General features: G+C 41.4%; 59 protein-coding genes, 2 pseudogenes and 1 riboswitch (1 of these 62 cut by a window edge). Of the genes and pseudogenes, 44 read left to right on the top strand and 17 right to left on the bottom strand.

What is annotated here, in order from left to right:
* The 6 genes from KVT11_RS09165 to KVT11_RS09140 all read left to right on the top strand — a co-directional run.
* Nucleotides 1-16: the 3' end of a BglG family transcription antiterminator gene (locus tag KVT11_RS09165; RefSeq protein ID WP_210552260.1), read on the top strand. The gene continues 1,928 nt to the left of window position 1, outside the view; only the last 16 of its 1,944 coding nucleotides appear in the window; its start codon lies beyond the left edge, outside the window; the stop codon is at nt 14-16.
* 121 nt (nt 17-137) lie between these two features.
* Entirely contained in the window at nt 138-443 is a 306-nt protein-coding gene (locus KVT11_RS09160; protein WP_007497889.1) for a PTS sugar transporter subunit IIB, read from the top strand.
* A 14-nt stretch (nt 444-457) separates the two neighbouring features.
* A complete protein-coding gene (celB, locus tag KVT11_RS09155) occupies nt 458-1,807 on the top strand; it encodes a PTS cellobiose transporter subunit IIC (RefSeq protein ID WP_007497888.1) in 1,350 nt (449 codons plus the stop codon).
* Nucleotides 1,808-1,833: 26 nt separating this feature from the next.
* Nucleotides 1,834-2,160, top strand: a complete 327-nt coding sequence (locus tag KVT11_RS09150; protein ID WP_008345561.1) for a PTS lactose/cellobiose transporter subunit IIA — start codon at nt 1,834-1,836, stop codon at nt 2,158-2,160.
* Entirely contained in the window at nt 2,157-3,485 is a 1,329-nt protein-coding gene (locus KVT11_RS09145; protein ID WP_017368309.1) for a 6-phospho-beta-glucosidase, read from the top strand. Before KVT11_RS09150 ends, KVT11_RS09145 begins: the two co-directional genes overlap by 4 nt.
* Before the next feature lie 117 nt (nt 3,486-3,602).
* Nucleotides 3,603-4,001, top strand: a complete 399-nt coding sequence (locus KVT11_RS09140; protein ID WP_060832752.1) for a hypothetical protein — start codon at nt 3,603-3,605, stop codon at nt 3,999-4,001.
* 324 nt (nt 4,002-4,325) lie between these two features.
* Here the strand turns inward: KVT11_RS09140 and KVT11_RS09135 are convergent, their stop codons facing one another.
* Nucleotides 4,326-5,417, bottom strand: coding sequence for a branched-chain amino acid aminotransferase (locus tag KVT11_RS09135; RefSeq protein ID WP_217608998.1), 1,092 nt, complete (start codon nt 5,415-5,417; stop codon nt 4,326-4,328).
* Between the two features lie 359 nt (nt 5,418-5,776).
* Between KVT11_RS09135 and KVT11_RS09130 the strand changes: the two genes are divergently transcribed.
* The 5 genes from KVT11_RS09130 (at nt 5,777) to ywaC (ending at nt 12,028) form a co-directional block, all read left to right on the top strand.
* Nucleotides 5,777-7,204: a DUF1565 domain-containing protein gene (locus KVT11_RS09130; protein ID WP_017358694.1), complete on the top strand. Its 1,428-nt coding sequence runs from the start codon at nt 5,777-5,779 to the stop codon at nt 7,202-7,204.
* Nucleotides 7,205-7,321: 117 nt separating this feature from the next.
* Nucleotides 7,322-7,431: riboswitch (SAM riboswitch) on the top strand.
* Between the two features lie 172 nt (nt 7,432-7,603).
* Entirely contained in the window at nt 7,604-8,722 is a 1,119-nt protein-coding gene (locus KVT11_RS09125) for a sugar ABC transporter substrate-binding protein (RefSeq protein WP_007497873.1), read from the top strand.
* Between the two features lie 72 nt (nt 8,723-8,794).
* Nucleotides 8,795-10,291 (top strand): sugar ABC transporter ATP-binding protein, encoded by a 1,497-nt coding sequence (locus KVT11_RS09120; protein ID WP_144609975.1) that lies wholly within the window; start codon nt 8,795-8,797, stop codon nt 10,289-10,291.
* A complete protein-coding gene (locus tag KVT11_RS09115) occupies nt 10,288-11,301 on the top strand; it encodes an ABC transporter permease (RefSeq protein ID WP_046526779.1) in 1,014 nt (337 codons plus the stop codon). Before KVT11_RS09120 ends, KVT11_RS09115 begins: the two co-directional genes overlap by 4 nt.
* A gap of 94 nt (nt 11,302-11,395) precedes the next feature.
* Nucleotides 11,396-12,028, top strand: coding sequence for a GTP pyrophosphokinase YwaC (ywaC, locus tag KVT11_RS09110; protein WP_007497867.1), 633 nt, complete (start codon nt 11,396-11,398; stop codon nt 12,026-12,028).
* A 50-nt stretch (nt 12,029-12,078) separates the two neighbouring features.
* Here the strand turns inward: ywaC and KVT11_RS09105 are convergent, their stop codons facing one another.
* Together KVT11_RS09105 and KVT11_RS09100 are read right to left on the bottom strand one after the other, a co-directional pair.
* On the bottom strand, nt 12,079-12,228 hold the full coding sequence (locus tag KVT11_RS09105; RefSeq protein WP_017368302.1) for a hypothetical protein: 150 nt from the start codon (nt 12,226-12,228) through the stop codon (nt 12,079-12,081).
* A gap of 19 nt (nt 12,229-12,247) precedes the next feature.
* On the bottom strand, nt 12,248-13,333 hold the full coding sequence (locus KVT11_RS09100; RefSeq protein WP_046526778.1) for a response regulator aspartate phosphatase: 1,086 nt from the start codon (nt 13,331-13,333) through the stop codon (nt 12,248-12,250).
* A gap of 529 nt (nt 13,334-13,862) precedes the next feature.
* Here KVT11_RS09100 and KVT11_RS09095 point away from each other — a divergent pair.
* The 3 genes from KVT11_RS09095 (at nt 13,863) to KVT11_RS09085 (ending at nt 16,067) form a co-directional block, all read left to right on the top strand.
* Nucleotides 13,863-14,627, top strand: a complete 765-nt coding sequence (locus tag KVT11_RS09095; protein ID WP_035389894.1) for a transporter substrate-binding domain-containing protein — start codon at nt 13,863-13,865, stop codon at nt 14,625-14,627.
* Nucleotides 14,628-14,697: 70 nt separating this feature from the next.
* On the top strand, nt 14,698-15,342 hold the full coding sequence (locus tag KVT11_RS09090; protein ID WP_007497860.1) for an amino acid ABC transporter permease: 645 nt from the start codon (nt 14,698-14,700) through the stop codon (nt 15,340-15,342).
* Nucleotides 15,339-16,067 (top strand): amino acid ABC transporter ATP-binding protein, encoded by a 729-nt coding sequence (locus KVT11_RS09085; protein WP_282959198.1) that lies wholly within the window; start codon nt 15,339-15,341, stop codon nt 16,065-16,067. Before KVT11_RS09090 ends, KVT11_RS09085 begins: the two co-directional genes overlap by 4 nt.
* 87 nt (nt 16,068-16,154) lie before the next feature.
* On the opposite strand, the gene KVT11_RS09080 is transcribed toward KVT11_RS09085, so the two are convergent.
* Nucleotides 16,155-16,538, bottom strand: a complete 384-nt coding sequence (locus KVT11_RS09080) for a glyoxalase GlxA (RefSeq protein WP_008345541.1) — start codon at nt 16,536-16,538, stop codon at nt 16,155-16,157.
* Between the two features lie 117 nt (nt 16,539-16,655).
* Between KVT11_RS09080 and KVT11_RS09075 the strand changes: the two genes are divergently transcribed.
* Complete coding sequence (locus tag KVT11_RS09075) at nt 16,656-17,837, top strand: class I SAM-dependent rRNA methyltransferase (RefSeq protein ID WP_019743483.1); 1,182 nt, start codon at nt 16,656-16,658, stop codon at nt 17,835-17,837.
* 37 nt (nt 17,838-17,874) lie between these two features.
* On the opposite strand, the gene KVT11_RS09070 is transcribed toward KVT11_RS09075, so the two are convergent.
* Together KVT11_RS09070 and KVT11_RS09065 are read right to left on the bottom strand one after the other, a co-directional pair.
* Nucleotides 17,875-18,555, bottom strand: coding sequence for a CidB/LrgB family autolysis modulator (locus tag KVT11_RS09070; RefSeq protein ID WP_007497850.1), 681 nt, complete (start codon nt 18,553-18,555; stop codon nt 17,875-17,877).
* Nucleotides 18,549-18,932: a CidA/LrgA family holin-like protein gene (locus KVT11_RS09065; RefSeq protein WP_008345527.1), complete on the bottom strand. Its 384-nt coding sequence runs from the start codon at nt 18,930-18,932 to the stop codon at nt 18,549-18,551. The genes KVT11_RS09070 and KVT11_RS09065 overlap by 7 nt, the downstream gene beginning before the upstream one ends.
* Before the next feature lie 165 nt (nt 18,933-19,097).
* Here KVT11_RS09065 and cidR point away from each other — a divergent pair, with 165 nt between their 5' ends.
* From cidR to KVT11_RS09045, 4 genes are all read left to right on the top strand, one after another.
* Nucleotides 19,098-19,985 carry a cidABC operon transcriptional activator CidR gene (gene cidR / locus KVT11_RS09060; RefSeq protein ID WP_035702495.1) on the top strand — a complete coding sequence of 296 codons (888 nt, stop codon included), beginning with the start codon at nt 19,098-19,100 and terminating at the stop codon, nt 19,983-19,985.
* Between the two features lie 17 nt (nt 19,986-20,002).
* Nucleotides 20,003-20,827 (top strand): hydroxyethylthiazole kinase, encoded by an 825-nt coding sequence (gene thiM / locus KVT11_RS09055; RefSeq protein ID WP_046526776.1) that lies wholly within the window; start codon nt 20,003-20,005, stop codon nt 20,825-20,827.
* A complete protein-coding gene (gene thiE / locus KVT11_RS09050) occupies nt 20,814-21,503 on the top strand; it encodes a thiamine phosphate synthase (RefSeq protein WP_144609977.1) in 690 nt (229 codons plus the stop codon). Before thiM ends, thiE begins: the two co-directional genes overlap by 14 nt.
* A gap of 113 nt (nt 21,504-21,616) precedes the next feature.
* Nucleotides 21,617-21,991, top strand: a complete 375-nt coding sequence (locus KVT11_RS09045) for a nuclear transport factor 2 family protein (protein WP_017368295.1) — start codon at nt 21,617-21,619, stop codon at nt 21,989-21,991.
* Between the two features lie 349 nt (nt 21,992-22,340).
* On the opposite strand, the gene KVT11_RS09040 is transcribed toward KVT11_RS09045, so the two are convergent.
* The 4 genes from KVT11_RS09040 to KVT11_RS09025 form a co-directional block, all read right to left on the bottom strand.
* Entirely contained in the window at nt 22,341-22,679 is a 339-nt protein-coding gene (locus KVT11_RS09040) for a DUF4288 domain-containing protein (RefSeq protein ID WP_017368294.1), read from the bottom strand.
* Between the two features lie 295 nt (nt 22,680-22,974).
* A complete protein-coding gene (locus KVT11_RS09035) occupies nt 22,975-24,513 on the bottom strand; it encodes a solute symporter family protein (RefSeq protein WP_007497838.1) in 1,539 nt (512 codons plus the stop codon).
* On the bottom strand, nt 24,510-24,824 hold the full coding sequence (locus tag KVT11_RS09030) for a DUF485 domain-containing protein (RefSeq protein ID WP_017368293.1): 315 nt from the start codon (nt 24,822-24,824) through the stop codon (nt 24,510-24,512). The genes KVT11_RS09035 and KVT11_RS09030 overlap by 4 nt, the downstream gene beginning before the upstream one ends.
* Before the next feature lie 335 nt (nt 24,825-25,159).
* Nucleotides 25,160-25,831: a hypothetical protein gene (locus tag KVT11_RS09025; protein WP_007497834.1), complete on the bottom strand. Its 672-nt coding sequence runs from the start codon at nt 25,829-25,831 to the stop codon at nt 25,160-25,162.
* Between the two features lie 409 nt (nt 25,832-26,240).
* On the opposite strand from KVT11_RS09025, the gene KVT11_RS09020 reads away from it, so the two are divergent.
* The 3 genes from KVT11_RS09020 (at nt 26,241) to KVT11_RS09010 (ending at nt 28,039) form a co-directional block, all read left to right on the top strand.
* Entirely contained in the window at nt 26,241-26,411 is a 171-nt protein-coding gene (locus KVT11_RS09020; RefSeq protein WP_017368292.1) for a hypothetical protein, read from the top strand.
* A 226-nt stretch (nt 26,412-26,637) separates the two neighbouring features.
* Nucleotides 26,638-27,765: a response regulator aspartate phosphatase gene (locus KVT11_RS09015; protein ID WP_047946596.1), complete on the top strand. Its 1,128-nt coding sequence runs from the start codon at nt 26,638-26,640 to the stop codon at nt 27,763-27,765.
* Nucleotides 27,755-28,039 carry a hypothetical protein gene (locus KVT11_RS09010; protein ID WP_048003004.1) on the top strand — a complete coding sequence of 95 codons (285 nt, stop codon included), beginning with the start codon at nt 27,755-27,757 and terminating at the stop codon, nt 28,037-28,039. Before KVT11_RS09015 ends, KVT11_RS09010 begins: the two co-directional genes overlap by 11 nt.
* A gap of 342 nt (nt 28,040-28,381) precedes the next feature.
* On the opposite strand, the gene KVT11_RS09005 is transcribed toward KVT11_RS09010, so the two are convergent.
* The 3 genes from KVT11_RS09005 to KVT11_RS08995 form a co-directional block, all read right to left on the bottom strand.
* On the bottom strand, nt 28,382-29,050 hold the full coding sequence (locus KVT11_RS09005; RefSeq protein ID WP_144609978.1) for a glycosyltransferase family protein: 669 nt from the start codon (nt 29,048-29,050) through the stop codon (nt 28,382-28,384).
* On the bottom strand, nt 29,043-29,732 hold the full coding sequence (locus tag KVT11_RS09000; RefSeq protein WP_017368290.1) for a class I SAM-dependent methyltransferase: 690 nt from the start codon (nt 29,730-29,732) through the stop codon (nt 29,043-29,045). Before KVT11_RS09000 ends, KVT11_RS09005 begins: the two co-directional genes overlap by 8 nt.
* 298 nt (nt 29,733-30,030) lie before the next feature.
* Complete coding sequence (locus tag KVT11_RS08995; protein WP_008345506.1) at nt 30,031-30,171, bottom strand: anti-repressor SinI family protein; 141 nt, start codon at nt 30,169-30,171, stop codon at nt 30,031-30,033.
* Nucleotides 30,172-30,629: 458 nt separating this feature from the next.
* On the opposite strand from KVT11_RS08995, the gene KVT11_RS08990 reads away from it, so the two are divergent.
* Both KVT11_RS08990 and KVT11_RS08985 read left to right on the top strand, forming a co-directional pair.
* The gene (locus KVT11_RS08990) at nt 30,630-31,013 is read left to right on the top strand and encodes a GtrA family protein (protein ID WP_024719496.1); all 384 of its coding nucleotides are present in this window, start codon (nt 30,630-30,632) and stop codon (nt 31,011-31,013) included.
* 26 nt (nt 31,014-31,039) lie between these two features.
* Nucleotides 31,040-31,297 (top strand): hypothetical protein, encoded by a 258-nt coding sequence (locus KVT11_RS08985; RefSeq protein ID WP_008345502.1) that lies wholly within the window; start codon nt 31,040-31,042, stop codon nt 31,295-31,297.
* 34 nt (nt 31,298-31,331) lie between these two features.
* Here the strand turns inward: KVT11_RS08985 and KVT11_RS08980 are convergent, their stop codons facing one another.
* On the bottom strand, nt 31,332-32,177 hold the full coding sequence (locus KVT11_RS08980; protein WP_007497828.1) for an AraC family transcriptional regulator: 846 nt from the start codon (nt 32,175-32,177) through the stop codon (nt 31,332-31,334).
* A 181-nt stretch (nt 32,178-32,358) separates the two neighbouring features.
* Here KVT11_RS08980 and KVT11_RS08975 point away from each other — a divergent pair, with 181 nt between their 5' ends.
* From KVT11_RS08975 to qoxD, 8 genes are all read left to right on the top strand, one after another.
* Nucleotides 32,359-33,537, top strand: a complete 1,179-nt coding sequence (locus KVT11_RS08975; protein ID WP_026050176.1) for a galactokinase — start codon at nt 32,359-32,361, stop codon at nt 33,535-33,537.
* The gene (gene galE, locus KVT11_RS08970; protein WP_017368288.1) at nt 33,537-34,529 is read left to right on the top strand and encodes a UDP-glucose 4-epimerase GalE; all 993 of its coding nucleotides are present in this window, start codon (nt 33,537-33,539) and stop codon (nt 34,527-34,529) included. The genes KVT11_RS08975 and galE overlap by 1 nt, the downstream gene beginning before the upstream one ends.
* 31 nt (nt 34,530-34,560) lie before the next feature.
* Nucleotides 34,561-36,081, top strand: a complete 1,521-nt coding sequence (gene galT / locus KVT11_RS08965) for a UDP-glucose--hexose-1-phosphate uridylyltransferase (protein WP_058213469.1) — start codon at nt 34,561-34,563, stop codon at nt 36,079-36,081.
* 7 nt (nt 36,082-36,088) lie between these two features.
* Nucleotides 36,089-37,171 (top strand): M24 family metallopeptidase, encoded by a 1,083-nt coding sequence (locus KVT11_RS08960; protein ID WP_008345497.1) that lies wholly within the window; start codon nt 36,089-36,091, stop codon nt 37,169-37,171.
* 513 nt (nt 37,172-37,684) lie between these two features.
* Nucleotides 37,685-38,641 (top strand): cytochrome aa3 quinol oxidase subunit II, encoded by a 957-nt coding sequence (gene qoxA / locus KVT11_RS08955; RefSeq protein WP_089374137.1) that lies wholly within the window; start codon nt 37,685-37,687, stop codon nt 38,639-38,641.
* Nucleotides 38,642-38,668: 27 nt separating this feature from the next.
* The gene (gene qoxB, locus KVT11_RS08950; protein WP_008345496.1) at nt 38,669-40,627 is read left to right on the top strand and encodes a cytochrome aa3 quinol oxidase subunit I; all 1,959 of its coding nucleotides are present in this window, start codon (nt 38,669-38,671) and stop codon (nt 40,625-40,627) included.
* The gene (gene qoxC / locus KVT11_RS08945; protein ID WP_007497820.1) at nt 40,627-41,244 is read left to right on the top strand and encodes a cytochrome aa3 quinol oxidase subunit III; all 618 of its coding nucleotides are present in this window, start codon (nt 40,627-40,629) and stop codon (nt 41,242-41,244) included. The genes qoxB and qoxC overlap by 1 nt, the downstream gene beginning before the upstream one ends.
* A 1-nt stretch (nt 41,245) precedes the next feature.
* Nucleotides 41,246-41,626 (top strand): cytochrome aa3 quinol oxidase subunit IV, encoded by a 381-nt coding sequence (gene qoxD, locus KVT11_RS08940; RefSeq protein WP_007497818.1) that lies wholly within the window; start codon nt 41,246-41,248, stop codon nt 41,624-41,626.
* A 77-nt stretch (nt 41,627-41,703) separates the two neighbouring features.
* Here qoxD and KVT11_RS08935 read toward each other — a convergent pair whose 3' ends face one another.
* Nucleotides 41,704-41,967: a spore morphogenesis/germination protein YwcE gene (locus tag KVT11_RS08935; RefSeq protein ID WP_008345491.1), complete on the bottom strand. Its 264-nt coding sequence runs from the start codon at nt 41,965-41,967 to the stop codon at nt 41,704-41,706.
* Between the two features lie 475 nt (nt 41,968-42,442).
* On the opposite strand from KVT11_RS08935, the gene KVT11_RS08930 reads away from it, so the two are divergent.
* The 3 genes from KVT11_RS08930 to KVT11_RS08920 all read left to right on the top strand — a co-directional run bounded on the left by KVT11_RS08930 (nt 42,443) and on the right by KVT11_RS08920 (nt 45,573).
* Complete coding sequence (locus KVT11_RS08930) at nt 42,443-43,654, top strand: FtsW/RodA/SpoVE family cell cycle protein (RefSeq protein ID WP_008345489.1); 1,212 nt, start codon at nt 42,443-42,445, stop codon at nt 43,652-43,654.
* A gap of 110 nt (nt 43,655-43,764) precedes the next feature.
* Nucleotides 43,765-44,514: an oxygen-insensitive NADPH nitroreductase gene (gene nfsA, locus KVT11_RS08925; protein ID WP_047945824.1), complete on the top strand. Its 750-nt coding sequence runs from the start codon at nt 43,765-43,767 to the stop codon at nt 44,512-44,514.
* 54 nt (nt 44,515-44,568) lie between these two features.
* On the top strand, nt 44,569-45,573 hold the full coding sequence (locus KVT11_RS08920) for an LLM class flavin-dependent oxidoreductase (RefSeq protein WP_309234332.1): 1,005 nt from the start codon (nt 44,569-44,571) through the stop codon (nt 45,571-45,573).
* Nucleotides 45,574-45,584: 11 nt separating this feature from the next.
* Here KVT11_RS08920 and KVT11_RS08915 read toward each other — a convergent pair whose 3' ends face one another.
* Entirely contained in the window at nt 45,585-45,812 is a 228-nt protein-coding gene (locus KVT11_RS08915; protein ID WP_017360133.1) for a hypothetical protein, read from the bottom strand.
* Between the two features lie 81 nt (nt 45,813-45,893).
* Complete coding sequence (locus KVT11_RS08910; protein WP_025208182.1) at nt 45,894-48,317, bottom strand: S8 family peptidase; 2,424 nt, start codon at nt 48,315-48,317, stop codon at nt 45,894-45,896.
* A gap of 501 nt (nt 48,318-48,818) precedes the next feature.
* Here KVT11_RS08910 and KVT11_RS08905 point away from each other — a divergent pair.
* The 9 genes and pseudogenes from KVT11_RS08905 to KVT11_RS21005 all read left to right on the top strand — a co-directional run.
* Nucleotides 48,819-49,097 carry a hypothetical protein gene (locus KVT11_RS08905; protein ID WP_017360131.1) on the top strand — a complete coding sequence of 93 codons (279 nt, stop codon included), beginning with the start codon at nt 48,819-48,821 and terminating at the stop codon, nt 49,095-49,097.
* Nucleotides 49,098-49,148: 51 nt separating this feature from the next.
* Nucleotides 49,149-49,982 (top strand): PRD domain-containing protein, encoded by an 834-nt coding sequence (locus KVT11_RS08900; protein ID WP_210552254.1) that lies wholly within the window; start codon nt 49,149-49,151, stop codon nt 49,980-49,982.
* Nucleotides 49,983-50,237: 255 nt separating this feature from the next.
* Nucleotides 50,238-51,626 carry a sucrose-specific PTS transporter subunit IIBC gene (locus tag KVT11_RS08895; RefSeq protein WP_007497804.1) on the top strand — a complete coding sequence of 463 codons (1,389 nt, stop codon included), beginning with the start codon at nt 50,238-50,240 and terminating at the stop codon, nt 51,624-51,626.
* A gap of 19 nt (nt 51,627-51,645) precedes the next feature.
* Nucleotides 51,646-53,103 carry a glycoside hydrolase family 32 protein gene (locus KVT11_RS08890; RefSeq protein WP_182489030.1) on the top strand — a complete coding sequence of 486 codons (1,458 nt, stop codon included), beginning with the start codon at nt 51,646-51,648 and terminating at the stop codon, nt 53,101-53,103.
* 347 nt (nt 53,104-53,450) lie between these two features.
* Nucleotides 53,451-54,260 (top strand): hypothetical protein, encoded by an 810-nt coding sequence (locus tag KVT11_RS08885; protein ID WP_008345472.1) that lies wholly within the window; start codon nt 53,451-53,453, stop codon nt 54,258-54,260.
* A gap of 65 nt (nt 54,261-54,325) precedes the next feature.
* Nucleotides 54,326-55,444, top strand: a complete 1,119-nt coding sequence (locus tag KVT11_RS08880; RefSeq protein ID WP_008345471.1) for a hypothetical protein — start codon at nt 54,326-54,328, stop codon at nt 55,442-55,444.
* 427 nt (nt 55,445-55,871) lie between these two features.
* Complete coding sequence (locus tag KVT11_RS08875) at nt 55,872-56,126, top strand: hypothetical protein (protein ID WP_008359596.1); 255 nt, start codon at nt 55,872-55,874, stop codon at nt 56,124-56,126.
* A gap of 130 nt (nt 56,127-56,256) precedes the next feature.
* Nucleotides 56,257-56,970, top strand: a pseudogene (locus KVT11_RS08870) (IS3 family transposase); the annotation flags it as partial.
* A gap of 200 nt (nt 56,971-57,170) precedes the next feature.
* Nucleotides 57,171-57,671, top strand: a pseudogene (locus KVT11_RS21005) (hypothetical protein); the annotation flags it as partial.

Genomic DNA, 57,671 nt, shown 5'->3' with positions numbered 1-57,671 from the left:
TTCGTACAAGAACTAATGGTGTGATATTAACTTTTTCCGCTTCCTAAAGGAAAAAGTATGGGTGTTTATGAAAGCGGTTTCATAATATGATGAATGTGTAAAGAAAAGCTTCATACTTCAAAAAGGGGGCGTTTACAATGAACATTTTATTAGTTTGTGCAGCAGGTATGTCAACAAGCTTACTTGTCACAAAAATGGAGAAAAGTGCACAAGAACAAGGAAAAGACTATCGTATTTGGGCAGTATCTGGAGATGCTGCAAAAAATCATATTGATCAAGCCGATGTGCTTTTATTAGGACCTCAAGTTCGTTATTTATTACCGCAAATGAAAAAACTCGGAGAAGACAAAGGAATTCCAGTAGACGTGATTAATACCGTGCATTATGGCGTATGTAATGGTGCTGAGGTTTTAAAATCTGCTGAACAGTTAGTGAACGGATAAAGGGGGCGGAAGGGATGAATGGATTCAACCGATTTCTAGAAGAGAAGGTTATGCCGTTTGCAGGGAAGATTGCCGCTCAAAGACATTTACAAGCATTGCGTGACGGAATTGTTTTAACCATGCCTCTCATTATCGTCGGTTCACTGTTTCTCATTTTAGCCAACCTTCCGATTCCAGGATATAGCGATTTTATGGCAAGTGTCTTCGGAGCCGAATGGGCCACGAAACTATCCTATCCTGTGAATGCCACCTTTGACATTATGGCACTTGTTGCGACCTTTGGGATCGCGTACAGGTTAGCTGAAAAGTATGCAGTCGATGCACTGTCATCTGGAGCAATTGCTGTCGCAGCTTTCCTTCTAGCCACACCTTATCAAGTCCCGTTCACACCTGAAGGATCAACAGAAGCTATCCTAGTGAATGGCGGTATTCCCGTCACACTGATGGGCAGTAAAGGGCTATTCGTTGCCATGATTATTGCCATGCTTTCCACCGAAATTTACCGCTTTATTGTACAGCGGAATATCGTCATCAAAATGCCTGATGGTGTACCGCCAGCAGTTAGTAAATCGTTTATCGCACTTATTCCAGGTTTTGTGGTCATCACGCTGATCTGGGTCGCTAGGCTTCTGATTGAGATGACACCTTTTGAGAGTATTCATAATATCATCACGGTCTTAATCGGCACACCACTATCCATTCTTGGTGGAAGCTTAGGCGGAAGTATCGTTGCCATCGGTGTGCAAATGCTCCTCTGGGCATGTGGTATTCACGGAGCCACCATTGTCGGCGGAGTCATGGGTCCGATTTGGCTCGGTGCGATGGATGAAAACCGTCTTGCCTTCCAAGCAGGAGAAGTGCTGCCGAATATTTTCACAGCGCAGTTCTTTGAAATCTTTATCAATGTCGGCGGAAGCGGCGCGACGCTTGCTTTGGTACTGACTATGATCTTGCGTGCGAGAAGTAAACAAATGAAACAGCTTGGCCGTCTTGCGATTGGGCCAGCCATCTTTAACATCAACGAACCGATCATTTTTGGAATGCCGATTGTGATGAACCCAATGCTTCTCATTCCGTTTATCCTTACCCCAATTATGATGATCATCACCACATATATCGGAATGAGCACAGGACTTGTAGCAAAACCGGCAGGGATCGCTGTCCCGTGGACAATGCCGCCAATCATTTCAGGCTATCTCGCAACAGGTGGGAAAATCTCTGGCGCGGTCATGCAGCTGATTAACCTTGCCTTGTCATTCGCACTATACTATCCATTCTTTAGAATGTGGGATAAGCAGAAATTGAAAGAAGAAAATGAGCTTGAAGCAAAAGCATCAACAGATGAAAATGTCGTCAGCATGTAATAGAGGGAACAAGGGGGATGCGGCCGATGGAAATGGAACAAATTGTGTTTCAACTCATCTTGCACGGTGGTAATGGTAGAAGCTCGGCCATGGAGGCCATTACATGTGCAAAGCAAGGTAATTTTGATGAGGCGAAGCAAAAATTGCAGGAAGCACAAGACGCGTTAAATGAGGCGCATCACGCACAGACAGAGCTGATCCAAGGAGAAATCAGAGGAGAGAAAACCGACGTCAGTCTCTTGATGATTCATGCACAGGATCATCTGATGAACGCAATGACCGTCAAGGAGCTTGCAGCTGAAATCATTGAGCTCCATGAAAAAATGAAGCAATTCGGAGGTGTCAATTCATGAAAGACGGAATCAAAATTGTCACAATAGGCGGTGGATCAAGCTATACGCCTGAGCTCGTCGAAGGGTTTATTAAACGATATCAAGAATTGCCTGTAAAGGAATTATGGCTTGTGGATATTGAAGCAGGTCAGGAAAAGTTGAACATCGTGGGTGCCCTTGCAAAACGTATGGTTGAAAAAGCGGGTTTGCCGATTGAAGTGCACCTCACCCTTGACCGCCGGGCAGCTCTGAAAGATGCGGACTTTGTCACGACACAATTTCGTGTAGGACTGCTCGAAGCCAGAGCCAAGGATGAAAGAATCCCGCTTAAATATGGCGTCATTGGACAGGAAACGAATGGTCCAGGCGGGTTATTTAAAGGTCTACGCACCATTCCAGTCATTCTAGACATCGTGAAGGATATGGAAGAGCTTTGCCCAGATGCTTGGCTGGTGAACTTTACAAATCCAGCAGGCATGGTCACAGAGGCGGTGTTACGCTACACGAATCTGAAAAAAGTGGTCGGTCTATGCAATGTGCCGATTGGAATCAAAATGGGCATTGCAAAAGCGCTGGATGTCGATGTCAAACGCATTGAAGTACAATTTGCAGGCCTCAATCACATGGTCTATGGCTTAGATGTGTATTTAGACGGGGTCAGCATTATGGATCAAGTGCTCGATGAATTAGGAAATCCAAATAGCCAGTGGTCCATGAGGAATATTGAAGCGAAAAACTGGGAGCCTTCTTTCGTCAAAGGCTTAGGGGTCATTCCATGTCCGTATCATCGTTATTACTATAAAACGAAAGATATGCTGGAGGAAGAACAAAAAGCGGCTCAAGAAAAAGGAACAAGAGCAGAGGTTGTGCAGCAAGTCGAGCATGAACTATTTGAGTTATATAAAGACCCAGATTTATCGATTAAACCGCCGCAGCTCGAAAAAAGAGGCGGGGCTTATTACAGCGATGCAGCATGTAATTTGATCAGCTCCATCTATAATGATAAACATGACATTCAACCGGTAAATACAGTGAATAGAGGAGCGATTGCTAGCATTCCGGCCGAATCAGCGGTTGAAGTGAACTGTATCATTACAAAGGACGGACCAAAACCAATCGCGACAGGTGATCTGCCTGTGGCTGTGAGAGGACTCGTTCAACAAATCAAGTCCTTCGAGCGTGTGGCAGCTGAAGCAGCTGTGACAGGAGATTACGAGACGGCTCTTGTCGCCATGACCATCAATCCACTCGTTCCTTCTGACGAAATTGCAAAGCAAATCTTAGATGAAATGCTTGAAGCGCACCGTGAATATTTACCGCAGTTCTTCAAATCAGTGAATGCTTAAAATAAAATGGCCCCTTTATGGGGTCGTTTTTTATGATTTTTTCATATGGAAACCGGAGAAAGCAGTGTATGATAGAAAAAACAACATGTACTGCTTCAAAGAAAGGACGGTTAGAATATGGTGGCAATTGGTTTAATGCTTTACGGCTTTATCGTTCAACCTCTACTTAGTTACGGCACAGTGGTTTTGTTTTTGTATGGAATCATTGCTTCATTTATTGGTCTGATTCGGCGTAGACAGGATGTGTGGATGTATGTTCTCCGCCTGCTCGTTTGTTTTACTATTCCAGTAACCAATCTGTTAATGTATTTCGCAACCATCGGTGGAGATGAAAGAGACTTTGATTTCCAGCCGATGCCGCCAGTTTATCATCTTGTTTTTATCCTAGAAATCATCATCGTCTTTTTACCAGAGATCTTTTTACTGATCGAGAGAAAGCGGAGTATCAAAGGCAAACAGTGGATATATGCAGGGGCCATTGTGGGGATATCGGTCTTGTTTTGGTGCACGATTTGATGAGAGGCTGACTGACATCTAAGTCTTTTTCGCCTTTTTGTTGCGTAACCTCTTTCGCCTCACTTTTACAAAAGTAATGGAAAGAACAAGGATAGAAATTCCGAGAAACTTAAATAAAAAACGGGTGAAGAACGATGAATCGTCGAAACCTGTAGCGATGATGATTGATCCGATGCAAATCCCAAAGAACGCAAGTAAATAAGTAAAAAACATACCATCACTCCTTAAGTGTGGAATAGATCCATATTTTCCATTATGAGGTAGTGGAGGAGATAAAGAAACAAAAAAAGAACCCTTCATCAAATGAAAGGTTCTTTCGCTTGCTTATGCCTGCTTGACGACCGAATCGACTTCTACTGTCCAGCCGAAGATGTCTGGCTGAGTTCCTTTTTGGATTCCGGTAATCGCTTCGTACAATTTCTTCGATACTTCGCCTGTTTGACCATTTTGAATGACGTATGGCTGATCGTGATAAATTAATTCACCGACAGGAGAAATGACGGCTGCCGTTCCTGTTCCGAAGATTTCTTCAAGTTCACCTGACTGATGTGCTTCAATTAACTTATCAATTGAAATTTTACGTTCTGTCACAGGGATTTCCCAATGCTTTAACAGCTCAAGCACAGAATTCCGTGTGATCCCTTCTAAAATGCTGCCGTTCAGTTCAGGCGTCACGATTTCTCCGTTGATTTTAAAGAAGATATTCATACTACCGACTTCTTCAATGTACTTTTTCTCGATGCCATCAAGCCACAGAACTTGTGAAAATCCTTTCGTTTCAGCAACTTGCTGTGCTTTCAGGCTTGATGCATAGTTTCCAGCTGTTTTGGCATTTCCTGTTCCGCCTTTAACAGCGCGGACAAATTCGTTTTCCACCGCAATTTTGACCGGATGGATGCCTTCTTTATAATAAGAACCTACTGGAGATAAAATGATGATCAGCTTGTAGGTGCTTGACGGTGCAACACCTAAATAGGGCTCAGTAGAAATAATGAATGGTCGAATATACAAAGAAGTGCCCTCTGCATCAGGTACCCAATCCTTGTCAATGCGAATGAGTTCATTTAAGCCTTCTAAAACCGTTTCTGTATCAATTTGTGGGATACATAGGCGGTCATTTGATCTGTTTAAGCGTTCCATATTTTTTTCGGGACGGAATAAAAGAATCTTTTGATCCTCAGACACATACGCCTTCAAGCCTTCAAAAACAGATTGGCCATAATGATAAACCATAGAAGCTGGGTCCATTGGAATCGCCTGATAAGGAATAATTCTCGGATCATACCAGCCTTTATCAATTGAATAATCCATCACAAACATGTGGTCTGTGAAGATTTTTCCGAATTCAAGTTGATCAGATTGAGGTTTTGGTTTTTTTGTTGAACTAAGTTCAACGCGGATGGGTTGTTTTGGCATCGTAAATCTCCTTGCTGTTTGATTATTTGAAAATTCTAATAATATGAAATAATTATGATTCTATTCTATACCTTCACAAAATATTAGCAATAGGTTTTCTGGAATTCAGACAAGAAAAATCTGTTAAAGCGCTTTCCTCCTCTCTGTCGTGGTTTTACTGAAGTTTCTCCTTAGAAATAAAATCCAATTTCATTATTAACTGATTAATCTGACAATTTAAAAGCGATTTGTTTTCCTGTAAGATATTCTTTCAACCATACACCTTTTGACTAGTACATTGCAAGGGGCATTGCCATATTTTAATCCTCTTTTTTTTAACCGATAAAGGTAGAAGAGAGTGGAAGGGAGCAAACAACGAGATGAAACGAATGATATCAGGCGCCTTATTGATTTTATTGATGACCGCCATTAGTTTTGGCTGTCAAGCGATGACGGAGGAGGCTGGTGCGAAGCAAGGTACTGCCTATTACGTCGCAGCAAATGGGAACGACAAACATCCAGGGACAAAGCAAAAGCCTTTCCGTACGCTGAAAAAAGCGGCAAGTATCGCGAAAGCTGGAACAACAGTTTATATGAGAGGCGGTACGTACAAAGAGAAATTGATTGTCCGCCATTCTGGAACAAAGAAAGCACCAGTTGTTTTTCAAGCGTATGGAAAAGAGAAGCCTGTCATTAGCGGAGCATCTCTTAAAGGAAATCAAGCAGACGGTGGTCTTGTGAAGATTGATCAAAAAAGCTATATCACCCTGAAAGGGCTGACAGTCGGTCATATTAAAACGAATCAAGAAGATGTGACACCCATCGGTATATTCATCACAGGAAGCGGCAAAGGCGTCAAACTGCTTAACAACCGTGTGTACGACATTCAGACGACACATCAAAATGGGAATGCTCATGGCATTGCGGTCTATGGAACGAAAGCACCTGCAGCCATTGAAGACATCGAAATCAAAGGAAACACTGTGGAAAAGTTAAAGCTAGGTTTTAGTGAAGCCCTTGTGCTAAACGGAAACGTTAAAAAATTCCGCGTGACACATAATACAGTCCGGCATACGGACAATATCGGGATTGATTTAATTGGTTTTGAGAATGTCGCACCTTCTAAAAAGTATGATCAAGTGCGAAATGGTGTCGTATCTAGAAACAAAGTTTATGAGATTACGAGTGTTGGGAATCCAGCGTACGGCAAGGACATCTCCGCAGGAGGAATCTATGTGGATGGCGGGAAAGACATCGTGATTGATCATAACATCAGCCATCATAATGACCTTGGGATTGAGGTCACAAGTGAACATAAAGGGAAGATGGCCGAACGCATTCGCATTGAGCACAATCAAGTATATTTAAATCGTTATACAGGCATCTCCATTGGCGGCTATGACAAGAAGCGCGGCGGAACCACAAACACGACCATCTCCCATAACATTTTGTACAAAAATGACACAGCCGGCTTAGAAGGCGGTCAATTGCTCATGCAATATCAATCGGTGAACAATCGAATCACGAATAATATCATGACAGCCAGTGCTTCGCATTACTTAGTCGTGAATCTCTACGAAGTGAACAAGAAAAATACATTCCAAAAGAATGTCTACGATGACCGCAAAGGTGCAAAAGCCTCACAGTGGGTATGGCGCGGGAAATGGCTGGAAGGCTACAAAACGTATCGCTCGAAAAGCGGTCAAGATAAAGGTTCAGCACACCTCAATCCCCAATTTGTGAATGAGAAAAAATATGATTTCCGTCTTAAGGCATCATCACCTGCTAAGAAAATCATCGGCAGTTAAACAAGGTATACGGTGTAAATGATCATTTTAGAAATTTTCAAAAAAGTCATTGACATTGATGAGACATCACATTAAAGTAAAGAAGACATTTCAACTAAAACAAATTTCATAACGGATCTCTTATCAAGAGAGGCAGAGGGACTGGCCCTATGACGCCCAGCAACCGTTTCTATCTAAGAAATTGGTGCTAATTCCTGCAAAGCTGTTACAGCTTTGACAGATAAGAGAGGAAGACTTCCCGATACATGTTTCATGCAACGGTGATCAAGCCTCTCTTTATCAAGAGAGGCTTTTTTGATCTCTTTTTTTAGAATCAAAAGACTGGGTTCACAGGCATATTTCCACTTTTTTACCTAGTTTTCCGATGTGAAAAATAAAACAACTTGAGGAGGAACAGCAATGAAACGTAAATATTGGACATCATCTCTTGTATTATTGACGGTCCTGACCGTGCTATTATCTGGCTGCGGTACGGGATCAAGCGCAGGCTCAAAAGCCAATGCAAACGAAAAGGTCTCTTTTGACAATGTCCCGAAGCGATTTGCAAAAGGACAGGGAGCAAAAATTAAAGTCATCCGTAAAATTGGCGGGGACGATCATACCGCTCAGTTTTTAGCAGGAACGAAGGCAGAAGGGGAAGCGCTAGGCTTTACAGTAGATGTCTACACGGCAAATGGTGATACGGCGAAGTTTCATGATGCCATTTCTCAAGCACTAGAAGAAAACTATGATGGCTTTATCATCTCTCATGGGGATGATGAGGCGACAGTCGCTGATGTGAAGAAGATCACGGCGAAAGGCATTCCAGTTGTGGCGTTTGATTCAAATCCGAAGCTGAAGGATATCAAAGGAGTCACAGTGACGTCTCAAGATGATGAACAATTAGCGAAAAAATCATTAGACGCGCTAGTGGCTGATTTTAAAGGGAAAGCAAATATTGCGTATCTTTGGGTAGACGGATTCCCTCCAATGGTGAGACGAAACAAGGTGTACCAAGAAACGCTTAAACAGCATACAGGAATCAAGGAACTTGACCGATTTGGCGTTGCGGCCTCTGATACATCAGTTCAAACACAAAATGCGGTTGCGGCTATGCTGAATAAATATCCAAAGGGTAAACTGGATGCGATTTTTGCCACGTGGGATGCATTTGCGATTGGTGCTGCAAGAGCTTTAAAAGAAGCGGGGAGAACCGAAGTGAAGATTTACGGTATTGATGTATCTAATGCCGATCTCCAAGAAATGACTGCGAAAGACAGTCCTTGGAAGTACACTGCCGCTGTCGATCCGAAGCTCATTGGTGCAATCGACGTAAGGATTCTTGCGAAGAAACTAGCTGGCGAGAAAACGCCATCTTCCTATGACCTTGAGGCCTCTCTCATTTCACAAAAGCAGCTTCAGGATGCAGGAAAGGCCATCAATATGGTCAATCTTGCAGATGAAGTAAAAGGATTCGGTTCTTCGACTGCTTTTGAAGAAGACTGGATGAAGACCTTGAAGAAGCATTATGCAAAATAAACAACGTGCACTCTCTTTTCATAGAGGGTGTTTCGTTTTTCAATTGACGATCAGGAGAGAAGGAGGACACCTATGACAACGCCGCTTGTTCATATGAAAAACATTTCGATTGAATTCCCAGGAGTCAAAGCGTTAGATCAAGCAAATTTCACATTAAAAAGAGGCACAGTCCATGCCCTGATTGGGGCTAACGGTGCTGGGAAGTCAACGTTAATGAAAGTTCTCTCTGGTGCTCATTCACATTTTGAAGGAAGCATCCACATCAATGGCGAGGCGGCGACCATTCATACACCGAAGGATGCGGCCTCATACGGTGTGCAGACCGTCCATCAAGAAGTGGATACAGCTCTAGTGCCATATTTAAGTGTTGACGAAAATATGATGATCCATGAAATTGAGAAAAATCCATTCGTCCGTTGGAAAGAGATTCACCGCAAGGCAGCACAGCTGTTAAAAGAGATGGACATTGACATCTCGACGAAGCGTCTTGTGAGTGATTTGACACTGGCAGAAAAACAAATGGTGCTCATTGCCAAGGCTGTGTCGATCAAATGCAGCATTTTAATTTTAGATGAACCAACCGCTCCACTTAGTCATGCAGAAACAAGCAAGCTATTCTCAATGATTCATCAATTGAAAAAGAACGGCACAGGCATCATTTTTATCTCGCATCGCATGCCAGAAATTTTCAACATCTGTGATGAACTGACTGTGATGAAGAATGGAACCGATGTGGCGGCACACCTCATTAAAGAAACCGATCCAAAGCAGGTCATTGAAGAAATGCTTGGCGCGCCATTAGAGGAACAATTCCCATCTCGTACAACGCTTGAGGATGCACCGATTGTGCTTGACGTGAAAGAGTTGCATGACCAGCATAAATTAAACAACATTCATCTTCATGTGAAAAAAGGAGAAATTCTCGGGATTGCAGGACTAGTCGGTGCTGGTAAAACAGAATTGTGCAAAGCCCTATTCGGCGCCTCAGAAAAAAAGTCAGGCACTGTGCAGCTGCATGGTCAAACCATTCATATCAAGTCGCCTCATCACGCTGTGAGAGCGGGTATTGCCCTTGTGCCTGAAGAACGGAGAAAAGAAGGGATTCTAACAGAAGAAACTGTTGGATGGAACGTAACAGCTGCAAGTCTACGTTCGTTTACACGGCCGTTCAGCTTCTTACATCGTTCTAAGGAACGGAAGGCAGCAGATGGAATCGTCAAGCGGCTTGGCGTCAAGACACCTTCTCTTGAAGCGAAGGTGAAGCATCTATCTGGTGGAAATCAGCAAAAGATTGCAATTGGAAAATGGCTGTTGGCTGAGGCGGATGTCTATCTCTTTGATGAACCAACCAAAGGTGTAGACGTTGGAGCAAAAAAGGACATTTTCTCTCTCATTGCAGAACTAGCTGAAAGAGGAAAAGCGGTTATTTATGCTTCAAGTGAGCTTTCAGAAATTGCAGGAATCGCCGACCGAGTATACGTCTTATATGATGGCAGCATTGCCCGGGAAATGACGGCACCAATGACTGAAGAAGAGCTTTTATATCATTCAACAGGAGGACAATCATGAGTGAACGACAAGTTTCAGCCCCAGTTCAACAAATCAAGAAACAGCGGCCATCCTTTCATCTGTTTGATTTCTTTTATCAATATGGCACCATCTTAACGATTGTCGTATTGATTGTTGTCTTTGCGGCAGCCAATCCGGCATTTTTACAGTCAGGAAATATCATCAATATTTTACGATCGATCTCGATTGTAACCATCATTGCGGTAGGGCTGACGATCTCACTAGCAGTGAACGGCTTTGATTTATCTGTAGGCTCAGTTGCTACGTTATCAAATGCAATTGTGATCTCCATGTTTGTATGGTTCTCGCAAAACCCACTCATTGCGATCCTTTCTGCGCTGGCGGCTTCTCTTATTGTCGGTTTGCTGAATGCTTGGATGATTGTCAAAATGAAGATTCCAGATATGCTCATGACACTAGCCATGATGTTTATCATTCAAGGGCTGGCACAAACCTATACGAAAGGTGCGACCATTTCTGAAAATATGGTGCTGCCTGATGGCACTTTTTCAACTGGCACCATCCCTGCCTTTTTCAGCAAGATTGGGCAGGTCCCCTATATCATTTTGATTATGGCGGCCATTGTGCTTTTTGCACATGTTTTTATGACTTACACAAAGCATGGGCGATTGATGTATATCATTGGTGGAAATAAAGAAGCCGCCCGATTGTCTGGTATTCATGTGAACAAATACAAAATCGCAGCATATCTGTTGTCTGCCTTATTTGCGGCGATCGGTGGTATCGTGCTGGCATCAAGGGTGATGACAGCAGAAATTAACGCAGGAACGCCATATTTAATGGATGGGGTAGCTGCTGCTTTTATCGGGTTTTCAGTCATGGGAGCAGGTAAACCAAACGCATTCGGTACGTTTATTGGTGCGGTGCTCATCGGTATTTTGCAAAATGGACTTGTGATGATGTCTGTCCCGTATTATGCAATGGATATCGTGAAAGGATCTGTGCTTGCACTGGCACTCGCGCTGACTTATTACAAACAGCGGAGCTAAGATGTATTTTTTTAAAACCATTTGCGTCCTCTCTCCGTCTAGTAAACGGAAAGCAGTGTAACAGCTGTTTGCCAAAAGGAGATGACAAAAAGAAATGAATATGTCAGCAACTCATGTAGAAGATTTGAAAAGTGTCATGGAAGACTGGAAAAATGAATTATTAGTATATAAATTTGCATTAGATGAAATGGATACAAAGTTTTCGATTATTAGTCAGGAATATAATTTAATCCATGGACACAACCCAATAGAGCATACTAAATCACGGATCAAATCCTTTGAAAGCATCGTGAATAAACTAGCGAGAAAAGGATGTGACATCACCACACAATGTGCCAAGGAGTACATACATGATATCGCTGGTGTCCGCATCATCTGTTCGTTTATTCAAGATATCTATAACATTATTGATGTTCTGAGGCAAAGAGAGGATTTAAAGATCCTTGAAGTGAAGGATTACATTCAGCATCCGAAACCAAATGGCTATCGAAGTCTTCATTTAATTGTTGAGATTCCTGTTTACTTAACGAATCGTGTGGAGCATGTGAAGGTTGAAATTCAGGTGCGGACCATTGCGATGGATTTCTGGGCGAGTCTCGAACATAAAATCTATTATAAACTGCAAAACGATGTTCCTCATCAGCTCACCGATGAACTAAAGGAAGCGGCAGATATCGCTCACTACTTAGATGAAAAAATGCAAAATATCAAACGAGAAATTGATTAACCAATAAAAAGAGTAGCTGTTTTGAATGACAGCTACTCTTTTCAGTCTTATTAAGGGTTGGTGCCTCGATCTCTCTTTTGAATGATCGTACCGTCATCTTGCGATTGTGCAGACGGGCTGCCTTTTTGTGTAGAAGTACCAATCCAAACACCTGTGAACAAGAGCGCAAAAATCGCGCTTGAGATCAGCCATTTTTTCATCATACATCACTCCATCTTCTTAACAAGTTTTGAATGACAACGCCTTGTTCTGAAAATAAATCGCTTCTTTAGGTAGACCATTTTCAGTTAAGTAGGCGGCTACATCCTGACAGATAGCCTCAAGATCAACAAGGAAATTCATAGATTCTAATTGATCACAATAAGAAATGATCTGCTCAATCATGTTGTTTGGCTGGAGCATCAATGTTTCTAAAATGGATAATTTAAGTGAAATGTTTCGTTGTTTTAAATTTTCTGCTTTTTGAAGTGAAAGCTGTACATAATAGTGGAACAAACCAGGCTTTTTCAGCTTAAATAGCGCTTTCGTGTAGGCATACAAGGCCAGTAAATAGCCGCCTGGGGAAGAAGTTTCGAATGACTCAATCAATAAAGCTTTTTCTAGGAGCGGCACAGCTTCACTGTATTCACTTCTTAGACTTTTAATAAAGGCTGCATTGCAATATGCGTGACCAAGTAAATCTGGATCCTCCATCTGTTCTAGTGAGTGAATCACCTGTCCAAACAAAGTTTCTGCCTCTTCATATTTCGATTGATCCGCATAATTCAAAGCAAGCATCATTTGACAGCTGATTGATTTTTTCACATAACATGGATCTGCGTCGTAAATAGACGAAGCCTTTTTTAAGTGGTGGATGGAGAGAAGTGTGGATCTTATATTATAGTATAGACAGCCTGTTTTATAATGGAATTCTGCTTTTTCAATGTCATCATGTACGAGATCTAATTTATCCTCTGCCAATTTCAAATGGTGAAATGCTGAATCTTGATTCCCTCTGCGCATTTCATACATGCCTTTAAAGAAATAGAAATAGTAGCTGAGCATATCATCTGTACGAATCGCATTTTCATCCACAAAAAGACTGTGATCTAACGAAGCTGTATCTTCGACTAAATCTTTGAAACGGTATTCTAAAAGTTGATAGTAGAGTAAGACGTCTTGATTCTCTTCCATTCGATCAAATGCTTGAAGAATCTCTTCTTTTAGCTGTATGGCTTCTTGTATGTCTCTTTTTTTCATCAAGACATACCAGTCATTTAGCATATTTGCTACATCAACGGATGACAAAACACCTGTTTCTGCCAATTGGTATCCTCCTTTCTTCACCTATTCATTTCTGCGGATTCTTATTTGTCTGAATCATCTTTCCATATTAAGTATCTTCTTATATTTTAAGCGGTCTATCTCAATTTGTAAAACATGTTTTTTGATGTAAATTCAACCAGTAGTGAAAAAAATAGGGAGTAGCGATCAAATTGTATACGTTTACATTTTTTTAGGTAAAAAGAGGATGTTGAAAAAAATATATCAGGATATCAATAGGGGAAGAGAGACAGTGAAAGAGGGTTTTTTCATAGGTGAGAAAGAAGTGGTATTGAAAAAGGAGTGTTCGCGGTTTTTTGTGAGATTATATCACATGAATATTGTGAAACATGCTTCTTTCAGAATAAAATGAGTTATTCGCAAAAAAGTAAAATTTAAAGAGACTATCGATCTAGAATTGTATGGATCTTTGGTATTGATAAAAAATATCACACAGTATAGCTTTAGCGTGGTATAGTAAGATTGTTGTTGCGAATATTTAGACAAAACTGACAATTGGGGGTCGTGTTTTATGAAGAAATCGATGTTACTGATCATGGGACTAATTGTTGTGCTCGTCATGGCAGCCTGTGGTTCAAAATCGGACAGCGGTTCGGGAGAAGGCAAAGGCACATATAAAATCGGGATAGATACAACATATCCGCCATTTGAATTTGAAAAGGGCGGTAAATATGAGGGAATAGACGTTGATTTAATTAACGCCATTGCAAAAGACCAAGACTTCAAAGTGAAGCTTGAAGCAATGGATTTCTCAGGGATCATTCCAGCGATGCAAGCAGGTCAGCTTGATGTTGGAATGGGTGGTATGAGTATTACAGATGAGCGTAAAAAGAAAGTGGATTTCTCAGATCCATACTTCGACGCTGGTCTGACAGTTGTTGTGAAAAAGGACAGCAGCATCAAATCGATTGATGATTTAAAGGGGAAAAAGCTAGCTGTTAAAAATGGGACAACAGGTGCAAAATTTGCAACAGATAACGCAGACAAATATGGGTATGAAGTAGTTCAATTCAATGACAGTCCATCTATGTTCCAAGAAGTATCTAACGGAAATGCAGATGCTTTAATTGAGGATTATCCTGTCATTACGTATGCGATCGCACAGCAAGACTTGAAATTGAAAACAGTTGGAGATCGCTTGAATGGAGACCAATACGGGATCTCAGTGATGAAGGGGAAAAACCAGGACTTATTGAAGAAAATCAATAAAGGGCTGGAAAACCTAAAGAAAAACGGTGAATATGACAAAATTATTGAGAAATATTTGAAGTCATAACACAAGCGAGGCGCGCTCAGAGCGCGCTTTCTTTATGTGTCAACCGTATGTGAATTAGGGAGGGAGAAACATGGATACGATTGTTAATGCATTTCCGTATTTAATGGATGGTTTGCAAACCACTTTATATATCTTTGTTGTTGCTATCATTTTAGGTTTTATCATCGGGTTGATTGTGGCGCTATTCCGCCTGTCACCATTTAAAATCTTGAACTTTATTTCACTCGTTTTTGTCAATGCCATTCGAGGTACGCCATTTATCGTACAGCTATTCTTCATTTATTTTGGGCTTAATACACTTGAATTCATTTCACTTGACCGAGTACCGGCAGGGATTATTACAGTAGCGATTAACGCAGGAGCTTATTTCTCAGAAATTATTCGTGCAGGGATTCAGTCCATTGATAAAGGACAAACAGAAGCCGCACGCTCTTTAGGATTCACAGGTGGACAAAACATGCGTTTTATCGTCCTTCCACAGGCATTCCGCCGTATGCTTCCAGCCATTACGAACCAAGCCATCATCAGTTTGAAGGACACCTCTCTCTTATCGATTATCGGTATTGCTGATATTATGCAGCGGGGACAAGTTCAAGCATCGGCTACATTTGATCCTTTGAATGTCTGGCTCATTGTCGGTGTCATTTATTTCGTGATCATTTATTTACTTTCTCTACTGGCTAGCTACGCAGAAAGGAGATTTGATGTGAAATGAGTATGATTACGGTGAAAAACCTAAAGAAATCCTTTGGTGACAACGAAGTTTTAAAGGATATTAATGCAGTCATCGAGGAAAAAGAGGTTGTATGTGTCATTGGTCCTTCAGGGTCAGGGAAAAGCACATTTCTAAGATGTCTCAATAAATTAGAGGATATTACGGCTGGGGAAGTTGTTGTCCACGGACATACGATTACAGACCCAAAAGTGAATATCAATAAAGTACGACAAGAAGTTGGTATGGTGTTTCAGCACTTTAATTTATTTCCTCATAAAACTGTGTTAGAAAATATCACGATCGCACCGGTGAAAGTAAAAGGGATGGAGAAGAAAGCGGCAGTCGATAAAGCATTAGACTTGCTTGAAAAGGTCGGCTTGAAAGACAAGGCCAAAAGTTACCCTAACCAATTATCTGGTGGACAAAAACAGCGTGTTGCCATTGCAAGAGCCTTGGCGATGGACCCGAAAGTGCTCTTATTCGATGAGCCGACATCTGCTCTTGACCCTGAGGTCGTTGGGGATGTTTTAGCTGTTATGAAACAATTAGCAGTCGAAGGAATGACGATGATTGTCGTCACACATGAAATGGGCTTTGCAAGAGAAGTGGGAGACCGCGTGATCTTTATGGATGGTGGATATATCGTCGAAGAAAACAAACCAGAAGCACTCTTTGGAAACCCGCAGCATGAGCGTACCAAATTGTTTCTTAGTAAGGTGCTATAAAAAAAGAGTAAGAGCAGGTATGCTCTTACTCTTTTTCTTTTGTGACGAGAATGAATATACCGATTCGCATGCATTTCCTAGGAAATATTATCGCTGGAAGAACTCAATCCACTCTTGGTCTGGCCCTCGGAAAAAGAAGTAGCAATAGCCATTGGGCAATGTTGTGATTTCTTCATCTATTAGCTCAATTTGCAGCTTTTGAATACGGTTGAATTCCGCGTGGATATTATCTGTTGTGAAGGCGAGATGGTGGACCTTTCCTTCAGATGGAAGGTCACTGCTATACCCTTGAATGAGTTCAATTTCCGTTTCCGCTTCGTCTTTAAAGCCAAGAAAGGCAAGTTCAATGACTCCGTTTGTATGAGTGATGCGATCCTTTAATTTCATGCCCACCACTTTTTCATAAAAATCAATGGACTGATCAATATTTGTCACCATAATCCCTGTATGATCTAAGCGTAATGTTGTCAAAAAAGAGCCTCCTCTATGTCGAGTTGATATTTTTCTCCTCATCTTATCATAATAGAAGTATCGTATACATTCATATGGTAGGATAGAGAGAGTCAATTTAGGATAAGGATGACACAAATGAAAAAAATCTCATTAAAACAAACATTTGCAGAACAAGTGAAAAAGGGATATCCGCTTATTTCAAAAGATGCTGTGTCGCGTGTGAACGGTGTACAGGAAGGCGAACTTATTGAATGGGTAGATGAAAGAGGCTCTTTTTTAGGGAAAGGATATTATGGTGTGCAAAATAAAGGCATCGGTTGGGTACTTTCCTTTGACGCTAACGAAAAAATAGATCAGGCCTTTTTTGTTTCTAAACTTGAACAGGCATCCAAAAGCAGAACGCATCTATTTCGTGATGCACAGACGACGGCTTTCCGTGTGTTCAATGGGGAAGGGGATGGAATTGGTGGAATCACGATTGATTATTATGATGGATTCTATCTCATCCAATGGTATAGCGAAGGTGTTTATACATTAAAAGAAGATGTATTGGCTGCGATTGAGCAGGTGTATCCTGACTATAAAGGCATTTATGAAAAGAAGCGGTTTGATACGTCTGGACAATATATCGAAGATGACGATTTTGTAAAAGGGGAGAAAGGTGAATTTCCTCTTATCGTCAAAGAAAATGGGATGAACGTGGCGGTTTATCTAAATGATGGTGCGATGACAGGTATTTTCCTTGATCAGCGTCATGTGCGAAAAGCAATTCGAGATCGCTATGCAAAAGGAAAGACCGTCCTTAATACGTTCTCTTATACCGGCGCTTTCTCTGTAGCAGCAGCGCTTGGCGGGGCAAGCCGTACGACAAGTGTAGATGTTGCAAACCGCAGTTTGAAAAAAACATCTGAGCAGTTTGAAGTGAATGGCATTGATGTAGACGGGCAGGATATCAAAGTCATGGATGTCTTTAAATATTTCCCGTTTGCGGCGAAAAAAGGCTGGAGCTATGATGTTGTGATCTTGGACCCACCATCCTTTGCACGAACGAAGAAACACACATTCAGTGCAGCGAAGGATTATAAGAAACTATTAAAAGAAGCCATCCAGATCACAGCTGAGAACGGCGTCATTGTGGCGTCAACCAATAGCAGTGCATTTGGGATGAAAAAGTTTAAAGGATTTATTGCACAGGCCTTTAAAGAATCTGGGAAAACGTATCGTATTCTTGAGGAATATACACTTCCTGAGGACTTCCGTACAACGAAAAATTATCCTGAGGGGAACTATTTAAAGGTTGTCTTCATCCAAGCATAAGAAAAAGCCATTTTCCGATAAGGGGAAATGGCTTTTTCTATAGGGCAAACGACATCAGGATAGGCGCTGCACATAATGTAATAATGGCCGAAATGATCATGGACACACTTGAGATCGTGCCTGAGACGGAGCTCAGTTCAAAGGCCTTCGATGTGCCTGCACCATGTGCTCCTGTACCAAGCAGAACGCCCATTGCAATGTCATTATCAATACGGAAATAACGGATAACCAATGGCCCAATGATTGAGCCAAATAATGCTGTTAAAATGACGAATACAGCCGTAACGGACGGCATCCCGCCAATCATTTCAGACACACTCATCGCAACAGGTGTTGTGACGGATCTTGGGACGAGGCTCTCGATCAGACTCGTGTCCAAATGAAACAATTTGGCGATAAACGCTGTTGATAAAATTGCAACGATAGAACCGCAAGCCACATTCAAAATAATTTCTACTGCATGCTTCTTCAGAATGTGAAAATACTTATATAAAGGAATGGCAAATGCCACAGTCGCAGGTTGAAGCATATTTGTCAGCCATTTTCCGCCTTGATTGTAAGCATCGTAAGGAATGTTCACGATTAACAGCAAGACCACAAGAACAACCGGTGTCACAAGTAAAGGGGAGACATAGACTTTCGGATGACGTTTATAAACCGCTTTTGATCCGAGATAGATCAGAATGGTTAGGATCAAAAATAGTCCGCCAACTAACATAGCTTTTTTCGCTCCTTTCTTTTCGCAATCATCTGCGTCATCATGCCAGTCGAGAGCATGACCACAAAGGTACTAAGTAAAACCACAAGGACAATACTTGTGCCAGATTGAGAAAGTAATGTTCCGTAATCAATCACACCTACTGCTGAAGGGATAAAGAAGAGCAGCAGTTCTCCGAGCAGCCATACGGCGCCAAGTTCAATCCATTTTAATTTAATGATGTTAAAATGAAGTAATAAGAAAATGACAAGAATGCCTAAGATCGTGCCCGGAATTCTCAAATGCAAAAAGGCCGCCAGCACATTCATCAATTTCGCAAAAGCAAATAAAGCCATAATCTGAAGGGTAGCAATCAGCGACGTTTTGAGCAATTGCACTTTCTGTTCACTCCTTTTTCTATATAAATTGTTCACTGTTTCACAAAAACAACACAACGTTCTAATCGGTGAGCTTACTTTAAAGTGTACAGCACGTTCTATTATAGGTAAAATACATATATCGAATAGTTAGTATTCCTTTTGTCTATAGAAAGGGTGAACCATGTGGACATCAGACATTTAACATATTTCTTAGAAGTGGCACGGTTAAAGAGTTTTACGAAAGCATCGCAATCGCTCTATGTGTCGCAGCCGACCATTTCCAAGATGGTCAAAAACCTTGAGGATGAGCTAGGTGTGCAGTTGTTTTACCGTAATGGCAGACAGGTTGAAATGACAGATGCTGGACAAACCATGTATACACAGGCGAGTGAAATCACACAGTCCTTTCAGAATTTAACGAGTGAATTAAATGATTTAATGAATGTGAAAAAAGGACATATCCGAATAGGACTGCCGCCCATGATTGGATCAAGCTTTTTCCCAAATGTGATGGGGGAATTCCGCCAGCAGTATCCAGATGTCACCTTTCAATTGGTGGAGCATGGCTCCATTAAAGTAGAGGAAGGGGTAGAGGATGGATCATTAGATATTGGTGTCATTGTTCTGCCTGCAAATGATAAAATTTTTCATACATACACCATCATTAAAGAGGATATGAAGCTTGTCACCCATCCATCACATCCGATGGCAGGACGTGATGAGGTTCATTTGGCTGATTTAAAGGAAGAGTCTTTTATTTTCTTTCGAGAAGATTTCGTTCTGCACAGCCGAATCTTAAATGAATGTATGAATGCGGGATTCAGGCCGAACGTTATTTATGAAACGTCACAATGGGATTTCATCAGTGAAATGGTTGCTGAGAACCTTGGAATCGGGCTTCTGCCTGAACGGATTTGCCGTGATCTAGATCCTGATAAAGTGAGGATCATTTCCTTAAATCCGTCTATTCCGTGGCATTTGGGTGTCATTTGGCGAAAGGACCGCTACTTGTCCTTTGCTGCAAGAGAATGGTTAAAGCATACAAAATCCTATGTGTGGGATGCAGAGTAAAAGGGAGGACGATACAGATGAAATTAAGCTGCGTGTCTCATCTTTTGGAAAAGATTCGAGCGGAAAATCCGCTTGTCCATAATATCACCAACCAAGTTGTGACGAACTTTACAGCGAATGGACTGCTTGCTTTAGGTGCTTCTCCAGTCATGGCAAACGCCAAAGAAGAAGTGGCAGAAATGGCGCAATTAGCGGATGCACTTGTGCTGAATATCGGCACACTAACAAAGGATACAGTGGAGGCAATGGTCATTGCTGGACAAGCGGCCAATGAAAAAGGTGTACCGGTTCTATTAGATCCTGTTGGAGTTGGTGCGACAACGTTTCGGACGAGTGCGGCGAAACAGCTGTTACAGCAAGTGGACATCGCTGTTGTTAGAGGGAATGCTGCTGAAATGGCTCATTTAATTGGAGTGAATGGCTGGCAGTCAAAAGGCGTTGATGCAAAAGGGGCAAATGGAGATGTATCGTCTTTAGCAAAGCAGGCGGCAAAAGCCCTTCAAACCGTTGTGGCGATTACGGGGAAAGTGGATGTCGTGTCAGATGGAGAAGAGGTTCTATCTATTCATAATGGACACGAATGGTTAACCAAGGTGACAGGGACTGGCTGTTTACTCACCTCTGTCATAGGGGCATTTTGTGCAACAGGGGAACGTCCCATTCATGCGTCGGCATCAGCTCTGCTGTTTTATGGTGTCGCTGCAGAAAAGGCAGCTCAGCAGACAGATGAGAAAGGGCCAGGGACCTTTCAAATCGAATTGCTAAACGCGCTGTCCAATACAAATGGTCAAGATGTAATCACGTTAGGGAAAATAGGGGGAGTTTTGCATGACGAAGGTTGATCAGCAGCTAATCAAACAGCAATTATCGGTTTATTTTATTATGGGAACAGCGAATACAAGCCGGCATCCGCTTGATGTGGTGAAAGAGGCCATTCAAGGCGGGATCACGATGTTTCAGTTTCGTGAAAAGGGTGAAGGTGCTCTTCAAGGTGAAGAAAAGAAAAAAATCGCTCAGCAGATTCAAGCACTTTGCCAAGAAGCGAATATCCCCTTTATCGTAAATGATGATGTACAGCTTGCAATCGATCTTGATGCAGATGGTGTCCATGTTGGGCAGGAAGATACAAATGCACTAGACGTACGGCAAAGAATCGGGAATAAAATATTAGGCGTGTCCACGCACAATCTAGATGAAGTGAGGCAAGCGATGAAGGACGGGGCAGACTACGTTGGGATGGGTCCAGTCTATCCTACAGAAACAAAAAAGGATACACGCAGTGTCCAAGGTGTTTCTTTAATCAACGAAGTACGTCAACACGGTCTTCACATTCCTATTGTGGGCATCGGCGGGATCACGTATGAAAATGCGGCACCAGTCATCCAAGCGGGAGCCGATGGCATTAGCATCATCAGCGCCATTAGCCAAAGCGCTGATCCGAAAAAAGCTGCGGAAGAACTAACATCTCTCGTCGAGTCAGAGAAAGCAGCTCTTTCATCTGTAAAAGACATGGATTAACTCATCCATATCTTTTCTTATCTACGTGAAAAATAGACAGTAGAGATACAATTGTGTACAATCTAATTGTTCGATTGTTTTCGAAATGACAGGTAAATAAAGGAGAATGAATGATGGAAGTGCTCGATACGTATTTTCGTCGATATGATGAAGCGGGAAAAGGGCAAGAGCAAATGAATGAATTGTTGGCATTGTTTTCAGATGATGTCATGATTGTCTTAAATGGTGCTGAAAAGCCTGGCATCCAATCGTTCACACAGTTTTTGAACACATTTTTCCACGTACATGAAGACATTAAGCATATGTGGGATGGCTGGGTGAAACGTGAAGATGGGAAGTATGAAACAAACTGGGCTGTTTGCGGAAAGTTAACAGACGGTCGTGTATATACAGCAGAAGGCATTGATATTGCGGAGCTGGATGATCAAGGAAAGATCGTTTATTTAGAAAACGTCCCGAAAAACCCAGAGTTATTCCAGCGATATTAAGAAGCCGGCAGAGCGGATATTATCCCCTCTAATTAGACAGTATGAGATAATAAGCAAGCATGAGGCTTGCTTATTATTAGATTTATTTATCCGTAAATAGCTTATCAATCAAACTTATAGCAACAAAACAAAATGGAAATGCAATGAAAATGTACAGAACGTTTTTAGGTACAAACATATTGTAATAATAGAAAAATACACTCATAAATAAAATCATCACTGCATACTTGATTATCCTCTTCACAACAGTCCTCCTAATATATATCTACCCAACCATTATTAGTGCACTTATCCCTCTTATCTAACTGTATAGCAATTTGAGTTCACACACTGGTAGCTTAGACTTCTTTTATTTGTCTAACGAATAAGCGTCAATCGCTTCTTTAGCAGATGTTTCTTGATCAAAAAGAAGATATCGGCTGTACACTTCGCTTAAATGCAGGGGACCTTCGTCTAAGTCTTCGACTAGCTCAAAGATATCGAGTACGGCTACTAGTTTTGTAGTTGTTTGTCCATGATCTCCATTTTCAAATGTCTCATCTGGAAAATGGTCTTTGACGATTTGTTTCACTTTTCGATTGTTTTTTGCTCTCACTAAAATGATTCGTTCCTCAAAGATTTTATCCGGTCTCACCTTTGCTGAGGAGCGAGATTCAAATAATAATTTTGCTGAGTACAATTTATGCATATGTTTCACTTCTTCCTTGTAGGGTGAATTTCCAGTATGTGTTTAAAATGATAACATAAGAATAACAAGAGAATTGAAGTCTATGGGGGTAATAGGGTTGAAAAGAATCATTGATAACAGAGGAGAAGTTCATGAAATTCTGCTGATCATCATCACATGCTGTTCGTTGATCACGTTGAGGAAATGTGACAAGTTAGAAAGATATAAAGAGAGATTAAAAGGCCAATTTATCCCATATTGAATACAGTTTTGAAATTGCACTGAAAAAGCCGGCAGAGCAGCCGGCTTTTTCTCATCAATCTGTATCCATATGCATACCTGTGTGTGCTTTTACTTGAATTTCTGTAAAGGTGTCTTCATCTGCTTTTTCAGAGGAGAAAATGGTGCCTAAGTAAGCCGCAAGGAATCCAAGCGGGATCGAGATAATCCCAGGGTTCGATAGTGGGATAAGCGGCTCTCCTGTGAAAATGGCTGCCCCTGATGGGTCCCAGACGCTTGGGCTGAGTGACACGATCAGGAGTGCGCTCAGAAGACCTGTTAAGCTTCCTGCGATAGCCCCTGTTGAGTTAAATCGTTTCCAAAAGACAGTGAAGATAATCAACGGTAAATTCGCACTTGCTGCCACTGCGAAGGCAAGTGACACAAGAAAAGCGACGTTTAAAGATTGCGCAAATAATGCAAGAATGATGGAAAGGATGGCCACGCCGATAGAAGCAAAGCGTGCCGCCTTCACCTGTTCACGTTCACTCGCTTTTCCTTTGCGAATAATCTGGCTATAAAAGTCATGAGCAAAGGCAGACGCGGCGGATAAAACGAGACCGGTGACCACTGCCAGTATAGTCGCAAAGGCAATAGCGGAAACAAAGGCAAATAATAAATCTCCCCCTAGGGCCTGTGCAAGCAGTGGTGCTGCCATGTTTCCTGCTGCATCGGCTGCCGTAATTGCATCTGTTCCGACAAAAGCAGCGGCACCGAAGCCGAGGAAAACCGTCATTAAATAAAAAATCCCGATGATCCACGTAGCGGATAGAACAGATTTACGCGCAGAAATGGCATCCTTTACCGTATAAAAACGGATCAAAATATGCGGCAAACCTGCTGTTCCAAGCACAAGTGCAAGGTTCAGAGACAGGGTCTCTAAAGGCACATCATATTTATTTCCTGGGTGAAGAAAAGCTTCACCAAGCGGGGTCGCTGTTTTCATCTGTTCAAACATCTTCAGCAGACTAAAATCAAACTTGGCAAACACAAGCAGCGAAATAATCAGCGTGCCCAGCATGAGAAGCACAGCTTTCGTGATCTGTACCCAGCTTGTTGCGATCATGCCGCCAAACACGACATAAATGGTCATCAAGACACCTACGATCAGCACCGCAATCCAGTAATCAATGCCAAGAAGCAGCTTGATTAATGCACCTGCCCCAACAAGCTGCGCAATCATATAAAAAGTGGAAACCGTGATGGTGTTAAAAGCAGCCACGCCTCGAATAGCAGGGCGTTTGAATCGTGCAGCAATCATATCAGCCATCGTATATTTTCCTAGATTTCGAAGCGGTTCAGCCACGACATAAAGGACGACAAGATACGCTACAAGAAAACCAATACTATAGAAAAAGCCGTCAAATCCATTTAAGGCGATCATGCCGGCGATCCCTAAAAATGAAGCAGCAGACATATAGTCCCCGGCAATGGCAAGGCCGTTCTGAAACCCAGTCAGACCGCCGCCTGCTGTGTAAAAATCACTCGCATTGCTTGTTTTTTTCGCAGCAAAATACGTGATGACCAATGTGAGCCCTACGATCGCTATGAATAAAATAAAAGCGGTCATACTCATTCGTCATCACCTCTTGATTCAATTTTTAAAGCGCTTACATATTTGTCGAACTGAGATGCTTTTTTTGCATAAAGCCCACATAAAACCCATGTCATCACAAATTGCGTGAGGGCAAATAACCAAGCCCACGTGATCGCTCCAATTGCTGGCGTGTTCAAAAAGGTGAAGTAGGATGTAGCAACCGGAAGTGAAAAGTAAAAGAGAAAAAAGAAAATCGTCATCGGTACGATAAATCTGCGTTTTTCCTCAAGAAGTTTTCGAAAATCCTTTGAAGCGGCAACCTTCTTATAATGAACGTTTTTGTCTGCCATTGTTTCCTCCTTTGTACGAATTAGGGACAAGGTACTCCAATGCATATGAGCCGATCTGGTTGTTTATGACAGTATATCATAAAAAAGGCACCCGAAAAGGGTGCTTAGCCTGATCAATTGTGGATATAAATATTGGGAAAATGAAAATAAACACAAGAAGCTGGAAATCAAATATAAGATCAAAGAAAAAAACTCTGTGATATCCATTGTCACATAGTCTGTAGATTCGATTTAGCAAATGAAACATTTTAGGTCATAATGCGTTGGCATATTAACATCAAGAATTACATTACATAAACATGTAGAGAAGCAGGCTGATGGAGCCTGCTTCTCTTTTAATATTTTTTCCCAAGACGTGTCGTATGTGAAACTGTTTTAACATGCTTTTTACGCTTTGAATCTTTGTAGACAGATAGGACAAATTTGTTGTTCCAGTAACCATTTTTCGGGCTGTAGTATGTTTTGAATGTGTAATGAAAGACTTTTTGACCTGTTGATCCTGAAGCTGTAGTTACTGTTGTAGCGAGTATGGCTATTGCTTTTAGTGTCAAGACTGCGCCAGCAACAGCACCGGTCCCTGTCGGTAATGCCAAAATTGTTGTTGTCACAAGAACGACAATAGCAAGAGTAACGTTGAATTTGTTTTTATAGGTTTTTACAAGTCTCCACTGATAATCTTTGTTTGATTTTGTGTTAAATTCGTCGTCTTCACTTAATAATTCTGATCCAACTTCTTTAAATTCTTTAATGTCTACTAGTTCATTGTTAATACGGAGTTCTTCTTTTGCCCGGTCATAAGAGACGCTATCTATTTGTTCACCATTATCAATCGTTATTGTTTGAGTGCTGCCTTTCACTACAGAATTGAAAGTATGTAGTTTGCCTTCAATTTCAGTTTGATAAGATTCTTTAATTTCTTGAGGTTCTAGGGTTACTGCGGCTACGGTTTGTAATGGAATTGTTAAAAATAGCGTCAGGCCTAAAAGTCCGATTATGAACTTTTTCATTTTGGATATTTCCCCCTTGTTTTTTGTGCAATAATAAACATATGGATAAAAAATGCTTTTCTTTTAAAAAAAGTTAATTGAGGAGTGATTGATGTGTTTTGGAATTGGGTAGTAGGCATGATCGGGATAATCATAGGGGCTTGTATCTTTGCAACGGAGTTCGAAGATGCTACTTTCTTCACTCGCTTTATTTTCAAGCTTATTGCGATTTTACTTCTTGTGTTTTCAGTGGCTTTTATTAAGTGGCGGCGTAAAAAAATACAACAGCATAATAATTCATAGTGCTCCCTCCTTTTTTGACATGTTTTCATCCTATCATTGATTGATTCGCATTTGGGAATTCGTTGGAAAATTTCTTTTTGGGTTGCGGTGACCGCAATTTAGGTTCTTTTATTTGGGAGGCGAATTTATGATGACGGTAATATCAGTATTGATGATGTTAAATGGTGCTTGTTATTTTGCTGTTTATATGAAAAAACGTAAGAATAATAAAGAAAAAGAGATGGGGTATAAAGTTATTTTTGCTGTTGTTTTCTTTTTACTAAGTGTCCCATTCATCAATATGGTCATCACTGGATAATAAAGAACAGGCTAAAGAGCCTGTTTTTTTGTTATTTAAAATACATGGCGCCTATTTCAAAAACACCAATGCGATTGCGTATAAAAACCGATATGTCTTGTGCCCTACTTGCTTAAAAAGTGCTTGCGCTATGCCGAAAACTTTACATATAAATGGGTAAATAGGGTTTTATTAGGAGTTGTTGTGCTAACATTTATTAAAAATTGGTTTTCTAGGGGGATTGTAGATGGCGTCTATACCGTCTCCAGTTGTAGCGATCAAGATAAATGAATGGTATAAGCAAATAAAAAGATTCAATGTTAAAGAGGCTCAGAAGCTAAGAGAAGAGGTTAGAAAAGAAATCGATGTCATGGAAGAAGATGAACAGGCGGTTCTTTATTTTCAGTTGATGGAGTTCCGTCATCAATTGATGACAGACTATGTGCAGCCTTCTAAAGAACCACTTGAAAAATCGGATTACTTGAAAGCTGTAGAAGGACAAGGCAAGAAGATGTCAGCCATTCTTGAATACTATTTTAATTTTTTTCAAGGAATGTATGAATTTAAAAAAGGTGAGTTTATTAGAGCTATTGTGTTCTATAAGCGCGCGGAAAAGCGCCTGGAGCAAGTAGGGGATGAGTTAGAAAGAGCTGAATTTTATTACAAATTATCAGAAGTGTTTTATCACATGAAACAGACACACGTATCTATGTATTACGTTGGTCTTTCTTATGATACTTATAAGGCACATAAGAGCAATTCCCTTTATATGATTCGAGAAATTAATTGTCTAACTGTTATGGCAGGTAATTTCATTGATTTTGAATGCAGAGAAAAGGCGCTTCCTCATTTATTGTCAGCTTTAGAAAAATCTAAGGCAATGTCTAATAAGCCAATGATTGTGAAGTCATTATTTAATATTGGGTGTTGTTTTAAAGGATTAGGTGATTTTAATAGGGCACTAGCTTATTTTAATCAGGTTATTCTAGAAGGAGAGCCTATTAATGCTACAGAGTTGCTTTTGGTTTATTATGAATTATCGTTATTTCATTTGAGTCAAAAGGAATTTATTGAGGGTGAAAGATTTTTCAAAAGAGGCTGGGAAGAAGCGAAGAATAGAAAAAATGATCTATTTTTATCGTTACTGATGGTATTGGAAATTTTATTTTTAAAAACAGCAAACTTAAGTGAAGTCATGAGCTCATTGGAAAAATTAGAGAATGAGAGGGGTTATCCATACATGGAAGACCTAGCGCTCGAAGCGGCTCGGTACTATAATGAGAATGGGCGTATGGATGAATCTGTAAAAATGTATGAAAAAGTGATGTACGCCCGAAAACAAATCCAAAGGGGCGACTGTTCATATGAATTTTAAAACGGTTCTTACTGGTTTTTTGAGTGCTTCAACATTGCTAGGTGTGATCTCATTATCATCTGTCGATTTTGATGTGAATTCAAGAAATGCTACTTCTCCAGAATCCACTGATCTGACTGTAAGAAATGCTACAGGCAGTAGCGTTACTACTGAGGATTTTCCTCTTATAACTTTATCTCAACAAGATAACGATTTTGCTGTGAGGAATGGAACCCGTTCTAGTGAAAATCCTGATGTTCGTTTTGGAACCCGTGATTCTAGATTATCTACTTGATGAATCAAACAGACCTTTAGGGTCTGTCAGGCTGTCGAGAAAATCTCGACAGCTTTATTGTCCCCATTAAAACTTACATCTCCCCATTTTATAATAGAGAAAAGCATATACAACAACGGATCGGAAAGGTTATCGGTTCTACAAATCAGATCCGAAAGTATGAGCTCCGTGTCCTTTTCTTGAAAGCTGCACAAGATCTCAAAAGCACCAAAAGGCCATTTCAAGACATGTGTGGGAGGCATTTTCATTCATGCTCACCTAACATCATGACGTGGAAAATAAAAAAAGAATGTAGAAAAACATGAGTTTCTCTACATTCTGGGCACCCGAAAAGGGTGCTTTCTACCGATAATGCGCAAGAAATGTTTGTCTTGCTTTTTCATATGCTTCTGCATCAAAATGATCTCCACATTTGTGTAAACACCAGGGCTCTTCTTGCCTTGCAATCCCAACCTCATATCCCTGCTGTGCAAACTCAAAAGATTGTGACACATCATAAAAATGAAACCCGTCTAAGAGGTCCTCACGCCACTTGATATCATATTGTGTTGCCATAAAAAGACCGTCAATAGCAGAAGCTTTGATATAACCTTGGGGCTCTGTCTGTGGATGACCAGATTCAAACGTCAGTAGCTGATAGGTGTCGTGCCGATATTCAATGACTTTCCCTCTGCAATCATGGCTCTCCCACCAGATTCCATTGTCTGGCACACTTTCTGCACCTATTACCCCAAGCATGCCAAGTGACGGATTTTGCAAGAAAAGTGGGATCAGCTCGAGAAGCATATGCTGTTTGACGATGAGTGTATCTTGATGAAGATAAATTTTAAACTGTGCAGGATGAGTGAGAGCTTCATTGTATCCAGAGGCCATACTTGATGCATGTCTAATGGGCAAAACCTCTACATGATACCCGTGCGGAGCAGGAAGTGAAGCGAGCTGCCGGAAGCAAGCTTGAAACATCGACTCATCATTTACACATAAAACAAATAAGATGGTGGGGCTACTCATTGAGTTGAACCGCCTCAACCACGTATTGATAGGCTGTCGCTGCCTCGTTAAAATCAAAACGGATGCCATGTTTTACGAGTAATTCATGTAGATCATTCATGACGCCCGTATAGGAAGGGTGTTGTACACGAATGGTTTCAAGCTCACGAACATGAAACCCGGCTGACTGAAAGAGGGCATGAATTTCGTGAAGGGTAAAGAAGCGTAAATGTGTTTGATCCATTAATCCTGCATCTGTATAAGAAAATCTCCCAGCCAGTAATTCTAAAACCGTTGAAATATGACCAATATTCGGAATGGAAGACAAGATGACCCCTTCCTTTTTCAGAAAAGGTTTGACCTTTTTTAAAACGGCCCAAGGGTCCAATAAATGTTCAAGAACATCTCCGAAAATGATGCAGTCAAATTGTTCATGCTGATAAGGCAGCGCCATCTGTTCAATATTGCCGCATAAAACATGATCCAGCGCTTTCTCAGCCTGCTTTGCTGCATCTTCAAAAGATTCAATTCCATATATGGTACGGTCTTGTTGTTTTAAGACTTTTCCAAGCTGGCCTGTGCCGCATCCGATATCCAAGATAGACGTCCATTCCTTGCGAATACGATGGACAATCACAGGGTTCACACCGTGATAATATTGATCCTTCTTTTGATGATAATAAGATAGGGAATCTGAACTCACGCGCCACCCACCTTTCTTCTTTCTTGTGTCTTATGCTTAATATATGGGTGGGGAGCTTGGTTTTATAACGAAAATGGGCAATTTTCATGAATGACAGCTAAAAAGGGGTCATATAAAGAACAGGGAACGGACTGTCCTCCTAAAAATAGAAAGACAGAACCCCATTGAGTGGAAGGGATTGGTATGATGAGGTGTTCAATTATTGTAGCGTATCGTCATGAAAGGATGTTTAAAAGGTCAATTGACAGGTTAGAACTTTAGCCAAAGCAATCTGAAAGACAAAGGATAACGGCGTTGATTACGGTTTGTTTATCATCTTCTGATCACCGTTGGATGTTAAAAAAGCTTGTATTTCCTCGATGCCTAGTCCAATTTTTTTCGCTTCTTGAATCAAATAAACCCACTCTTCGTCAACTCTTCTTTTCACTTGCGTATCCATAATATCCTCCAGTTCAATAAGACATATTCATCTGCAACCAATGACTTGAACAAACCGTCTAGTAACTGTACGTGTATGTGAATGGAGTACAAAAATAGATTTTTGTCGAAAAATGATGACATTTAACCTATTTTGTAAAATCTATCACCTACCACGTCCCTAAAAAAATGACTAAAAAACCCATAAATATTGAATTCTTACTTCTCATAATAAACAATTGTAAAGTCAGTTAAAAGATTATAAATTAAAATAATGATAAAGACCTAAATCATTTGACTCATATAAACCCATAAGGTTGACATATGCCATCAGCGAGAACAAATTTCATCTTTACAGGACGCACATATTGTTCGTTTGGGAAGTTCTTCTTAAGATGGTATTCTAAAAGAAACAGAATTCACCAAGAAGGAATGAAGAAAGACATGTATAGCCTTTTTCAAAAGTATCAAGAAGTTGTCATGTATCTGATCATGGGTGTGTGTACAACCATTGTCAACATAGTCAGCTTCTATTTATTCGTTGAGATGTTTTCTATGGATTACAAAACAGCAACGGTTGTTTCATGGGTATTTGCTGTGCTCTTTGCTTATATCACCAATAAGAAGTATGTCTTCAAGCAAAAGGCTCGTGACACAAAAAGCCTGATGCGTGAGCTTTCTTCATTTTTTAGTGTCCGTCTCATGTCTCTAGGTGTAGATCTGGGGTTGATGATTTTATTTGTGAGCCAAATGGCGCTCAACGAAACCGTCGCAAAAATTCTTGTTAACTTTGTGATTGTCGTGGTCAATTATGTCGCCAGTAAATGGTTCGTCTTCAAGAAAACAAAAGAAGATGCGATTTAACACATGAAAAAGATAGGTGATGTGAAATGAGCAGCAGGCCAGACGAATTATATGATGCCATATATCAACAAACAGAAAAGCAGCATGAACAAGTGTTGAGGCTAGTCAAGGAAATGACCGCACATCCAGAAGCATTTTCTGAGCAAGAAAAGGAAAAGATCAACCGAATGGACATTGCGCTTCAAACAGCAACGGACATTTTAGAAAATTTAATGACCCCTGATACGCAAATGACCATTGTTTTAAGACAAGGGAGAATTCGTGTTGACCTGACGAAAGCGTAAAAGAAGCAGCCAATTGAAAAGCGGCTGCTTTTTATTATGCATCGCTTGTTTCCCGGAGTTGCTTTGGAGACATGCCGATTTTCTTTCGAAAGACTTTATTCAAGTAATTCGCGTTTCGGTAGCCGCACTGTATGGCGATTTCTTCAATCGAGTATTTCGTTGTTTTCAGTAACGTTTCCGCCTTTTCTAAACGAATATTGGTTAAATAATGAATCGGTGTGAAGCCAGTGGCCTTTTTGAATTCCCTCGTAAAATGACTTTTGGATAAACGTGCCGCAGCTGCCATATCGTCAGGCCCAATCTCCTCGTGAAAATGGTGGCTTGCAAATAAGGCCGCTTGGACGATGGGCTCAGGCCATTTCTCCATTTGTCCCTCAAGCTTTGGCAAATATGAATACAGTTCCATGACAAATTGATAAGCAAGGCTAGACCCCTCAAATGGATTGGTAATCCGTCTTTCACTGGCTTCATCATAAATCTTCTTTAGCAGGCGGATCGGTTTGGAATTCGGATGAAAACGCATGACCTGCTTTCCTTGATCGATAAATTGATCAAAGCAAAGGTCACAGGCTTCCCCATAAAGTGTTAAATAGAGAAATTCCCAATGTTCACTGTCTTCTGGAAAATAGTATTGATAAGCACTGGGGCTTTTCACCAGAAAGGCCTGTCCAGGCAATACTTTGAATCGTTTCTGTCCGATTTCAATCATGCCGTGTCCAGACAGTGTGAGCTGAAAGATGCACTTGCCCTGATCCTTCCGCTCTACGCCATTCCAGCTGTATAACGAAGATGATTGAACTTCCCAGCCAACAGACCAGATTTGGGCCGGCAATGTCACATCAGAATGGTGAAAACGAAATGCAAATGCTTCCTTCTTCAAATTGGAAACCCTCCTTCACAGCAAAAAACAACCTTTTTCTATTTTGAATCATGTTACACCTCATATCACATCGTACCATTCACAGCAAAAAAAGGGTATTTTTTAACGATTTTTTTACCATTGAACTTCAGCTGACGGGGCAACTAAAATAAGATTATCAGAAGAGAAAAGGGGAATGGATATGATCGACACATTACGAGCAGCATTTCACCAGCAATTTGGAGATCAGGAAGAACTCCGCTATTTTTTCGCCCCAGGCAGAGTCAATCTGATTGGTGAACACACAGATTATAATGGGGGCCATGTCTTTCCATGTGCACTCACTCTTGGTACATATGCTGCGGGAGCAAGACGATCAGATGGACGCGTCAGAATGTATTCCTTGAATTTTGAAGAAGAAGGTGTGAAAGAGTTCGACCTTTTTGAAATCGCTTTCTCAAAATCGGACGGCTGGGCGAATTATCCGAAGGGAGTATTCCAACAGTTTATCGAAGCAGGCATGGATGTGAAAGAAGGCTTTGATATTGTGTATGCTGGCAATATTCCAAATGGCGCAGGTCTGTCATCTTCTGCCTCTATTGAGCTCGTCACGGCTGTCTTGATCAATGAATGGTCGTCATTCGGTGTAACGCAAATCGACCTAGCCCTTCTTGCGCAGCGTGCTGAAAATGAGTTTATTGGCGTGAACTGCGGCATTATGGATCAATTTTCAATTAGTCTTGGAAAAGATGGTCACGCTATTTTGCTCAATTGTGACACACTTTCCTTTGAATACAGCCCATTTCGGCAAGAGGGTCTGGCACTTGTCATTGCCAATACAAATAAAAAACGAACACTTGCAGATTCCAAATACAATGAGCGCCGTTCGGAATGTCAATCTGCTTTAAGCGATCTTAGAAAAGAATTAGATATCGGTCATTTATGTGAGCTCACGGAGGATGAATTCGCTAAGCATGATCATTTGATACAAGATGAAACGTGTAGAAGACGTGCAAGACATGCCATCACGGAAAACGAGAGGACCATGAAAGCAGTAAATTTTCTGAAAGATGATAAAATGGAAGAACTAGGTGCACTCATGAAGGCATCTCACCTTTCTTTAAAGAATGATTATGAAGTCACTGGGCTTGAGCTAGATGCACTGGCTGAAGCCGCATGGCAACATCCAGGGGCGATTGGTTCCCGTATGACAGGTGCTGGCTTTGGGGGCTGTACCGTCAGCATTGTGAAAGAAGAGCTTCTGGACTCATTTATAGAAGAAACAGGTGCGATTTATCAAGAAAAAACAGGCATTCAAGCCTCTTTTTACACAGCTGGAATTGGAGGCGGCGCTAGAGAATTAACGAAGGAGGAATTTTGATGGCAATTTTAGTATGTGGGGGAGCAGGTTTTATTGGCAGTCATGCGGTAGCGGCTCTTTTGGCTAAAGGAGAACAAGTAGTAATTGTGGATAATTTGCAGACAGGTCATAAAGAGGCAGTCGTAAAGGGTGCCGTATTAGAAGAGGGAGATTTAAGGGATCATGCTTTTTTAAGACGGGTTTTTCAAACGCATGACATAGAAGCGGTCATGCACTTTGCGGCAGATTCACTTGTTGGAGAAAGTGTAACAGACCCGCTGAAGTACTATGACAACAATGTCGGAGGGGCAACGGCTTTACTTCAGGTGATGAATGAATTTGATGTGAAACGCATTGTATTCTCTTCAACTGCTGCGACATATGGTGAACCAAAGCGTGTACCGATCGTTGAAACGGATGAGACGAACCCAACAAATCCTTATGGGGAAACAAAGCTCGCGATTGAGAAAATGCTGAAGTGGTCTGAGCAGGCATATGGTATTGAATATGTTGTGCTTCGTTATTTTAATGTAGCCGGTGCTCATACAGAAGGGATTGTCGGGGAAGATCATCAGCCAGAAACGCATTTAATCCCAATTATTTTGCAAGTGGCATTAGGAAAACGTGATCAAATCATGATTTACGGTGAGGATTATGAAACAGAGGATGGCACATGCATTAGAGACTACATTCATGTCATGGATTTAGTAGAGGCGCACATTCTAGCGGTTGAGCGTCTGCGTGAAGGAAAAGGAAGTGCGACGTACAACTTAGGGAACGGCACAGGCTTCTCTGTGAAGCAGGTCGTAGAAGCTGCAAGAGAAGTGACGGGGCATGCCATTCCAGCACAGGTGGCAGAAAGACGTGCGGGTGATCCAGCTAAGCTGATTGCTTCATCAGAAAAAGCGCTGAAAGAACTAGGATGGAAGCCGCAATATGCAGATCTCCACACCATCATTCAAAGTGCATGGGATTGGTTTCAGAAACATCCAGATGGCTATCAAAGTGAGTAACGTGTAGCAGGCAGGGGAGGAGACAAAGGGAATGGCGATTGATATTTTTGAAAAGCTAGAACAGCTGATTCAATATGGGGTTAATAAAGAGCTGATATCACCACTAGATATGGATTATACAAGGAACCGGCTGCTAGAGGTGCTTGGTCTCGATGATGCTGAGGCAAGAACAGTCTCAGGAGACAGCGACCTTGAAGACATCTTAATGCCGATGCTCGATTGGGCAGTTGAAACAGGTCTTATTCCTGACGGGACAGATACGTATCGTGATTTATTAGATGCCAAAATCATGGGCTGCTTGGTGGCGCCTCCGAGTGTCATCTATGCAAAGTTTGAAGAGAAACGCAAGCATTGCGGACCAAAGGCAGCGACAAGCTGGTTTTATGAAATGCAGCAGCATGCCCACTATATTCATACAGGCAGAATCGCCAAAAATGTGCAGTGGTTTACACCGACAGAAGATGGTGAGCTTGAGATCACGATTAATCTATCGAAACCGGAAAAGGACCCAAAAGCGATCGCTGAAGCCAAACAGCTTAGTCAAAAGCAATATCCTCTTTGTCTCCTTTGTAAAGAAAACGTTGGGTTTGGGGGACGCATCAATCACCCAGCAAGACAGAATCACCGGATTATTCCGGTAACACTTACAAATGAGTCGTGGTTTATGCAATTCTCGCCGTATGTGTATTACAACGAACATTGTATTGTGTTCAAGGGCGAGCATGAACCAATGCAGATATCTAAAAAGACCTTCGAGCGTCTGCTTTCCTTCATATCTATATATCCGCACTATTTTATAGGATCAAATGCTGATCTTCCCATTGTTGGAGGCAGCATATTAAGTCATGACCACTTTCAAGGTGGTGCTCATGAATTTCCGATGGCGAAAGCAAAGATGGAAGAAGTGTTTTCTCTCGAAAAGTTTCCGAGGGTGAAGGCGGGTATTGTGAAATGGCCGATGTCAGTGATCAGGCTTCAAAGCAGCGACCAGCAGACGCTTGCGGAGGCAGCGGATTTTATATTACATGAGTGGAAAATGTATTCAGATCCAGAAGCGGGGCTGTTCTCACATACAGGAGAGACCCCGCACAATACCATTACACCGATCGCACGCCGCCATGGGGATGAGTACGAATTAGATCTCGTGCTACGAAATAATCGTACAGACAAGCAGCACCCAGGCGGAATCTTCCATCCGCACAAAGAAGTTCATCATATTAAAAAAGAGAATATCGGATTAATCGAAGTCATGGGTCTCGCCGTGCTTCCTGGAAGATTAGCAGCGGAATTAAGCCAGCTAAAAGCGGCGCTGCTATCCAAAAACCCTCTTGAAGAAATCAAAGCCTGTCCGCCTATCATGAAGCACGAGTCATGGGCAGAGCGTCTGATCGAAGAGAATACCTTTACGAAGGACAACGTAGAAACCATTTTACAAAAAGAAATCGGCCTCATTTTTTCTCGTATACTCGCGCAGGCGGGTGTGTTTAAAAGAACAGAGCAAGGGAAAACAGCATTTAAACGTTTCGTTCAAACACTCCATACAGGCAGGTGATGAGTTGATGATTGAACAGGTAAGAACTTTAATGGAAGAAAAACAACTCGATGGTGTTCTGATTCAAAAGCGTAATAACTTTTCTTGGCTTACAGGAGGAAGAAGAAACCACATTGTGTTAAACACGCCAGAGGGCGTTTGTCAGCTACTTGTGTTGAAAGACGACATTGTTCTAGTTGTGAATCAAATGGAAGAAAAACGAATCATTGAAGAAGAAATGGCGTATTTTGACCATCCCTTTCAAGTCGTCACAATGGATTGGTTTGAGGATGAGACTCCTTACATTCAAACACTCATAAAAGACAAACGAATCGGTGCGGACATTCACATGGAAGGAGTGGAGTGGATCGAACCCGATTTGTCTCGTGTTCGATCGATCCTTTCAGCGCCACAGCTCAGCCAATACGAAACCCTTTGTCATGACACAGCGGTTATTGTAGAAAGTGTCTGTCAAGAAATCGTTCCAGGACAGACGGAGCATGAAATTGCTTCGCTTGTTGCTCAAAGAGCGATTGGGCAGGGGATGACGATAGAAGTGCTGCTTGTGGCGACAGATGACCGGATTCATCAATATCGCCACCCGATCCCAACAGAAAAAGCACTTCAAAAGCATGCACTGGTTGTCCTTTGTGCTGAACGGCATGGACTCGTGGCAAATGTCACAAGATCCGTTTACTTTGGACAGCTACCAAAGGAGCTTGAAGAAAACAAAGAAAGGCTTGCGCGAATTGACACGGTCATGAATGCGGCCACTCGTCCAGGGAACACCATTGGAGATGTATTGAAGGCAGGCATTGCTCAATATGAAAAAGAAGGCTTTCCTGATAGCTGGAAAAAGCTTCACCAAGGAGGCAAGACTGGATTTGTGTCTAGAGAGATCATTGCAGTTCCTTCATCCGTGGAAGAGATCCAGCTTCATCAAGTATTCACTTGGAATCCTTCCTTACCAGGATTGAAATCAGAAGATACGATGGTCGTCGAGAAAGAAGGAAATCGCTTTTTAACCTATACAGGCAAGTGGACGTATATAGACATAGAACATGAAGGAAGCATCTATAGACGACCAGACATTTTGGTGAGAGACGAATAATGAGAAGCCGGCGATGAGCCGGTTTTTTGCTGGAAGTCTTTAGCGAGTTTCCACTCATTTATCACCATTACCAATCATTACAGCGCATAGGGGGAGGATCGATACTTTCTTTTCTTGTCGACTTGCGTTAAAATGAGTAAGGTTTTTGTTAAATATGGGGATACCTATTTTAGAATTGTTTACCTAGATAAAATTTCATAAAGTTAAATTGAAATTTGACCAAACTTTTTTATTGTGGTAAACCTAAATTTGACAAAGTTCTTGATTGTTTGTCCTTTGCCTTCAACTCTCAACTTTTCAAATTCCTAGAAATTTATTGTGTGTGCAATAATATAAATTTATGGCGAATTTATGACATTTCAATAGAAATCTGTTGAAAAATAAATGAACTTTTGAAAAAAGGGGAGCTAACTCCAACAGATTTTGATAGCATTACAAAGGGAAGAAAAGTTTTCGAAGGCAGATGGCTTTTCACAATTATTCAGCAATTTATACATTATTTAAGGAAGGATGGTGATCTTCTTGTTCAGAGCCATTAAACCTATGCTTTTATTAGCGATGCTCGTGAGTGTTTTTGTATTAGGAGGTTGCAGCAATATCGCTGTTTTAGATCCTAAAGGACCAGTCGCAGCACAACAAAAAGACTTAATCCTTTTATCTATTGGATTCATGCTCTTTATCGTTGGTGCGGTATTTGTACTGTTTACCATCATTTTGGTTAAATACCGTGAGCGTAAGGACGTTGGAAACGCCTCTTATAACCCAGAACTACACGGGAATACGCTTCTAGAAGTTGTCTGGACAGTGATCCCAATATTAATCGTTGCTGCCCTTTCAGTTCCAACTGTAAAAACCATTTACTCTTTGGAAGAGGCGCCTCAAGCAACAAGTCATAAAGATCCACTTGTCGTTTATGCTACAGCAGTTGATTGGAAATGGATCTTCAGCTATCCAGAGGAAAATATTGAAACAGTGAACTACTTAAACATTCCAAAAGATCAGCCGGTTTTATTCAAAATCACTTCCGCTGATACAATGGCATCTCTATGGATTCCTCAGCTAGGCGGGGAGAAGTATGCGATGGCTGGAATGGAAATGGAACAATATCTTCAAGCTGATGAAGTAGGCACATATGAAGGAAGAAACGCCAACTTCACAGGCGAAGGCTTTGCTCAGCAAAAATTCAAAGTCAATGCGATGACGCAGTCTGACTATGATAAATGGGTAAATAAAACGAAAAAAGAAGCACCAAAGTTAACGAAGAAAACGTATGACTACTTGATGCTTCCTGATGCTGCAGATGTGCAGACATTCTCATCAACACATTTATCTTTTGCGAAGCACGGAGAGGATTCTGAATATGCACTCCAAGCACGCAAACGTTTAGGTTACCAATCAGTTTCTCCGCATTCCAAGACAGATCCTTTCGAGAATGTGAAGAACTATAAAAGAAAATTAGAAAACGAATAAACTGACTAAGGAAAGGAGGAGGCCGTTATGCATTTAAAATGGGATGAGTTTTTTGTAACTGGAGACCCATTAATTCTTGGTGCGCAAATTTCTATCGCTCTTACTTCCATTGCCATTGTGTTTGTTTTAACCTACTTCAAAAAGTGGAAATGGCTCTGGAAAGAATGGCTGACATCAGTTGATCATAAAAAGCTTGGAATCATGTATATCCTTGCTGCTGTGATTATGTTCTTCCGCGGTGGGGTAGACGGACTGATGATGCGCGCGCAGCTGGCGCTTCCTAATAATACGTTTTTAGATTCAAACCACTATAATGAAATTTTCACAACGCATGGTACGATCATGATTTTATTCATGGCGATGCCATTCTTAATTGGTTTAATCAATGTCGTGGTTCCTCTTCAAATTGGTGCACGTGACGTTGCATTCCCGTATTTGAACAACTTGAGCTTCTGGACATTTATGGTCGGAGCAATGCTGTTCAACATTTCCTTCGTTATTGGAGGATCACCAAGTGCAGGCTGGACGAGTTACATGCCGCTCGCCGGAAATGATTTCTCACCAGGACCTGGACAGAACTACTACTTGCTCGGGCTCCAAATTGCAGGTATTGGTACACTAATGACAGGTATTAACTTCATGGTGACCATCTTAAAAATGCGTACAAAAGGTATGACGCTTATGCGTATGCCGATGTTTACATGGACAACATTGATCACGTCTGTCATTATCGTTTTCGCATTCCCTGTTTTAACAGTTGCTTTAGCACTTATGACATTCGATCGTTTATTCGGTTCAGCATTCTTTACACTCGAAGCGGGCGGTATGCCAATGCTTTGGGCGAACCTTTTCTGGATTTGGGGACATCCTGAGGTATATATCGTTATCCTGCCGGCTTTCGGTATTTTCTCAGAAATCTTTGCGACGTTCTCAAGAAAGCAGTTGTTTGGTTACAAAGCGATGGTTGTATCGATTGTGGCAATCTCTGTTCTTAGTTTCCTTGTGTGGGTTCACCACTTCTTTACAATGGGGAACAGTGCAGCGGTTAACTCATTCTTCTCGATTACAACAATGGCGATTTCTGTACCAACAGGTGTGAAAATCTTTAACTGGCTCTTTACAATGTATCGAGGCCGTATCAGTTTTACATCCCCAATGCTTTGGGCACTTGGTTTCATCCCGAACTTCGTAATCGGTGGTGTGACTGGGGTTATGCTTGCGATGGCAGCTGCGGATTACCAGTACCATAACACGTACTTCTTAGTATCCCACTTCCACTATGTATTAATCGCAGGTACTGTATTTGCCTGTTTTGCAGGTCTTGTTTTCTGGTATCCGAAAATGTTTGGTTACAAGTTAAACGAACGAATCGGCAAATGGTTCTTCTGGGTATTCATGATCGGATTTAACATCTGTTTCTTCCCGCAGTACTTCTTAGGACTGCAAGGAATGCCAAGACGTATTTATACGTATGGACCAGAAGATGGCTGGACTGCACTAAACTTTATTTCAACAATTGGTGCATTCATGATGGGTATCGGATTCATCATCCTTTGCTATAACATTTACTACAGCTGGAGACACGCGAAACGTGAAGTGTCTGGAGACAGCTGGGGAGAAGGACGTACGCTTGACTGGGCGACATCTTCTGCAATTCCGCCGCATTATAACTTTGCAGCACTTCCAGAAGTGACGTCACCAGATGCATTCCATCATTGGAAGCAAAACAATGTAGACGTTCATCCTGAAAAAGAATTCAAGAAAATTCACATGCCGCACAATTCAGGCAGACCGCTGATCATGTCTGCATTCTTCGGACTTGGTGCATTCGGTCTTGTATTTGAATGGTACTGGATTGGCGTTATCGGCTTAATCGGTGTATTCGCAACAATGATTTTACGTTCATTTGAATATGACGATGGCTACTATATTCCTGTTGAAGAAGTGATTGAAACAGAGAAAAAGAATAAGGAGGCGCAGAAGTAATGGGACATAATGATAGCAGCTATGCAAATGCACCGCTTGAATATCAGTCTGAAACAGGACGTTTAAACATCCTTGGTTTCTGGATATTCCTTGGCGCGGAAATCGTGTTATTCTCAACACTTTTTGCGACCTACTTTGTTCTTCATGGCAGAACAGCTGGCGGCGTTTTGCCAGCTGAGCTATTTGATATGAAGCTTGTATTGATCATGACATTCCTGCTATTGGTGAGTTCATTTACATGCGGGATTGCCGTTCATGAAATGCGCCGTGGAAGTACAAAAGGGGTTGTCATTTGGACGATTCTGACACTGCTTCTAGGTGCAGGCTTCGTTGGTTTTGAGATTTTCGAATTCTTCCATTATGTACATGAGGGTGCGAGCATCCATACAAGTGCATACTGGTCTGCATTCTTTGTTCTTTTAGGAACTCACGGATTACACGTATCCATCGGTATCTTCTGGATTACAGGTGTCTTGTTCCAAATTAAAAAACGTGGATTAACACCACAAACAGCAGCGAAGATCTTTATCTCAAGTCTATACTGGCATTTCCTTGATGTTGTATGGATTTTCATCTTCACAGCTGTGTACTTGATCGGATTAGGGGGGCTTTTGTGATATGGCTGGAAAAACACATTCCTCAGCAGAGCACGAACACTTCCCTTGGAAACACGTAGTCGGCTTCATTCTCTCCATTGTGCTAACCATCTTAGCATTCTGGATTGCTATCGGAGCTGAAATTGGCAGTTCCGCAAAACTATGGATTATCTTTGGTTTTGCCTTCATTCAAGCATTCTTGCAGCTGTTCATGTTCATGCATATGACAGAGAGTGAGAACGGGACTGTTCAAGTCGGAAATACTTTGTTTGGTCTGTTCTGTGCGATCATTTTCGTCATCGGGTCTGTTTGGATCTTCGCGGCTCACTACAGCCACGGAGAGAACAGCAAAGACGGTTATTCACCATCTGCGCCAAAGCAGTCTGAGCATTCAGAGAAATAATAAAAAACCACTCATCTTTCATAGGTGAGTGGTTTTTATGCTGATCGTGATAACGCTTCCAATTGATGATGCGATATCTATCTGCTGCTGAATCTTTTGCGAATGAATGGAAGTCCATAGATGAGGAAAGCTGCAATGTGAGCCAGAATCACGTTAATGGCAAAGAATGCGATCATGAAGGTATGTCCTGCTGGAGATAAACTGCTTGTCATGTAAAGACCGAAGAAAATCCACATAATCATGATGGGTGGAATAGATGCTAATGCAATCTTTCTGTTTTCCAACCATAAAAACAGGGGTGTAGCTGTTGCAATACATAGGTACGCAAAGAACATATCCATCGTATCCAACTCCTTTGTAAGTTGATGTTCAATTCAAATGAGAGGTCAGGATGCAATTGTGTCTGTTTTTAGGAGATATTGTGAACATTTTGTTACAAATATTATACCACAATTGACTTTGAAGTAAACTCAATAATTGGAAAATGGGCCTTATTCCGCAGAAATTGTTTTTTTCTTATACCTCAGTTAAGCTTATGCTGGCAAGATGTTCACCTATCATATCGCCACATAAGTCATTGAATTTTCCCCTTAAAATCTGTAAAATAATCTTTTTAAAGGACTTATGATCGGTTGTCATGATAGAGTGGAAAGGGATTTTTTCCTATTGTTAGGATGAAAAGTATTTCATTTTTTGAAATTAGAATGGAACCTTTCAGGTGTCACTTCCGTCATATTTAAGGTGAGTTGCTTTTGTGAAAATTTCAATCTAATATAAATAAGGGCTTTTATGTTTTGTAATAAGGGTGGTTAGTTCATGAACAAGCAGAATACATCTCCTTACTATCAAGGAGATTTGATTTTTATATTTTTAGCCTTCTTTGCCATCAGTGTCATCGCTATTTATGCTGCGGGACAGTTTGGGCAATATGGATCTAATGCATGGACCAGACAGATCATTTACTACATGGTCGGGGTCATCTGTATTGTGGCTATTAATTACTTCGATCTGGAACAATTAGAAAAGTTAAGCCTATATATTTTTATAGGCGGCATTATGCTCTTAATTCTTTTAAAAATTGCTCCTGCACAAATTGCAGGTCATGATTTTGCTCCAATTAAAAATGGTGCAAAAAGTTGGTTTGTGTTACCGGGAATTGGAACATTTCAGCCTTCAGAGTTCATGAAAATTGGTTTGATTATGATGCTCGCCTCTGTCATTGGGAAGGCAACCCCAAGAGGAAAACGAACATTAGAAGATGATATTTTCCTACTATTAAAAATTGCCGGCGTGGCTGCTGTACCAGTCGGACTCATCTTTTTGCAAGATGCAGGTACGGCTGCGGTATGTATGTTTATTGTCGTTGTCATGGTCTTTTTATCAGGGGTCAACTGGAAATTGATCTCTCTCATCGGTTCAGTGGTTGTGCTCTTAGTTGCCGCTGTGTTAGCCGTGATTATTCTATTCCCTGATTTTGCACAAAAGATCGGGATTCAGCAGTATCAGATCAACCGGATTACCGCTTGGCTGCCTGATAGTTCTTCGACAGCCAACCAAGCCCAGACACAGGATGCATCTGGATCTGATAAATATCAAGTCGAGCAAGCCATTATGGCAATTGGGGCAGGACAAATTTTCGGGAACGGTGTTAAAAATTTAAAAGTATATGTTCCAGAAGCTCAGACAGATATGATTTTCTCTATCATAGGGGAAGCCTTTGGTTTTGTCGGCTGCGCATTTGTGGTGATCATGTTCTTCTTCCTGATTTACAGGCTTGTTGTACTGATCGACCGTATCCATCCTTATAGCCGGTTTGCGTCATTTTTCTGTGTAGGATATACAGCATTGATTGTCATCCATACATTCCAGAACATTGGCATGAACATAGGCGTCATGCCTGTAACGGGGATACCACTCTTATTCATCAGCTTCGGGGGAAGCTCTGTTTTATCTGTTCTGATTGGATTTGGTATCGCCTATAATGCAAGTGTTCAATTAACGAAATATCAAAGTTATTTATTTAAATAAAACGGGTAAAGGGCAGTCTAAGCGTAGGCTGCCTTTTTGGCGTGAGTTCTAACTTTTGAAAAGCAATATTCATTTGTCTTATGATAGTAGGAGTGAAGGAGGTCTTCGAATTGAATAAAACGATAGAAACCATCTTAAATCATCGGTCCATCCGTTCGTTTACAGATGAGCGTCTGACAGAGGAAGAAGTGTTGACACTTATCAAAAGTGCCCAGGCTGCTTCGACATCAAGCTATGTACAGGCGTATAGTATCATTGGTGTAACAGATCAGGAGAAGAAGGCGAAGCTTGCTGAACTGGCTGGAAATCAGCCATACGTTGAGAAGAATGGGCATTTTTTTGTTTTCTGTGCAGACTTGAAACGCCATGATTATATCGCAAAAAAAGCAGGGAAAAACCATCAAGAGGCGCTTGAAAATACTGAAGCTTTTCTGATCAGTGTGATTGATGCGGCGCTCGCTGCGCAAAATGTCAGTGTCGCCGCAGAATCTATGGGACTTGGCATCTGCTATATCGGCGGACTGCGTAATCAGCTGAAGGAAGTATCCGAGTTACTTGAAACACCTTCCTATGTGCTGCCGCTATTCGGCCTGGCTGTAGGACATCCTGCCAATCCATCATCTCAAAAGGAACGGCTACCTGTTGAGCTGATCTACCATGAAAACACATATCAGCAAGACGAAGCTCATGTGGATCGTTATTTAAAAGAATACGATGATCGTATTTCATCATATTATGAAGAACGAACAAACGGTGAGAGAAAAGATACATGGTCTGAGCAAATGCTTCGAGGCTTTAGCCAGCCAAAACGTGCTTTCCTCGGAGATTTTGTGAAAGAGAAGGGCTTTAATCGAAAATAAATCAGGAAATCCCCCTTTCGAGTGAGAGAGGGGGATTTGTGTAAGAGGTGCGACATCATGAAATTAAGTATACTGGATCAATCTCCTTTGATTGGAGATGCGACGCCTGCTGAGGCACTGAAGCAAACCGTCGAGCTGGCGAAGCAGGCAGAGAAATGGGGCTATCATCGTTTTTGGGTATCAGAGCATCACTTTTCAAACCGGCTCGCAGGATCGAGTCCAGAGGTGCTTCTCGGTCATTTATCAGCTGTGACGTCACATATCCGTATTGGTTCAGGCGGCGTCATGCTGCCCCACTACAGTGCCTATAAAGTAGCAGAGAACTTCAGAGTGCTCGAAGCCTTGGCTCCGGGCAGAATTGATCTTGGCATTGGACGTGCTCCTGGAGGTATGCCGATCTCCTCCATTGCCCTTCATCATGGAGAACGGAAGCGACTTGGTGATCAATACCCTGAGCAGGTAGAAGAATTAAGGGTGTATTTACATGATTTAGCCGATGAATTTTATCCGCTGCCTCACCTGACCGCTTCTCCGAAAGTAGATACTGCCCCAGAGGTATGGATGCTAGGTTCCTCTGGAGGAAGTGCACGGCTTGCCGCAAAAGCAGGTGCAGGCTATACGTTTGCTCTTTTCATTAATGGAGAAGGCGGAGAAGACTCTGTGTCGCAGTATATCAACCGATTTGAACCTTCAGAATTTGGTGCTGAGCCGCGTGTCAGTCTTGCGGTCTTCGTTTTATGTGCAGAAACAGAGGAACAGGCAGAAAAATTGGCTGTTAGCTTAGATTTATCATTATTAGCTAACGAACAAGGACAGAACCTTGGAGGCTTTCCTTCATTTGAACAGGCAAAGGCCTATTCCTACAGTCCATATGAACAAAAACGAGTAGCAGCCAATCGACAGAGAATGGTTGTTGGCACACCATCTTCTGTGAAGCAGCAGCTGACAGCACTCGCAAAGGTGTATCGTACAGATGAAGTGATCGCTGTGACCATCACACATCACATGCAAGACCGTCTTACATCGTATCGTTTATTAAAAGAAGCTTTTGACGCATAACTTATGTAAATTTACCGTCTGCGCAGCCAATAAAAGGGATAGAGGAGCATCATGGTGAGAATAAAGGCAGCTGTCACCGCCAAGCTAAGCGGATAAATGCAGGTGGTATAGACAGTCAGTTCACATGCTTGATGAAAAGGACGAGGCTGTTTTGCATGTAAAAAGGTAAAAAAATAAACCAAGGTGATCGTGAGAAAAAAAGCTGTCATAAAAGAAACGATCCATAGCCATATCAACATGAATTGCTCTTTCCTCCATACATGATAGAAAAGCCTTGTTGAGCTGATGGGCTCATACAAGGCTTTTTATGTGATTCTTGTTTATTCAGGATAAATATCGAATGGTTCTTTTGTTTGAACCGTATCTGATTTGCCTTTCAGGCTTGCATACGCAAGCATTGTATACTCACCTGCTTCTAACTTCTGTCCTTTATTGATCGTGCCATTCCATTTCACACGATGCTCTCCTTTATCAACATGTTGATAAACTCCTGCTTCACCTAAATACTCTCCATCTGTCGAGTAGACGAGGAATGCAAGATTTTCAGCACCGCCTGGGAGATAGCTGCTAATAACATAGCTTCCAGCACGGTTATCCGGCTCTACGGAAACCGAAGTGACGCGCGGGTAATCAGGCTCTTTTACAATCAATAAAGTAGGGATTTCAGTGACCTTTCTGCCATTTTCGCGAATGGTGATACTGCCTTGGTACGTTCCTTTTTTCGTTTTTCCATAATTCACTTGTACTGCGGAAGTAAAGGACCCTGTGGAATTCCCTTTTACTGTGATTTTTTTCGTGCCGTTTGTGCTAATGCCGTTGCCATCGAACTTGTAATCAATGGTATAGGTTTTCGGTGCTTTTGACAGGTTTTCTACCTTGAACTTCTTCGTTTTGATTTGAACGCCCTTTTCTTTTAAGAAAGTGCCGTACGAATAGCTTGCATCAGACACAATAGAAGACGCTTGAAGTGATTCGATGATTCGAACGCTGCCTGTGCCCTGCGTATTGTGAGGGAACGGGTTCCCATTTGGGTCATACAATGTTTCTGCTGTATTCATCATCAGCGCTTTAATTTGCTCTGTAGAATACGATGGTTTTGCTTGTTTAATAATCGCTGCTACTCCGGCTACATGAGGAGATGCCATGCTTGTTCCTTGCTTCGATCCATAGCCGTATGGCTGAGAAGGATCGTGTGTCGGAATGGTGCTGACAATACTCACGCCAGGTGCTGAAAGATCTGGTTTGATCATCCACGTATCGACAACAGGTCCGCGAGATGAGAAGTCAGCGACTTGTTCACTTAACTCTTTCACAAATTGAATCGAGAAAGTTGTTGTATTGTTACCAGCCTCAATGGCTTTAACAAGTGCTGTTCCTTCCGCTTTTGACAGCTTAATCGTCGGAAGGGCTAGACCTGGTACATCCACAGGGATTTCTCCATCGGTATTGTTGTACATGACAACGCCGATCGCACCAGCAGCTTTCGCATTGTCCACTTTATCAACAAAGGCAATGGCTCCACGTTCAATCACTGCCACCTTTCCTTTGACATCGATGTTTTCAAAATCTTTTTCGTCACCGATGCCTGCTTGGACGAGTGTGACTTGTTTTTGGTCAAGTGCTTTTAAATCATTTTCTTGATAGTAGCCCATCACTTTTGCTGTTGAATAGTTCGGGAATTTCACGTTGTATAAACTGTACGGAAGCTGAGTGGCTCCGACAGAAATAGCATCTCTTGATGTCCCAGGAGATCCAACGGTCCAGCTGTTTGGCCCGCTGTTTCCGTTTGATGTCACAGCAACAACCCCTTCAGACATGGCCCAATCCAGTGCGATGCTTGTTGCATAATCAGGGTTATTCACACTGTTTCCAAGAGAGAGGTTCATGACATCGGCTCCGTCAGTGACAGCCCGATCGATGCCTGCAAGGACATTTTCAGTTGTTCCTGATCCGCCTGGTCCAAGGACACGGTAGGCGAGAAGGGTGGCATCTTTTGCGACACCTTTAATTTGTCCATTTGCCGCAATTGTTCCTGCGACATGTGTACCATGATCTGTCGATTCGCCTCTAGGATCTCCTTTTGGTGTTTCTTGTGGAGAATAGTCATTATCAACAAAGTCATAGCCTTTGTATAATCCGAAGTTTCCTTTTAAATCAGGGTGGGTATAATCTACTCCAGTATCAATGACAGCGACTTTTACTCCTTTTCCAGAGTAGCCGGCATCCCAAGCTTTTGGTGCACCGATAAATGGGGCGCTTTTATCCATGAGTGGAGAGACATCCTCATTTGGAAGCTGGACGCTTTTCTTTTTCACTTCATCTGTTTGATATGTAACATCCGGATAAACGGCTTTTACTCCGTCAACTGCGAGCAGTTTCGGGATTTCGTTTGCAGGAAGTTTCATAGAGAAACCAGAGAAGACTTTTTCATATTCTTGATGAACACTCGCTTTATCTAGCTTTTTGAGTGCTGCATTCTTTACTTTCGTTCGAGATTTTTTGAGGGAGGCCTTTGTTTGTGCTTCGCCTTCTTGCTTGGCTTCAACTAAGGATTTTTCCTTTAATTCAACAATGACAGTGGTGTGTTTTCTAGACTTAACATTGATTTCGCCGAAGATTTCTGCTTTTTCCAGTTCCACCTGTTTGTTCGATGGAGCGGCAGCAGCCTGACCTGAAAAGAATGTGGATAAGGTAAAAATAGTGGAGAACAATAGAACAGAAGAACGAGAGATTACTTTTTTCAATTAATTTTCCCCTTTCTAGCTGTGTATTTAGGGAGATAGCCTTTCTTTTTGTGGATAAATAGGAAAGATTCACTGCCCGTTATTAAGTATTCCATACGATGAAACCAATTCCTTTACTAAAATGGTCTTATTTTACATAGTCATAAAGAACTATTTTGTTTATAAAGTCACACTTATGCACAATAATCTGTTGATAACTCGATTATTCAGATATATATATGGAAAATAAAAAAACCTCATACACAAAATCTAGTAAGAGGGTGTTGATATGTGGATAAACCCTGTTGATAAGATGTGCTTATCTTTGGGATAGTGTGTGTATAAAATTTTCAAAGAAACATTGTGGAACATGCTCATCTTCTGCACTTTTCAACAAAACTTCTGAAAACTAGTTCGTTTTTTCACCCAGATTGTGACAAACATCTCTTTTTTCTCGGGATATGATAGGGACAGTTAATTTGCTAGAACTGCTAGATTCTAAGGAAATCGGAGGGATGTTCAGTGAAGAAATGGAAGAGTTGGTTGAGTGTATGGTTTGGTTTTGTGATGAATGTGCTTGTGAATCCTGGTGAGCTGCTGAAGAAGCAGGGGTTGAAAGTGGCAGCAGTGGATGGAGGATTCTTTCTTGCGGTGAATGAGAGAAAGCTAGAGAAACTGGCAGATGAAAAGAAGAAGAAGCGCAGGACAGAAAAGCCGTTTCAAGAAAGTCTGATGATGCTTGATGAAAAGACAACGAGAGAGGCTCGTGCCGGTCCGTTCTTATCTTTACAGAAAAGTTGAAACAGGGTAAAATCCCACATAAGACACGTTATCTGTGGGAGAGGATGCCCCTTGAAGATATATAAAATATTGAATAACAATGCAGTGGTTGTAAAGGAGGATGATCAGGAGAAAATTGTGATGGGGCCCGGAATTGCTTTTCAGAAGGGGAAAAATGACGTCGTTCCCGTTCAAAAAATAGAGAAGATTTTTGTTGTGCGTGAAGAAAATGAGAAGTTTAAACAAATTCTTGCGACATTGCCAGAAGCGCATATTGAGGTGGCAGAGCATATTATTAGTTATGCAGAGGGTGAACTCATGATGCCGCTCAGTGATCATATCCACATTTCACTGACAGATCATTTATCCTTTGCCATTGAACGCGTTCAAAAAGGCATTGTCTTATATAATAAATTGCTTGGTGAGATCAAAGTCTTATATAAGCAGGAATATGATATTGGAAAGTATGCCATTCGTTATGTAAAGGAGCGGCTTGGGGTTGACCTGCCGGACGATGAGGCAGGGTATGTGGCACTTCATATTCATACGGCCAAAATGAATACGGAGTCCATGAAGAAGACGGTCAAATACACAACGATGATCAAAGAAATGATCGAGCATGTCGAAAGCGTTTTTGAGCGCTCGATTGATGAGGATAGTATTTCATATCAGCGGCTTGTGACACATTTGAGGTATGCATTAGGCAGGTTGGAATCGAATGAAGCATTTCAAATCATGGACGATGACATGCTGACTTTTATCCAAACAAAGTATGATTCGGCTTACCGGTGTGCACTTGGACTGGCTGATTTGCTGAAAAAAGAATATGGACTTCATCTCCCTGAATCGGAGATCGGCTACATCACGCTGCATGTCCAGCGTCTGCAGGATGCCGAATTGGTGTAAAGGTTGTGCCTGTCCGCAGGCTTTTTTTTATGCACACTACTCTAATTAGTGTATATGGGTCATTTGATTCGAAAAAATAGGTTGACGCAGGTCACGCTCTTATACTATGATGAAAGCGTAATCAAAAACCAATATCGTGGGATTGTGACTGTCAGGCAGGCAAGACCTAAAATTTGCGTAACGAGGGGACGTGTATGTCCTTTCATCGTTAGTGAATTTTAGGTCTTTTTTGTTTTAAAAAAAGGGGGAGACAACATGGATTATCAAAAAACAGCCAAAGAATTAACAACATTATTAGGCGGCAAAGAAAATGTCATTAGCGCAACACATTGTGCCACACGACTCCGATTGGTGATGAAAGATGAGGCGTTGATTGACAAAGATGCCATTGAAGAACTGGAGGGTGTGAAGGGTGCCTTCTCAAGCTCGGGTCAATTCCAGATCATATTTGGAACAGGTTCTGTCAACAAAGTATATGAGCCTTTTGCTCGTGAGACGGGTCTTGAGGCAGACGACGAGAATCAAAAACCAGCCAGCCATGATGAAGCCGTGAAGCAAAAAATGAATCCACTTGCACGTTTTGCCAAGACGCTATCGAATATTTTTGTACCAATCATTCCAGCGATTGTAGCAAGCGGTTTATTAATGGGTCTATTAGGCATGATGAAAGCCTTTAAATGGGCTGATCCAAGCTCTGCCATCTTCCAAATGCTAGATATGTTCTCAAGTGCTGCCTTTATCATTTTACCGATTTTAATTGGGGTTAGTGCAGCCAAAGAGTTTGGTGGAAATCCATATTTAGGAGCTGTCATTGGGGGCATTATGATTCACCCGAGCTTGCTGAATCCATGGGGACTGACAGACGCAAAACCAGAATATATGCATCTATTCAACTTTGATATTGCGCTTCTTGGTTACCAAGGAACGGTCATTCCCGTGTTATTAACTGTGTATATCATGTGCGTGATTGAAAAGAATTTAAGAAAAGTTGTGCCGAACAGTATTGATTTACTTGTGACGCCGTTTGTGACGGTGATTGTGACTGGATTTGTGACGTTTATTGCTGTAGGACCGCTAGGGAGAATGCTTGGTACAGGGATCTCGAATGCACTCACTTATGTTTATGACCATGCAGGATTCTTAGCTGGACTGATTTTCGGAGGCGCTTATTCTTTAATTGTACTGACAGGTGTTCATCATAGCTTCCATGCGATTGAGGCAGGACTTCTAAATGATATTGGACGGAATTATTTGCTGCCGATCTGGGCCATGTCCAACGTCGCTCAAGGCGGAGCTGGGCTAGCGGTCTTTTTCTTAGCAAAGCGTGCAAAAACAAAAGAAATCGCATTACCAGCAGCATTTTCTGCTTTCTTAGGTATTACAGAGCCGGTCATATTCGGTGTGAATCTTCGTTATCGTAAGCCATTTATTGCTGCAATGATCGGAGGCGCATTAGGCGGGGCGTTTGTCGTCTTCACGAAGGTAGCCGCCAACGCTTATGGTTTAACAGGGATTCCGATGATTGCCATTGCAGCCCCATTTGGTTTACAAAATGTGGTAAATTATGTTATTGGTATGTTAATAGCTGTTGCTGTTTCATTTATTCTTACCATCATCTTTAAAGTCAAAGAAGTCGAAAAATAATCAAGGAGTGGTCACAGTGATGACAACAACGGACGCAGCACTTCGTCAAAAGGTAACAGATCGTATTCGAAACTATGAGCATTTGGTGAAAAAAGATGTGTACCGTCAGAACTTCCATTTAATTCCGCCAGTCGGTCTTTTAAATGACCCGAATGGATTGATTCAGTGGAAGGGAGTCTACCATGTGTTTTATCAATGGCAGCCATTTAAAACAGGACATGGGGCAAAATTCTGGGGTCACTACACATCAACCGATCTAGTGAATTGGCAGCATGAAGAGGCTGCCCTCACGCCAAGTGATTGGTTTGATCAGAATGGATGTTATTCTGGCAGTGCAGTCATTGATGATGGTCGTATGTATGTGATGTATACCGGAAATGTCCGTGATGAGCAAGGAAATCGTGAGACATATCAATGTTTAGCTGTGTCAGAGGATGGGATTCATTTTGAGAAAAAAGGTGTCGTGGCGACTTTGCCAACGGGATTCACTGCACATTTTCGTGACCCGAAGGTGTGGAAGCGGAATGGAAAGTGGTACATGGTCCTTGGAGCACAAAGTGAAGATCTCAAAGGACATCTTGTCTTATTCACATCTGATACATTAGACAATTGGACGTTTCAAGGCATTATTGCAGGCAGTGGAAAGAATGGTTTAGATCATTTCGGATACATGTGGGAATGTCCAGATCTGTTTGAATTAGACGGTCAGGATGTATTGATCGTGTCACCACAGGGGCTGAAGCCTGATGGATTCAAATACAACAATACACATCAATCTGGTTATTTTGTTGGTACATTGGATGATCGTACCTACCAATATACGCATGGAGCGTTTGAGGAGCTAGATCGTGGCTTTGACTTTTATGCACAGCAGACTTTCCAAGATGAATCGGGCAGACGCATTTTAATGGGATGGATGGGTGTACCAGATCAAGGGGAAGAGCATCATCCAACCATCTCTTATCAATGGATCCATTGCTTGACGATTCCGAGAGAGCTTCGTTTAGATGATGAAGGACGTCTTATTCAACAGCCGGTAAGTGAACTTCGATCTATGCGGACAAATGAGCAGGAGCATGTTTTTCACGTTAAACGATCTGTTCATTCCATTCCTGTTGAAGATTTGACGAGCGCAGAGGTATTCATTGATCAAATTGAAACACAAAAAGGGTTTGAATGCTGTATCCGTGCTGCTGCTCGTATCATTTATGATAAAGATGAAGGCAAACTAACGTTAGAGCGAGATCGATTTGAAGATCGAACAAAGGAAGTTCGTGAAGTAGAAATTGAGGAATTACAGGATTTGCATATCTTTATTGATGCATCATCGATTGAGATTTTTGTCAACGGAGGCCGGGAAGTATTTACTGCACGTTACTTTCCTTCCCCGGGAAATAAATCAATCTCCATCAGTGGTAGAAATGAAACGAAGCTTAAATTGAAGACGTGGCATTTGCAAAAAGAAGCAGATCATTGATCTGCTAAACAAGTAGAGAAAATGTCTACGTCTGCTACGCCTTGGTTAATTCTAAAGAAAAAAAGCCACTCCTAGACATTGATGTTTCAAGAGAGAATTAGAGGAAACAGGTTGTCATTACGAGAGAGTTATCAAGATGTTGGATCGAGTAGACAATAAGAAAATGTACCTGTGTGAAGAAGAGACTATTATAGTCTCTTTTTTAATTTAAAAATTCTCTCAAAATTAACATGTCAATTCATTACATATTAAAATATCCTTAAAATTCTATTTATGTTTACATAATCCATATTAACTAATAATATGGTAAATGTGGACCACGCTAAAAAGTAATTGGAGGTAGTAATATGAAAAAACATAATGTTATTGTCACATCCTTGTTGTCGGCATCTGTATTATTCACTGGATTTGGATTGGAGGGAAATGCGCAAGCGAAAGATGTATTTCCTTCTATGAACGATGAAAGAGTCAAAGAAGAAATAGAAGAAATGAAGGCAGAGGGAATGACCTCTGAACAGATTAAAGAACTTCAAGAGATGAGCAAAAAGGAATATGATTCTGTCTCTACGGAAGCAAAAGCAGAAGAGATATTCGAAGAGTCGCAGAAAGATATCGAACAATATATCAAAGATGATGTGATTGACGAGTATCTACCTAAGTACAATGAAGAAAAAGAAAAGATGAATACAAATGCTACTGCATTAGGGACTAAAGGCGATGTATTGGTTAGCTACGACTTGAATTCAGGTAGTTCGGCGTTTGGCTTTGGACATGCTGCTGTTGTGTCGAGAACTAAGACAAATACCGTAGAGTCTTGGCACAAAAGTTGGAGTCCAATTAAACAGCATGGAGTTAGATTCTATAATAATACTTGGGGAAAAAGAAAGAAGGTATATGGGCTGTGGGTAAAGAAGTCTAATAATACCAAATATGTAAATGCAGCTAAGTATGCTGAAAAACAAGCTAATCAAAAGAAGCCATACAATCTGAACTGGTTTGACAAGAAAACTACAAAAAAATTCTATTGCTCTCAATTAGCTTGGAGAGCCTGGAAAAATCAAGGTCACGATATTGACCATTATAAAAACGATTTAATCGTGTCGCCAATGGAATTAGTAAACTCTAACAACACGAAGGTCTTTTATCATAAAAAGTAAGTTAATAAGCAGTCGGGGATTTCCCCGATTGCTTTGCTTGTTTAAAATCGAAAGGAGATGATTGAATGAAATACTTTAAGTTATTTTTATTTGCTTGCGCCATAGCACTTGTTTGTTCAGCATGTTCAAAAAAAGAGGAGGCTGCGGGGGACTCTCCTAAGGGAGAATTGAGCCATATGAAAGATAGTAAATTTGCTATCATATATTCGCAAGCAATGGACAGAGGATGCGAGATGGTTAACTACAACGATGAAGGAAAGAAATTGTCGAGTATAATAATGAAAGACTGCGTGGGATTTACCTCATCTACTCAGAGCAATCATAATATCTACTTTTCATCCAACAGGTCTAACTATCATGTGTCTTTAAATAAGAAGACTGGAAAGGTAAAGGCTTTGAGTACAAAATCACTTTCAAAATCTACAGATGACGAGGGTGCATTCTTTATTAACTACTCTAATGGGTATGTTTTACACGACATTAACGTTGGTTTTACAGAGGATGGCTTAGTAGGAGAATTAGTCTACTGGAAAGAAGATGGCGATGATAAGAAACAGATTGAACTTGAAGGGTCGTTGACTTCGGCAGTATTTGAAGATGGGAAAATATATGCCGTTATTAATAATAATAACGATAGTGTTATAGCGTCTTCCATAGACCCAAAAAATCATAAAGAAAAACGAAAAGAGATAGACATGGACTCGGTCTTCTTCCCTGACAACAATGAATCTTTGAAGTCATTAAACAATAAAGAATTGTTGGTTGCCGTAAATGATGCCGTTGACAGTAAGCAAAATTCTATGTTGGTTATACTCGACAAGAAAACTCTAGATACGAAAAGAAAGATTGTCATGGATGAAGGCTTCACTATCTACAAGACTAATGTAGACAAGGATAGAGTCACGATAGCCTCCTATGAAGGAGAAGTCAAGACATTCAACAAAGACCTCAAAGAGATATCTTCTGAAAAGCTTCCACTTAATTTAAAATCAGATAACGAGCATTTAGAAGATGTTAAGATTTTAGATGACAAGGTTTTTGCATTGGTAAAGATGTCTGACAGGGATAAGAATGGGACTATTGGCAGAATTATTGAATATAATATTGAAAGCAAGGAATCTAAAGAGATATCACTAAAATCTGATAAAGATTGGGAAATGACAAGCATGGAAGTTATAAGATAGCTGATCACATTTATCACATCAACCATTTTCATATGATTATACTTAGTCTTACAGTTGTCAATAGAAAGAAAGAGGATAAACTCAATCGGAACTGTCGTTCATTTTTGCAAAAAATAAATGTTGCTTGTCAAAAAATGTTCGGTTTATGGGAGACTTTTTTTCATTAAAGCACTTCATCATACTTACGCAAAAAATTGTAGAAAAACATGGCTTTCTCTACAATCTGAGCAGATCAATGATCTGCTTTTTTCTAGTGAGATCAGCCTGTATCTTAAAGCCTATATCATGTATATACAAGGTTAGCCTAAAGCGGTTTGATGACGTTTTACATATATGATAACAGGTTCAATTATGGTATCATTTTAAAATATATACAGCTGAGGCTGACGTTTATCCAAATGCGGTAGGACAAAAAGGGGTTGTTTACTTGAATTCAAAACAGCAGCCGACGACTAGAAAACGCTTGGAGACAATGGCAGATCATGTTGAAGATAAACGTGAAGAATATAAAGAATTGCTGATTCAAGTCCAATCTATTCTCGGTGAACCTTCTCTAGAGCAGGAAGAATTAAAAGAGAAGCTGTCAGATACGTATAAACAAATGAAAGAATATGCCTTATTTGTTGAATCTATTGAAGCCTTTATTCGAAAAATGGCGAAAGAATCTGATCAGCAAAAGTAGGTAAAAAAGTATGGTGAAAGAGTGTACCTGGGTGCGGGACTGACCCCATAAGATGAGACAAATAAAAAACACCTTCAAGTTTGAAAACAGATCGTTGTGATCCGAAATAAAACATGGAGGTGTTTTTTCTATGGGGACAAGAGTGAGTTATCCGGTTGAAGTCAAAAAGAAGGCTGTGGAAATGAGATTGGCAGGCGTACCTATGAAAGAGATCATGCAGGAATTGAATATCAAGAATAAGACGCAGGTTCAGACATGGGTGAGATGGCATAAAGCTGGGGATACACACCGGTTCGAACAACCTGTTGGAAAACAATATTCCTATGTATGGAAAGGGCCCCGAGTACTCTTCCGAATTAGAGAGACTGCGGGCAGAAAATCGCTATTTGAGTCAACAGAATGAAGTTTTAAAAAAGTACAACGAATTGGAAAGGAAGTTGATAAGGAAACGTCAATCAAACTGGTAGATGAATTGTGCAAAACGATGACGGTACAGGACATCTGTTTCCATTTAGGCATCTCGCGCACTTCGTATGATAGATGGAAAAAGAATCTGACTCAGAATCATTCTAAAAGACAACTAGAGAAACAGGTCGGCACGTTGTGCCGAAAGCACGAATATCGATATGGTTATCGGAAAATCACAGCCATACTAAAAATGGGAATGCGTATTAACCATAAAACTGTTCAACGTATCATGCAGAAAAACCAGTGGCAATGCTGGGTTAAAATGAAAAGCCGTAAGAAGAATGGGCAGCCCTATGCAGTGGCTGGTAATATACTGGATCGGAATTTTCAGTCTGATTGCCCTCTTGAAAAACTAGTCACGGACATCACGTATTTGCGGTTAATTGATCAGAACCAAAATCATATTACTTAATAGTATGATCTTGAGGTGATCTTATGAAAAGATGTAGACATTGTAGAAAATCATGTCCATCTAATAAAAGAGGAAGTTGGTATGACTCGCATGAAGATTACGGTTGGGAGTGTGATACCTGTAAGAGAGTAAGGAAAAACCCATGTTGTGGAAAGGATCCGTGTGTGTGTGTTATTCAAGGTCGGACAGGTAGGAGAGGTCCAGCGGGTGCAGCAGGCCCAGCGGGTGCAGCAGGTCCAACAGGTACAACAGGAGCGACCGGTGTAGGCTTAACTGGTATCGTAGCATTTGATCCAGCGGATGCCCCAACCTATCCAGAAGGTCAAGTGGTGACATTTGATGGAAGTACGTATGTGGCGAATACAGCTTCACCAACAGGTACGCCAGGTACGTCTCCAGATTATACATTGTTAGCAGCTGCGGGAGATACGGGCGCCACGGGTGTCACGGGAGCAACAGGAACAGGAGCAACCGGTGCTACAGGAGATACAGGTACTACCGGAGCGACCGGCGCCACAGGAGATACGGGTGCCACGGGAGCAACAGGAACAGGAGCGACTGGTGCTACAGGAGATGCAGGTGCTACCGGAGCGACAGGAGCCACAGGAGATACGGGTGCCACAGGAGCAACAGGAACAGGAGCGACCGGCGCTACAGGAGATACA

This window comes from Bacillus sp. GbtcB10, assembly GCF_019091365.1.
Taxonomy (GTDB): domain Bacteria; phylum Bacillota; class Bacilli; order Bacillales; family Bacillaceae; genus Bacillus; species Bacillus altitudinis.
Note: the sequence above shows the minus strand (reverse complement) of the source record. Positions and strands in the feature narration are given on the sequence as shown.

Bases quoted from the DNA above. Each gene is read 5' to 3' on its own strand.
- KVT11_RS09160 (WP_007497889.1), top strand. From the start codon at position 138: ATGAACATTTTATTAGTTTGTGCAGCAGGTATGTCAACAAGCTTACTT.
- celB (WP_007497888.1), top strand. From the start codon at position 458: ATGAATGGATTCAACCGATTTCTAGAAGAGAAGGTTATGCCGTTTGCA.
- KVT11_RS09150 (WP_008345561.1), top strand. From the start codon at position 1,834: ATGGAAATGGAACAAATTGTGTTTCAACTCATCTTGCACGGTGGTAAT.
- KVT11_RS09145 (WP_017368309.1), top strand. From the start codon at position 2,157: ATGAAAGACGGAATCAAAATTGTCACAATAGGCGGTGGATCAAGCTAT.
- KVT11_RS09140 (WP_060832752.1), top strand. From the start codon at position 3,603: ATGGTGGCAATTGGTTTAATGCTTTACGGCTTTATCGTTCAACCTCTA.
- KVT11_RS09135 (WP_217608998.1), bottom strand. From the start codon at position 5,417: ATGCCAAAACAACCCATCCGCGTTGAACTTAGTTCAACAAAAAAACCA.
- KVT11_RS09130 (WP_017358694.1), top strand. From the start codon at position 5,777: ATGAAACGAATGATATCAGGCGCCTTATTGATTTTATTGATGACCGCC.
- KVT11_RS09125 (WP_007497873.1), top strand. From the start codon at position 7,604: ATGAAACGTAAATATTGGACATCATCTCTTGTATTATTGACGGTCCTG.
- KVT11_RS09120 (WP_144609975.1), top strand. From the start codon at position 8,795: ATGACAACGCCGCTTGTTCATATGAAAAACATTTCGATTGAATTCCCA.
- KVT11_RS09115 (WP_046526779.1), top strand. From the start codon at position 10,288: ATGAGTGAACGACAAGTTTCAGCCCCAGTTCAACAAATCAAGAAACAG.
- ywaC (WP_007497867.1), top strand. From the start codon at position 11,396: ATGAATATGTCAGCAACTCATGTAGAAGATTTGAAAAGTGTCATGGAA.
- KVT11_RS09105 (WP_017368302.1), bottom strand. From the start codon at position 12,228: ATGAAAAAATGGCTGATCTCAAGCGCGATTTTTGCGCTCTTGTTCACA.
- KVT11_RS09095 (WP_035389894.1), top strand. From the start codon at position 13,863: ATGAAGAAATCGATGTTACTGATCATGGGACTAATTGTTGTGCTCGTC.
- KVT11_RS09090 (WP_007497860.1), top strand. From the start codon at position 14,698: ATGGATACGATTGTTAATGCATTTCCGTATTTAATGGATGGTTTGCAA.
- KVT11_RS09085 (WP_282959198.1), top strand. From the start codon at position 15,339: ATGAGTATGATTACGGTGAAAAACCTAAAGAAATCCTTTGGTGACAAC.
- KVT11_RS09075 (WP_019743483.1), top strand. From the start codon at position 16,656: ATGAAAAAAATCTCATTAAAACAAACATTTGCAGAACAAGTGAAAAAG.
- KVT11_RS09070 (WP_007497850.1), bottom strand. From the start codon at position 18,555: ATGTTAGTTGGCGGACTATTTTTGATCCTAACCATTCTGATCTATCTC.
- thiM (WP_046526776.1), top strand. From the start codon at position 20,003: ATGAAATTAAGCTGCGTGTCTCATCTTTTGGAAAAGATTCGAGCGGAA.
- thiE (WP_144609977.1), top strand. From the start codon at position 20,814: ATGACGAAGGTTGATCAGCAGCTAATCAAACAGCAATTATCGGTTTAT.
- KVT11_RS09045 (WP_017368295.1), top strand. From the start codon at position 21,617: ATGGAAGTGCTCGATACGTATTTTCGTCGATATGATGAAGCGGGAAAA.
- KVT11_RS09040 (WP_017368294.1), bottom strand. From the start codon at position 22,679: ATGCATAAATTGTACTCAGCAAAATTATTATTTGAATCTCGCTCCTCA.
- KVT11_RS09035 (WP_007497838.1), bottom strand. From the start codon at position 24,513: ATGAGTATGACCGCTTTTATTTTATTCATAGCGATCGTAGGGCTCACA.
- KVT11_RS09030 (WP_017368293.1), bottom strand. From the start codon at position 24,824: ATGGCAGACAAAAACGTTCATTATAAGAAGGTTGCCGCTTCAAAGGAT.
- KVT11_RS09025 (WP_007497834.1), bottom strand. From the start codon at position 25,831: ATGAAAAAGTTCATAATCGGACTTTTAGGCCTGACGCTATTTTTAACA.
- KVT11_RS09020 (WP_017368292.1), top strand. From the start codon at position 26,241: ATGATGACGGTAATATCAGTATTGATGATGTTAAATGGTGCTTGTTAT.
- KVT11_RS09015 (WP_047946596.1), top strand. From the start codon at position 26,638: ATGGCGTCTATACCGTCTCCAGTTGTAGCGATCAAGATAAATGAATGG.
- KVT11_RS09010 (WP_048003004.1), top strand. From the start codon at position 27,755: ATGAATTTTAAAACGGTTCTTACTGGTTTTTTGAGTGCTTCAACATTG.
- KVT11_RS09005 (WP_144609978.1), bottom strand. From the start codon at position 29,050: ATGAGTAGCCCCACCATCTTATTTGTTTTATGTGTAAATGATGAGTCG.
- KVT11_RS08995 (WP_008345506.1), bottom strand. From the start codon at position 30,171: ATGGATACGCAAGTGAAAAGAAGAGTTGACGAAGAGTGGGTTTATTTG.
- KVT11_RS08990 (WP_024719496.1), top strand. From the start codon at position 30,630: ATGTATCTGATCATGGGTGTGTGTACAACCATTGTCAACATAGTCAGC.
- KVT11_RS08985 (WP_008345502.1), top strand. From the start codon at position 31,040: ATGAGCAGCAGGCCAGACGAATTATATGATGCCATATATCAACAAACA.
- KVT11_RS08975 (WP_026050176.1), top strand. From the start codon at position 32,359: ATGATCGACACATTACGAGCAGCATTTCACCAGCAATTTGGAGATCAG.
- galE (WP_017368288.1), top strand. From the start codon at position 33,537: ATGGCAATTTTAGTATGTGGGGGAGCAGGTTTTATTGGCAGTCATGCG.
- galT (WP_058213469.1), top strand. From the start codon at position 34,561: ATGGCGATTGATATTTTTGAAAAGCTAGAACAGCTGATTCAATATGGG.
- KVT11_RS08960 (WP_008345497.1), top strand. From the start codon at position 36,089: ATGATTGAACAGGTAAGAACTTTAATGGAAGAAAAACAACTCGATGGT.
- qoxB (WP_008345496.1), top strand. From the start codon at position 38,669: ATGCATTTAAAATGGGATGAGTTTTTTGTAACTGGAGACCCATTAATT.
- qoxC (WP_007497820.1), top strand. From the start codon at position 40,627: ATGGGACATAATGATAGCAGCTATGCAAATGCACCGCTTGAATATCAG.
- qoxD (WP_007497818.1), top strand. From the start codon at position 41,246: ATGGCTGGAAAAACACATTCCTCAGCAGAGCACGAACACTTCCCTTGG.
- KVT11_RS08935 (WP_008345491.1), bottom strand. From the start codon at position 41,967: ATGGATATGTTCTTTGCGTACCTATGTATTGCAACAGCTACACCCCTG.
- KVT11_RS08930 (WP_008345489.1), top strand. From the start codon at position 42,443: ATGAACAAGCAGAATACATCTCCTTACTATCAAGGAGATTTGATTTTT.
- KVT11_RS08915 (WP_017360133.1), bottom strand. From the start codon at position 45,812: ATGTTGATATGGCTATGGATCGTTTCTTTTATGACAGCTTTTTTTCTC.
- KVT11_RS08895 (WP_007497804.1), top strand. From the start codon at position 50,238: ATGGATTATCAAAAAACAGCCAAAGAATTAACAACATTATTAGGCGGC.
- KVT11_RS08890 (WP_182489030.1), top strand. From the start codon at position 51,646: ATGACAACAACGGACGCAGCACTTCGTCAAAAGGTAACAGATCGTATT.
- KVT11_RS08885 (WP_008345472.1), top strand. From the start codon at position 53,451: ATGAAAAAACATAATGTTATTGTCACATCCTTGTTGTCGGCATCTGTA.
- KVT11_RS08880 (WP_008345471.1), top strand. From the start codon at position 54,326: ATGAAATACTTTAAGTTATTTTTATTTGCTTGCGCCATAGCACTTGTT.